Origin of the sequence: Peribacillus sp. NPDC060253 (genome assembly GCF_042727425.1) — a bacterium.
Lineage (GTDB): Bacteria > Bacillota > Bacilli > Bacillales > DSM-1321 > Peribacillus.
This window is the reverse complement of record NZ_JBHXAS010000029.1, coordinates 1-48080: the sequence shown is the minus strand read 5'-3', so window position 1 is coordinate 48080 and position 48080 is coordinate 1. Positions and strand designations below refer to the sequence as shown.

Here is a 48080-nt window from a genome sequence, read left to right as displayed (position 1 = left end):
GAGATATACAGGACTTTAAAACTAAATATTTTACAACCATTTTTTATACATTAAAACAAAATATACCATTTTACCAACATCATTAAACAAAAAAGTGCTCATACTGACAACATAAATAATGAATATCATTTTAAAAACAAGGGCTTTATACCCACGATATATTACATTTATTTATCAAGAGAAATTTTTTTGTAACACAATTACTATTCCACCGAAACATTATTGTCATATAGACCTGTTATTCTAAGTCTACGATTTAAAACAAAGGAGACTATTCATTTTGAAAAAAATACTACTTCCACTTTTCACTGCTTTCTTCCTGGTATTTAGTTTTTCCGGAGTTTCATCGGCTGCTACTACTACATACAAAGTCAAAAGCGGCGACACACTATGGGGTATCGCCAATAAACATAATATAACAGTCAATCAACTCAAAAGTTGGAACAACCTGAAAAAAGATAACATCCATCCAAAACAAGTTTTAAAGGTTAAGCAAACTTCAACATCTTCTAAACCTAAAGCTAAAACGACATCAGCCAAGAAATATAAAACGATCACCGTGAATGCGACAGCTTACACTGCGGATTGTAAAGGTTGCAGCGGTATTACAGCATCAGGTCTTAACTTAAAGAAAAACCCTAAAGTAAAAGCCATTTCAGTCGACCCTAAGGTCATTCCACTAGGAACAAAAGTTCACGTAGAGGGATACGGGGAGGCCATTGCGGCAGATAAAGGCGGCGCAATCAAAGGGAATAAAATTGACGTCTTCTACTCTTCTAAATCAAAAGCTATCAATTGGGGTAGAAAAACGGTCAAAGTCAAAGTCTATAAATAATAGTAAGTACCAGCCTGAAACCTATCAGGCTGGTTTTTTGTTTTTCCCCATTCGTAACACTTCTAAACAACATGTTACCATCATACGTTAAATATTTACCGAAAATTCCGTCAATGTTATGATTAGTACATCTTAATTAAAAGAGAGGTGTGCACTTTGAATATTGTCATTATTGGCGCCGGGGCACTCGGTTCCTACTTTGGAGGAAGATTACAGGAGGCCGGGCAGCATGTTCAATACCTGGTCAGAAAAAACCGGGCCAAACAATTGGAAGAAAACGGCCTTCGTATTACCAGCCCGCACGGAAACTACCAATTTAACGAAACGCATATCATTGAAAATGTTAATGATTTAGGAAAAGTTGACCTGGTCATCCTCGCCGTAAAGGGTCAGCATCTCCCTGGTACTATCCCAGACTTAAAGGTTCTTGTTGAAAAGGGCGCAAAGGTCCTTCCGCTTTTAAATGGATTGGAGCATATCTCGATTTTACAGGACGAACTTGGCGGGGAAGCCGTCATGGGAGGAAGCGCATTCATCATCGCCACTCTTGATGAAAAGGGTCATGTCATTCACTCCAATGATAATCACGATTTAATCTATGGCCCGCTTCACCCATCACAGATGTCGATTTGTGATGAATTTGAACAGGCGGTAGGATCAGCTATCATGAGGGCAAGCAGAACGGAAAACATATTAATGAGGATGTGGATCAAATACATGTTCATTACCGCATTCTCCGGTGTAACAACCGCATCCAACCTCCCTATCGGCAAGATACGGAGCTTTCCTGAAACAAATGGATTGCTAGAAAAGGTCCTTGTTGAAATGAAGGATCTTGCAAACGCTTATGACGTCGGAATTACCGGGCAGAATGTTGCTCAGGCGCTGGAAAACATGGCAGGTTTACCGGATGAATCCACCTCATCCATGCATCAGGACCGTCGGAAAGGCCAAACCCTTGAAGTGGAGCATTTACAGGGCGGCGCACTGCGTCTTGCTGACAAGGCCGGTTTGAAGCTTCCTGTAATCGGAACCCTTTATGCACTCATAAAGCCATTTGAAAATTAATTCACTCTAATACCGGTGTTAAACCGGTATTTTTTTTGCGTCTCTTCGGGCTCTATCTTACATCAACCCTAAATCATTATTAATTCCTCCCCTTCCCCACCATTTATAAATAATCCTCAGACCAAAAAGACCAAAAAGAACAATATCACCAAAAGAATATTCTGATTCTTTATTCTGTTACACTAAAGTTAAGTTAAGAAAGCGCTATCATATAACAAAGGAGAATGCACCTTGAAAATATTAAAAAATCTAACCGTTCAGGTCGTCATCGGTATCATTCTAGGTATAACAGTCGGTTTCTTCTTTCCTGCTTTCGGTGAACAGCTGAAGATATTAGCTGATTTATTTATTAAAATGATTAAAATGGTCATTGCACCAATCATCTTCTTAACCGTCGTAATCGGAATTGGCGGTATGGGCGATATGAAAAAGGTCGGCCGCATCGGCGGAAAGGCCTTGCTCTATTTTGAAATCGTTACCACGTTCGCCCTTGCCATCGGAATCATCGTAGTCAATCTGTTGGGACCTGGTAAAGGGTTTAACATCGACTCAGTCGAAGGCGGAGATGTATCACAATATACAACAGCCGCTTCCGAAACGGAACATGGCGCCATTGCTTTCATTTCTAATATTATTCCTGATAATGCCGTTGCCGCATTGGCTGGCGGAGACTTACTCCCTATTCTATTCTTTGCCGTATTATTCGGATTATCAATGGCTGCAATGGGACCGAGAGTGCAGCCAGTCGTTTCCTTCTTTCAGCATATTGCCGATATTTTCTTCGGCATCGTCGGCATGATCATGAAAGTCTCTCCACTGGCAGCATTTGGAGCAATGGCTTATACAATCGGTAAGTTTGGCCTTGGTTCTCTAAGCTCTTTAGGACAATTAATGGGTAGCGTATATATCACTATGGCACTATTCATCATTTTTATCCTTGGCACGATCGCAAAAATCTACGGCTTTAATATTTTCAAATTCATAGCCTATTTAAAAGAAGAAATCCTATTAGTATTAGGTACTTCATCATCAGAATCGGCTCTGCCAAGCGTGATGAAAAAACTCGAAAAATACGGCTGTTCCAAATCGGTGGTCGGGTTGGTTGTCCCGACTGGTTATTCTTTCAATCTTGATGGCACATCCATCTACTTATCCATGGCAGCGATTTTCATCGCCCAAGCCTATGGTGTCGATTTAAGCATCTGGCAGGAATTGACCCTTCTGGGAATCTTGATGTTAACATCCAAAGGAGCTGCTGGTGTAACAGGTTCTGGATTCATTACACTTGCTGCAACATTAGCTGCTTTCCCTATGATTCCAGTTGAAGGAATGGCCCTCCTGCTTGGAGTCGACCGCTTCATGTCTGAAGCACGTGCCATCACTAACCTAATCGGTAACAGTGTCGCTACTGTGGTCATCTCTAAATCCGAAGGTGAATTCAATCCAAATCAAGGCATGTCCGGTGATATGGGTGAAGTGGCCGTCTCATCTGAAAAATAAATGAAATCATGAAAAAGAGGTGTGCTCATTGCACGCCTTTTTTTATGCCTTCTCTCTCCTTCCTTCAATGAATATACGAGTTTCTAAAAAAAGCCAATCAAAAAAATTTCAGAATCACTAAAAAATGTTTATACTTTTATGTAACAGGTAAAAGTATAAGGTTAAGAGTTATTTTAGTAGTTTGATGGATTTAACCAAAATGGGAGGTTTTATCATGAAGGATTACGGATTATTTATTAACGGTGAGTGGTCGGATTTTGGTTTGGATAAAATTGAGGTCATTAATCCAGCAACGGATGAAGTCGTTGCCACCGTCCCTAAAGGCGGTGCAACTGAAGCGGCGAAGGCTGCAGATGCCGCTTATGAGGCCTTTAACGATTGGGCGGCACTCTCAGTCTACGAACGGGCTGAATTAATTTGGAAATGGCATCGATTAATTGATGATAATAAAGCTGAATTAGCTAAAATCATGACTGAAGAACAAGGTAAACCATATAAAGAGGCGCTTGGTGAAATGACCTATGCAAATGGCTTTCTATCTTGGTTTGCCGAAGAAGGAAAACGGGTGTACGGCGAAACGATTCCTGCGTCCGTCTCCAATAAGCGGCTTTTCGTGACCAAACAGCCAGTTGGTGTTGTGGCTGTCATTACGCCATGGAACTTCCCTGCCGCGATGATTACAAGAAAAGTGGCACCCGCCCTTGCTGTCGGCTGCACGGTCGTCATTAAACCTGCAAACCTGACTCCAATTACCGCTTTAAAAATGGCTGAATTGGCAGAGGAAGCTGGCATTCCAAAAGGAGTCATCAATGTCGTGACAGGAAAATCATCAGAAATCGGTGAAACCTGGCTTCAAGATACAAGAGTCCGTAAATTGACGTTTACCGGTTCTACAGAAGTCGGTAAAACCCTAATGAGAGGATCGGCCGACACGGTAAAAAAAATCTCGCTTGAACTCGGAGGTCACGCACCAGCAATCGTTCTTGAAGATGCTGACCTTAATAAAGCGGTCGATGGCATCATCAGTTCAAAATTCCGAAATGCTGGACAAACATGCGTCTGTTCAAATCGCATTTATGTCCACGAATCCATTCAAGAAGCCTTTATCGAAAAGCTTGTAGCCAAAGTTAAAGAACTAAAAGTAGGCAACGGATTGGAAGATGGCGTCGATATTGGTCCGCTTATCGACCAAAATGCTGTGGACAAGGTTCAAAAGCAAATTGATGAAGCGATCAGCAGCGGCGCTAAGCTCGAGGCAGGCGGAAAATCAATCGGGGGTCTTTTTCTTGAACCAACCGTACTATCAAACATTGATGACAGCATGCTCTGCATGAAGGAAGAAACATTCGGACCACTAGCTCCAATTGCCACCTTCAAGACTGATGAAGAGGCAATCAAAAGGGCAAATGACTCCATTTTCGGATTAGCGGCATACGTTTTCACTGAAAATATCACCAAAGGCATCAAATTTACCGAGGCACTTGAATTTGGTATTGTAGGTTTGAATGATGGACTTCCTTCCGTTCCACAAGCTCCTTTTGGAGGATTCAAGCAAAGCGGGCTTGGCCGTGAAGGCGGACACCAAGGCATCGAAGAATTCCTGGAAGTAAAATATATTTCTTTAGGTTTGTAAAGTATTCAGACACTAAGAAAAAGGGACCAGCTCAAATGAGTCGGTCCCCTTTTTTCATTCCAATATGTCTTCTTCAAGCTTTTCCTCTTTACGGATCCTGATGAACTTAACGATATTCAATACAATCGTTTTAACAACGGAATAAGTCGGAACGGCCAAAATCATGCCGATAATACCGGCAATGTTTCCGGCAACGAGCAAAAGGATGATGATGGTAAGCGGATGTGTGTTCAATTTTTTCCCGATGACTAACGGTGAAATGAAATTACCATCCAATTGCTGAATGACCGTTACAACCAGAATGACCAATAACGCCTCGGTCGGTGAATGAATCAACGCCACAATAACAGCAGGAGCGGCTCCGATAAACGGACCTACATATGGAATGATATTGGTTACAGCACCAATCAGAGCGAATAAGAACGCATAAGGCAAACCAATGATCAAATACCCGATGAACGTTCCGATCCCGACAAACATACAAACAAGCATCTGCCCTTGTATGTATGTAGTAAGCGTCCCGCCAGTTTCCTGAAGTACTGTTAAAGCTGGCTTTCTATAGCTAACCGGTACGAATTTCATGATGGCACTCGGAAGTTTATCTCCATCCTTCAACATATAAAATAGGATGAAAGGAACCGTTACGATCACTAAAGTAATATTCGTGACCACACTGAAAACCGAAGACAAACTGTTTGTTATATTACTAGGTAAGTTCGTCAAATATTTTTGCAGCGAATCCCCTACTTCTTGCAGAGGTACATAATCTTGTTCAACCGTCCACAAAAACCATTTTGACTCAGCTGAATCTTCAATGAACTTCCTTACTTGATTGAAATAATCCGGAAGGTTATTGATTAAGTCCGTAACCTGTTTAGAAAGTGATGGACCAACCAGACCAACCAGTAAACTAATCAACCCAAGGAAAAATACGTAAAGCAATAAAATCGCCAATCCCCTTGGCACTCTCCTTTTAACAAGGAAATCAACGGTAGGGTTGAACAAAAAGTAGAGAAAACCTGAAATCAAGATGGGAAAGAACAATGTTGAGGTAAAAATCACGATTGGTTCAAAAAGAAAAGAAATTTTTGTACCAACATAAAAAAGTAAAGACAATAGTAATAACTCTAACGTCCAAAAATGCAGTTTTTGCTTGAACAAATAATCTCCTCCACTATAAGCATTCTATATGACTCCTTATTTCTAAGGAAACGAAAAATTCTATGTATGATCATCCTTCATTGTTAGCAGTTTACCATACTTCTATAACTTGAATGTATAATTATATGCAAAAGTAAAAGAAAAAAGCCTAATGATACTGTTCCCTATCTATATAATTCCAAACCACACATTAGAAAAAGTCATGTACAAAAACTTCAAAGAATTAGGAGTTCCTAATTTTGATGAATCAGAGAAGAAATTTGCCGCTGAAATTCAAAGGACGCTAACTGAGCAAGAAAAAGGTACTGGTCTAGGGTATAATGTGGACGGCGAATTGAAAGCAGCGATTATGCAATTAAGAGGTAAATCACTTTCAGATCTTCTGCTGCCTTATAATGAAAACATGGAAAAAATCATTATGCCAGGAAGCACAGATGTAGGTGACGTAAGCTGGATTGTGCCGACAGCTCAATGTTCTACCGCTTGTCTCGCGCTTGGAACACAATTGCACACATGGCAAGCTGTTGCAACCGGTACTACTTCCATTGCTCATAAAGGAATGCTACATGCCGGTAAAGCCATGGCAGCCACAGCAGCTGAAGTCATGCAAAATCCAGAACTAATCAAACAAGCAAACCAAGAACTACAAAATCGATTAGGTGACGAATCATATGTTTGTCCAATACCAAAAGAAGTGATGCCAACACCGCTAAAATAAATAAAAGAAATGTTGAACCAATCAGAAAAGAACTGAACATTATAAAGAGTCTGAAGCGCAAAGAGCTGAACCCAAATAAAAAAACCCCGCCGTATTGGCGGGGTTTTGACTCTTATTTTTGATCTTGAAGAGCTGCTTCAAGCATCGTACCGTTTTTAGCTAGGTTCGTATGCCAAGAGAATGCTTTTTCAAGAATATGCGGAGTTTGGTGTCCTCCAGTTTGCGCAACAGCTTCTGTGAAGTATGCACGAAGCTGCGGACGGTAATCAGGATGTGCACAGTTTTCAATGATTAACTCCACGCGCTCTTTTGGTGCCAGACCACGTAAATCAGCGATCCCTTGCTCTGTCACTAATACATCCACATCATGCTCAGTGTGGTCCACATGAGAAACGAAAGGAACGATACTAGAGATATTGCCGCCTTTTGCATATGATTTCGTTACGAAAATACCTAGGCGTGAGTTACGGGCAAAGTCTCCCGATCCACCGATTCCATTCATCATTCTTGTCCCAGAAACATGCGTGGAGTTTACGTTACCATAAATATCACACTCTAACGCCGTATTGATTGAAATCAATCCAAGACGACGGATGATTTCAGGATGGTTAGATATTTCTTGCGGACGGAGAACTAGTTTATCGCGGTATTTATCAAGCTCACCGTAAACTTGCTTTCCTTTTTCTTCAGCTAATGTAATTGAACAACCTGAAGCGAATTTAACTTTTCCAGCATCGATTAAATCGAATACCGCATCTTGAAGTACCTCTGAATACACTTCCAAATCTTTAAATTCAGAATCAAGGAAGCCAGCGAATACGGCATTAGCCACTGACCCTACTCCTGATTGAAGCGGAGCAAGACTTTCAGTTAAACGGCCAGCCTTGATTTCTTCACGAAGGAAGTCAATAAGGTGGTTGGCAATGGTTGCTGTTTCTTCATCCGGCGGCACGATTGTAGAAGGTGCATCAAGATCTGTTGAAACGACGATACCCATTACCTTTTCAGGGTCAACTTGGATACCGATTGATCCTAGACGATCGCTTACGCTAGTCATAGGAATCGGCTCACGCTCCCCTTGCTTTGCTGGTGTATATATATCATGCATGCCTTCCAATCCTTCTGGATGAGAAACATTTAATTCAATGATTACATGTTTCGCTTCTTGAACGAAGATGGCTGAGTTCCCAACAGAAGTGGTCGGGATGATTAATCCTTCTTCTGTAATCGCCAATGCTTCGATGATCGCAAAATCGATTGGTCCGACAATGCCTTGACGAACTTGTTCAGCTGTATGAGATAAATGCTGATCCACATAAGTGACTTCATCAGCGTTTATTTTATTACGAATACCTTTATCCGCTTGGAACGGTAAGCGTTTGTTAATGATACCCGCTTCCGCCATATGTTGGTCGACTTCCGGTCCTAATGAAGCACCAGTAAAAACGTCAACTTTAAATTTTTCTGTTTTAGCCCTTTCGACTAGAGCCATCGGGATAACTTTAGCATCACCAGCACGAGTGAATCCACTCATACCAAGTTTCATCCCATCTTTGATCCATGAAGCTGCTTCTTCCGCTGTTACAACTTTCCCCTTGAATTGTTCATTGCGAATTTTTTTGAAAACGCTTTCGTTCATACAAAAGACCCCCATTTTCGCTTTTCTTACACTTAATTTTATCAAGCCCGTGTAATTGTCACATTCATTTTCGAATGAAAAGCCTTAAATAGAGCACAAACCAGCATTTTTATCACATAAAGGAGAAACCCTAAAATCCCAGCGCTCTTCTGAATTGACTTGCATAAGTTTGACTGACTTGGATTTTTGAATTGTCCTTCATTATAAGTAAAAATGTAGAATGAAAATCAGGAAGAATCTCATGTATATAGTTGATATTGACGATGTACGAACGATGCACCCGAATGAATAAATCACTCGGTAAAATGAATTCTAATTCACTTAAGTTCATTTTATGAAATCCACTCACATCTTCGGACTGAATTCTAGTTTTCCTATTTTGAGCTTCTAAATACATAATTTCGTCATATGGAAGCGGAATCCAGCGGTCATCTATTTTAATGGTCAAAAATGATGTCGGTAAGATTAATGGCTTTGACGGTAAAATGGCCGTTACCGCCCCCAAAGGATTGCCCTCGTCCATAATTGGTACACTTAACCCATAGTAAGGTACGCCAAATACATTACTTTCAACTTGCACCCCAATTTTTTTACGAACACTCAACGCTTTGTACGTCGCTGTGTTTTTACTTATTAAATCACCCGGTTTTATTCTTAAGTCAACCTGCTTACTAGGTTGGTAATAAATGTATTTTTCAGAATCAGCCACAGAAATTGAAGCATCCTTCGGTACAAATTCCCTTATGATATTTAAAACGGATTCGACCGTAAATTGATCCATTTCCCTTCACCTCTTAAAAGAACATATTAATTAATTTGCCCATTATTAAACAGGGCATTCGCGACATAATTCATGGATTATACGAAGACTTACATTTTTTGTATTAACTTTTTCGCAAAATAAAGAAAAAACGAGTTAACTAAGCGAAAAGTGTCAAAAAAAGCAATAAAATTGGATTTAAATTTATGTCCTTATTCATTATAGTTGGAAAGCTCCCCGATTTCCATGGGGGATTCAAGAAAAAAGTTTCGTTATATATATAATTTAGCGCAACGCTATATACGATTAAAATACTACTTCTAATTTTGGGATTAACAGGAAAAAAGCCGTTCTCCTTACAAAGGATTACGGCTAAGTGGCTATTTTTTCAAACGGGGATTTTGAATCGAGGACTTTATACGAAGGGATAAAATTTCCTCTAACTTTTTTAATGGTAAATCGAATAAAAAGAGTCGGTCATCGGGTTGATATACCCCCTCTGAAATGAGTGTATTAATGATCTTCTGTTTTTTTGCATTAACAATTCGGACCAGTCTCCCCATTTTCAACTCCCTTTCTTTGACCTATGGTTCCGGCATATTCGCTCGGAATGATCATCACAAAATTAGAGATCATTCTTTAACGCATCATGCCCCTCTTTTCCTGTACGGATATTAACAACATTCGCCAATTCATAAATGAAGATTTTACCGTCGCCTGGTTTACCGGTGCTTAAGAATTTCCTTGCTACATCCACAACATCCTGAACTGGTACTTCGCAAACGACGATTTCGATTTTCATCCGGTCATGTAATGACATTTCCCGATTTCTACCTCTATATGTTTCCACATAACTTTTCTGAAGACCCGTTCCTTTTACTTCCGATACAGTCATTCCGCTCACTCCTATTTTTGCCAATTCCGCTTTGAATTGTTCGAACTTGATAGGACGTGTTATGATCTCTATTTTCGTTAAAACCTCGGACATATGATCCCCCCTTAAATTGATTCGTGATAGGCTTTTTCACCATGAAGCGTTATGTCTAGCCCCATGGATTCATCTTCTTCACTGACACGTAACGGAACGAAAACGTTAATGACTTTAGCTATGATATATGTCACCACTGCAACGAAAATATAAGTCGCCACGATCGCTACAAGCTGCTTCCACAGTAAATTGAAGTCACCATAGAATACACCATTAGCTCCAGCTTCATTGACGGAAGTGGTTGCGAATAAACCTGTAGCGACGCCACCCCATGTTCCACCGATACCGTGTAGCCCGAATGCATCGAGGGCGTCGTCGTATCCCAGTTTATTCTTCAAGAAGAATACTCCCCAAAAACATACGGCCCCGCCAACGACTCCGATGATGATGGATGATGCAGGCGTTACAAATCCGCAAGCTGGTGTAATGGCAACCAACCCAGAAATCGCTCCGGATACGGCCCCCAGCAATGTCGCCTTTTTATTAGCCATATACTCAACAATCAACCAGCCAATGATGCCTGCAGCTGCTGCAACTGCTGTATTAACGAATACATTCATCGCCACTTCATTGATTGTCAATGCACTTCCTACGTTGAAGCCGTACCAACCGAACCAGATTAATGTTCCGCCAAGAAATGTTAAAGGAAGGTTATGTGGCGCGCTGTCCCCCGATTCTTTCCTTTTGCCTAACAGGATCGCTAATACCAGTCCGGCAACCCCAGAAGAAATATGAACAACGTTGCCCCCTGCAAAATCCAGTGCACCCAGTTCTGCTAACCAGCCTCCTCCCCATACCCAGTGAGCAACAGGGGCGTATACGAATAAAGACCAAAGGATTGTAAAAATCAAAAATGCTGAAAACTTCATCCGCTCGGCTATGCCACCTGCAATGATCGAGACGGTTAAAACGGCAAAGGTCATTTGGAATAACATGAATAAGCTATGAGGAATTGTTTCGCTGTATGGACCAGGTTCGAAGCCAACATCTTTTAAACCAACCCAATCCAGACCGCCTAGGAGTGTATTTCCTGGTGCAAATGATAGTGAATATCCGATCAGCACCCAAAGAATCGAAATGACTGCCAGTGGCATGTAACTATGCATAGCGGTATTCAGGACATTTTTACTTTTTACCATCCCTCCATAAAATAAGGCAATCCCTGGTGTCATGAGCCAAACCATCATTGTCGCCAAAAACATAAATACCGAATCTGCATTTTGCATTTTGTTTTTTTCCCCCTTTTATATTTATGTTATGTTTATTAACACGTTGATGTTATATTTTTTATCATAAACTTAATTTTCTAATAATTCAACTATTTTTTTTGATCTAACAAAAATAATGTTAGGTTTAATAACATCGTTTTAAGTAAAGAAACACAAAATAATGATCCAGTCTCGATACCCACTTAATGGAATACGTTTTTTATAATTAGTTAAGAGGAAATCCGAAGATAAAGAAAAATTTGGAGGGATAAATGGTAAAGGTTAAGTTAAAGTTAGAGCAAATTTTTTTATGAATGGGGATGATCAAAGGAATGGGCAACCTTAATCTTTCGTAAATGCAACAGCCCTTCTCCGATTTAATATCGAGAAAGGGATTATCTATAAACCACATATATAAGGGGAAGCTGCCCTCAAAACGATACGATTTTTCTCGCCAGTTTAAGGCCATTAACGGGACATTTGCCTATTTTCCCTTCCTCCATTTTATAACTAAAAAAGGGCCCTCAGATGAGGACCCTTCAACGGATATTCAGTTAACAGCAACGAGACACTTTCCCGCCTTTTGCGTTATATCGTTCATCCTGTGCTTCGCAGAAAAATTCTTTCCTCGTCTTTACAGGATCTTTCGGATGGTGAACTCTCATATGCGCCACATAGGTATCATAACTAGGCACGCCGACAAGCAAACTGACAAACTGTTTTCTGTAGCTGAGAATCTTAATCAATCTTTTCAACACTGCCACCCCTCCCTTATGATGTCCTTCTAGATACATAAGGTGATTCATGTAAATCTGTATTTTGATTCTTCAAGACCTTTATCCACAACCTTATGGCAGAAATCAGGACAGTGATTACAACGATCATGAAGATGGCACAAAGGGCAGCATCCACATAATCATTGACGATAACCCGTTTCATCTCGGCTAGAGTGGCTGCCGGAGCAAGAATGTCCCCATTATCATAGGCTGCACTAAATTTATCCTTATGAGCTAAAAAGCCAATGGCAGGGTTTTCATGGAACAGCTTTTGCCATCCCGCCGTCATGGTCACTATCAATAAGAATGTAGTAGGCACGAGAGTGACCCATGTATACGCTTTTTTGCCCATTTTGAAAAGGACTGTCGTCCCAAGCAGCAATGCAATGGCTGAAAGCATCTGATTCGCAATTCCAAACAACGGCCAGAGGGTATTGATCCCACCAAGAGGATCGATGACCCCTTGATAAAGGAAGTATCCCCAGCCAATTACACAAATGGCTGTCGCAATAATATTAGGCAGCCATTTTTCCGTTGCGGCAAACGGCTTGTAAAAAGTTCCGATAATATCCTGTATCATAAAACGCCCTACCCTGGTTCCTGCATCAATGGTCGTCAATATGAACAAGGCCTCGAACAGAATCGCAAAATGATACCAGAACGCCATCAGGGACGCTCCACCAACCACTTTCGAAAAGATATGGGCCATACCGATTGCAAAGGTTGGCGCTCCTCCTGTACGTGATAAAATGGTCTCTTCCCCAACATCATCTGCTAAACCGGTAATCATTTCAGGTGTCAAAATGAAACCCCAATCGGATATCGTAGCCGCCACTTGAGCCGGATCCGTTCCCACGACGGCACCTGGGCTGTTAATAGCGAAATAAATTCCCGGAGTCAGTACACAGGCTGCTATCATCGCCATGATGGCTACAAAGGATTCAGTCAACATAGCCCCGTATCCGATAGGACGCGAATGGGATTCACGTTCAATCATTTTAGGAGTTGTCCCCGATGAAACGAGTGCATGGAATCCCGATACCGCTCCACAAGCGATCGTAATGAATAAGAATGGGAACAAATTCCCGGAGAAAACGGGTCCTGTTCCATCAATGAATTGAGTGACAGCAGGCATTTCCAGGCTCGGCATGACGATAAAAATACCAAGTGCAAGTCCGATGATCGTTCCGATTTTCAAGAATGTACTTAAATAATCACGCGGTGCCAATAGCATCCATACCGGCAAAACAGAAGCAACGAAGCCATATACAATCAACATGATGGCGATCGTTTCCCCATTGAATGTGAACATTGGCGCCAATGTAGCACTTTCGGATACAAAGCGGCCGAAAAATAACGCAAGCATCAATAGTACGATGCCAATAATGGAACCTTCTCCAACACGACCGGGCCTTATATATCGCATGTAGATGCCCATGAGGACTGCAATCGGTATCGTCGAGGCAATCGTGAACATCCCCCAAGGACTGCCTACCAGCGCTTTTACAACAACAAGGGCAAGTACCGCTAATAAGATAACCATGATGCCGAGGATTCCGATCATCGCAATCAAACCTGTGATCGGTCCAATTTCCTCTTTGATCATCTCCCCCAAAGATTTACCGTTACGGCGCATCGAACCGAAGAGAATAACGAAATCCTGAACGGCACCAGCTAAAACAACTCCGACTACAAGCCATAGTGTTCCTGGCAAATATCCCATTTGCGCCGCAAGTATTGGACCTACGAGGGGACCGGCTCCGGCAATTGCCGCAAAATGGTGACCAAACAACACCCACTTATTCGTAGGAACGTAGTCCTTCCCATCATTATTCGCTTCCGATGGGGTCTGGCGATCATCATCTAGCTCAAACACTTTCTGTGCAATGAATTTACTATAAAAGCGATACGCAATTGAATAAACACAGAGTGCTGCAGTGACAATCCACATGGCATTAATACTTTCCCCACGGTTTAACGCGACGAAGCCAAAACTTACCGCACCCACAGCAGATATAATTCCCCAAAGAATGACCGACTTAAGCGCTTTCATTTTTCACCATCTCCTCTCATTCGGTTTACTATAAAAAATCTTCATATCATATGGAGTTAGACTATGATCCATTTAATTTAAAGAATTTTACGTATATTCAGAATTATATGTTATTATAAGGTTTTTTAGCAATAGGAATTAAGTCAATTTGTCATGTATTTACAAATATCTTGTCGATTTATCCCTCTTGTTCCACTTTATCTTTTGGTCACTTCAGGATATGAACGTCAATATCACAGCCAGTCCGTTAAATATTCCATGAATCAAAACAGATGGCCAGATGGACCCTGTCTTTTCGTATGCCCAAGCAATTACCAACCCGCTTATAAAATTGATCATTAATGTATTATAAGTAGGGATATGAACGATCATGAAAAGGAAGGAGCTTATGAACATTCCCCTGCACTTTCCCGTTCGGACTCTGACCCAACGGTATATGAAACCCCGATAAAAGATCTCCTCATAAACGGGAGAAATGATGGCGGCAGAAATGAAGCCTATGAAGAAATTAAAGACTGTGACATTCTGTTTTACACTTTCCGTTTTTTCATTTTCATACGTTCCCCCTGCGGACATCATCAGGGCAAGCACCATAATACTGCTAATTATCAATACAATGGTCCAACCTGCTATCGGCCCCCAGTAAGACGCCGCAAATCGGCGAACCCCCACTTCCTTCCAAGATAAGCTGCAAGGCTTTAAGCATACGAAATAAACCCCCAACATAAAAACGATGGCCATAATGAAGCCCATGGTCGTTCCTGCATATAAACTATTCCGAAAAAATGAATCGAACTGCTCTCTCAGCAAGTTTTCAATGAAAACAGGCACAATGAAACATGATAACCCCAACATCCATACTCCTTCCTTAATTCCCCAAGGATCATCTTTAAAATACTCATCTTTGTCAAAATCCATTTTATCCCTCCTGTTCAGTTAAGCTATAATGTAAGTGTAGATGATGACGCAACGTCATCTTCAATATTAATTTGGAGGTAAGACAATGGAATTTTGGACCGTGGGGCAATTGTCCAAACTGGCGAACGTTACGATTAGAACGATTCGGTATTACGACCAAATCCAATTACTGACACCTGAGTTCCGACACGCAAATGGCCGCCGGTATTATACGGAAAAAGACCTCAAAAGGCTTGAAAAAATTTGCTTGCTTAAAAGCCTTTCGGTCTCTTTAGATGATATAAAGACCGTGTTGGATAAAAAGGCCTTCAAAGAATTGCTCCTTCATCAACAACAACAGACACTATCAAGCATAGGGGAAGCGGAAAACACTCTTAAGAACATCCAAACCTTGTTAAATAGCATAGAAGTCGAAGGAGATCTCGATTGGGAGCTGCTGCTGCCGCTAATCAAAAGAAAAGAACATAATCGTGATCAATTCTTCAGCAAGGAAGAACGGCAATCCTTGGACAAACTACCTAAGATGGAAAAAGATAATATCCAAACGAAACAATGGATCAACCTAATAAAACGTATAGAATTAACCATCAAAAAAGGATTTCCTGCCGAATCCGAGGAAGGAAGACTGCTCGCTGAAGATTGCCTGCTTTTATCCGAATTGATTTTCGAAGGAAACAAAGATCTAGAGGAGAAATTCTGGGAAGTCCGTAAATCCGCAGCTGACTCTTCCTCGGCAGGTTTATATCCGGTAAAGGAAGAAATCCTCATATTTTTAGAAGAGGCAATTGCCTCGTTAAACGAAACGGATTGCAAGTCCAAAGTATAAGGTTTTGTGATCAACACAAAAAATGTGCGCCTAACGGCACACATTTTTTTCATCATCCGGTCTGATTTTCCTTTAATGAGCTGCGATATAGTTCGTAATAAAAACCCCTTTTCCGCAACAATTCATCATGGGGTCCCATTTCGATGATCCTGCCTTCATCAAGTACGAGGATTTGATCACTTTGCTGAATCGTATTCAATCGATGGGCAATGACAAAACTTGTCCTTCCCTCCATCAAGCGGTGTAATGCTTCCTGAATTTTAAGCTCGGTAATCGTATCTATACTACTTGTCGCTTCATCCAAGATCAATAGAACGGGATCGGCTAATATAGCCCTTGCAATCGATAAAAGCTGGCGCTGTCCCTGACTGATTCCGCTGCCATCTTGATTCAAAATGGTATCATATCGATCAGGCAGTTTCATGATAAAGGAATGGGCATTGGCAAGCTTGGCTGCATCCACCACTTCTTCATCATTCGAATCCAATCGACCGTAACGAATATTTTCCCGAATCGTACCTTGAAACAAAAAGGAATCCTGTAAAACAAAGCCCATATGCTTGCGGAGACTTGCTCTCGTTACCTGCTGGATATTCTGGCCATCGATCAATATCCGCCCGCTGTTCGGCTCGTAAAATCGGGCAAGAAGATTGATGATCGTAGTCTTACCGGCCCCAGTCGGCCCCACTAGCGCGATGGTATCACCTTTTCCCGCATGAAAACTAACATCATATATCGTTTGGTCCTCTTCATTATAGGAAAAGGAAACACCTTCAAAGTCCACCTCGCCACAAACATCCCGAAGTTCGCAGGCCTGCTTCTCATCCATTTCTTCCTCTTTTTCATCAAGAATGGAGAAAACCCGCTCCGCACCAGCAACAGCTGAGAGGAGTGTATTGAATTGGTTAGCCAGATCATTTAGCGGTCGGGTGAATTGCCTTGAATATTCGGTGAAAATGACGATGACACCGATGGAGACCGTTCCTACTCCGTTCAGCGCCAAAAACCCGCCGACTGCTGCTATTACCGTAAAACTCAAGTTGTTCAGTAAATTCATCAGCTTGGGAATCAGCCCAGAATAAGATTGTGATAAAAATCCGGCTTTCTTTAAGTTTTCACTCCGGGTGATAAAATCACGAATCACTTTATCTTCCTGTGAAAAGGCCTTTACGATCCGCTGTCCAGAAATCGTTTCTTCAATAAATCCATTCAGTTCTCCAAGGTTCTTCTGCTGTTCTTTAAAAAGCTTTCCCGTCCGGTTCGTTATCCATCTCAATCCGAAGAACATAAGAGGAACGATGAATAAGGTTAAAACCGTCAATAACGGGCTCAAATACAGCATTACCCCGATGGTTCCGATCAGTGTCAGCACACTTGAAAAAATCTGGATCACGGAACTGTTCAAAGTGGAACTGACATTTTCTATATCATTCGTGACCCGGCTCATCAATTCCCCATGCTGACGTCGGTCAAAAAAGGGAATGGACAATTGGTGAAGCTTTTTGAACAATTGATTGCGCATCGCATAAACCGTATCCTGCGCAATGCCGATCATCCAATAATTCTGAAGCCACATGGATAGGGAATAGAATATATAGACGCAAAGAAGCCCGATAAGAAGGCTAATCAACCCACCGCTATCCTTTGTGACAATATAATCATCAATGGCCCTGCCAACAAGAAACGGGCCAAGCAAACCCAAAACCGAGCTAATCAATACCATGAAAAGGACACAAAATAGCAGGCTTTTTTTCGTCGCCAAGTAGGGGATGATCCTTTTTATCGTATTCCATGAGTTGACCGGTTTTGACTTTGCCTTATCGGGAGATATTTTTCGACTCAAGAGAAATCCCCTCCTCCCCAAACTGTGAGTGAACGATCTTCCTATAAAGATCACTTATTTGAATCAAATCTTCATGTTTCCCTTCGGCGAGCACTTCACCATTTTCCAGCAACAAGATTTTGTCCGCCTCCATGGCTGTACTTATTTTTTGTGTAATGATGATTGTCGTGCACGTATAGGCCTTTAAAGCGGTGAGCAATTTACTTTCCGTTTTCAAATCCAACGCACTTGTACTATCATCCAGAAGGAGAATCTTCGGTCTGCGCACCAATGCTCTCGCAATCGATAACCGCTGCTTTTGCCCTCCTGACAGGTTCACTCCTTTTTGCCCTAACTGCGTTTCATATTGCTTCGGGAGTTTCATCACGGTTTCATGGACCTGAGCATGCATGGCTGCTGCCATTATTTCCTCAATCGACGCCCCTTCTTTCCCCCAGGCAATATTATTTTTTATCGTTCCAGAAAAAAGCAGGGCCTCTTGTGGTACATAGCCGATCCCTTTCCGAAGCGAATCCAGGGGAATATCTTTCACATCCTGATCATCTATACGAATGGAGCCGCTTTCAACTTCGTATAATCTTGGAATCAGCTGAAACAGGGATGTTTTTCCGGACCCTGTTGCTCCCATAATGGCAAGTGATTGCCCCGGATCGATAGAGAAGTTCAAGTTTTTCAATACTGGTGTATCTGTTCCAGGAAAGCGGAAAGATACATCAAGAAACTTGATTCCTCCCCCCTTGACGGCCTCACTCTTGCTTTCCATCTTACCTTCATCGTTATCTATCGGAGTTTCAAATATTTCCGTCACTCGTTCCGCCGAAGCCTTTGCACGGGAAATGACCGTGATCAGCCATGAAAAAACGGAAAGTGACGCCACAATCCTTGTTGCATAATTTACAATTGCCACAACTTCCCCAACCTGTATATCTCCCGTTGTAATAAACTTGCTTCCCAGCCAAAGGATGATAAGGATCGCGACATTCATGACCAGCATCAGCATGGGCATGGTCGTTTCAATTAAACGGAGGGAAGTGACAGTCTTTCTTTTCAACTCGTCATTCGCGTCGTCAAACCTTCCGATCTCATGGTCCTTACGAAGAAAAGCTTTGATCAGGCGCATGCCTATCAGGTTTTCCCTCATGACGCTATTGACGTTATCGAGCTTTTTCTGGACTAGCTTAAATAACTTGGCCGCTCGTTTCATTACCCACCCCAGGAAGAAAACAAGAACAGGAATCGAAATGACCAACACAAGAGATAGTTTCAAATTGACCGCAATAGCCATGATTGCCCCGCCGATTACGATTAATGGTGCTCTCGCCATGATACGCAGGCCCATAAAAACCGTATTTTGAAGCTGGGTCACATCATTCGTCATCCTTGTAATCAACGAGGAAGTCGGGATGTTATTCAAATTCGCAAAAGAAAACGCCTGTATTTTACCAAAAAGGCTTTTCCTGACCTCATGCCCAAAACTTTGACTTACATGTGATGCTGTAAAGGAATTAACGATTCCTCCAAGAAATGAAAAAATGGAAAGTCCAACCATGATACTTCCCCATTTAATCACCACCGATAAATCTTTTTGTAAAATGCCATCATCAATTATTTTTGCTATAAATAGAGGTTGTAACAGTTCAACACCGAGCTCGACGACCATTAATAATAAAGCAAGAATGATCAAGAGCCAGTACGGTTTAAGAAATGAGGACAGTTTTATCATCTATGACACCCTTCGATTCTTCATATGTAGATAGCATCTTTCATCTTCTCATTATACATTTTTATACAGATTTTTTAAAAGATTTAAGCTGATTTAAAGGTTAGGCAAATAACTTGTTTTTTTTTTCATAAATGCTCTTGACAAATAACAGGAAATAAGCGAAAATTCTAATTGATAATGATTTTCAATTTCATTATCGATCTCTGAAATTTGATAAGCAATTGCGATAATCTCTTATCGTACCCTTTTGATATTGTACATAGTTACAATGTCGCCCCGGCTTCTCTGTGCCTAGTAGTAAAACTTATATGCTTGTTAGCGAATGCATGTCACTGGAATATTGCCCCCTCTTTATTCAAGTCATTTTATTCACGTTGGAAGCATATTAGGCAGCCGGGGTTATTTTTTTTAAAACTAATAAACTTATATATAAGATTAAAGGAGCAGGATGATCATGAAACTTGAAGATATCATTAAAGAACGGCGCAGCATCAAGCGATTTAAGGACATTCCTGTTCCTCTTGATACCATCCAAACTTTATTGGAAACGTCGACGTGGGCACCAAACCATAAAATGACCCAGCCATGGCGCTTCGTCGTGGTTCAAGGTGACAGCCGCATAAAACTGGCAGAAGCAACCCGTGCCTTCATGGCAGGCAAAGAGAAGGATCCGGAAAAGAAAAAGGAAGCAGGACAGCGTGGATATAACAAACTTATTGGTGTCCCGATGTTTATCGCAGTGATCATGGAAGAGAATCCAAATCCAATGATACGAGAAGAAGATTATGCAGCTACAAGTGCTCTGATCCAAAATTTCAGCCTGCTTGCCTGGGAACAAGGAATCGGGATGATATGGGAAACATACGGCATGATACACAGTATGGAGTTTCGTGATGCTCTAGGCGTGAAGCCTGGCGAGAAAATCGTCGGCAGTCTTCACGTTGGCTACCCTGATATGATCCCCACCCCACGTCCAAGGAAAGCGATCGATCAAATACTGACCATTATGGACTAATATAAAAGGAAAGCCTCCAATCTTTAATTGGAGGCTCAGACTGTAGACAAACTCGATGAAAATCGAGTTGAACTGCCCCGTAAATGTTAGACACCAAACTAACATTTACGGGGTGTTTTTTTATGGCTTTTACAATTTGAACGTTGTTTTAACGTAGGGAACTCGCTTTCCGCGGGCGGTCCGGGAGCCTCCTCGGCTTACGCCTGCTGTGTCTCCCCTTGACGCGATTTCCCCGCAGGAGTCTCGCATCTTACGCTCATCATAAAGAACCAGATAAAAAGTCCAGCCTTACGTATAGTGACTAAAAGATTGATCACAAAAAAACCCCCTTCTAAAAGGAGGTCACTGATCTATTATTCTCAAAAGAACTCGTGATATAATGCCTGAATTGCCGTCTCTTCATTGAATCCTTTCACGCCGAACATCATGCTTACCTCTGAAGATCCTTGGTTGATCATCTCAATATTGACCTTTGCATCGGCCAGCGCTTTTGAGGCTCTTGCCGTTGTACCGACATTATGGCGCATTCCTTCACCTACAATCATGATTAAGGCAAGATCATGCTCCACCATCACTTCATCAGCATGAAGTTCTTGCTTGATGCGTGAAATGATTTTCTTCTCGGCATCACCCTTCATCTGGTCCTGCCTTAATATTAGTGTCACATCATCAATGCCTGACGGAATATGCTCATATGAAACACCGTAATCTTCAAGGATATGCAGCAGTTTCCGGCCAAAACCAACTTCACGGTTCATCAAATATTTGCTAATGTAAATACTGCAAAATCCCTTATCACTTGCAATCCCGATAACCGGACCATTCGTATTATCCCGTGTGCTCACAATGCGGGTCCCTTGTGCCATCGGGTTGTTCGTATTTTGGATATGGACAGGTATTCCCGCACGGAATGCAGGTATTAGCGCCTCATCGTGGAATACCGAGAAACCGGCATAAGAAAGCTCCCGCATTTCGCGATAAGTTAATTCCCGGATCCCTTTCGGATTGGAAACCACATTCGGATTCACCGCATAAACGGCATCTACGTCCGTAAAGTTCTCATACAAATCAGCTTTGACGCCATTCGCAAGTATCGAACCCGTAATATCGGAACCGCTCCTAGAGAAGGTTAAAACATCACCATCTAACGTATACCCGAAGAATCCTGGGAATACTACGATTCCAGGTTCATCACGAAGAGCATATAATCGATCATAGGACTCTGGCAGCACCTTGGTAAATCCACCTTCATCCGTTACGATCAAGCCAGCCTTCTTTGGATTTATATACTGTGCCTCTATCCCGCGGCTTTGGAAATAACCTGCGACCAGCTTCGCATTATTATCCTCACCGCTGGCCTTCAAGGCATCCAAATAGCGCTTCGGGTTAGTTTGGTCTGCATGCAACAGTGCCATTAAATTTTCATGAATCCCAGTGATGACACGCTCGGATATATCCAGCTCTTCAGCAATGCTCGCATAGCGGGAGACCACGTCCTCAATTAAAGGCTCACCGTTATTCCCGCGCAGCTGCTGTTCTGCAGCCTCAATCAATAGATCCGTCACCTTTATATCATCGGAATTGCGTTTCCCTGGAGCCGAAACGACCACGATCTTCCTCTCTGGATCTGAAACAACAATTTCGAATACCTTCCTCAACTGTTCACCTGATGCAAGTGAACTTCCTCCAAACTTTGCAACTTTCATCTCGACATCCCCTATTTTCGTAAATATTCTGTCAAAATCAACTCTCCCTATTATTACGCTTTTTAGCGAAACAATCAAGTGGAAATTCCATTATAGGAGGACATTTGTATTTTCAAAAAGGACAAAGCAACAGGACCGCTAATCGAGAATGGCTAAAACAAAAAAAAGACAACAGGCATATGCCCATTGTCTCTCCTATTCTTTAACGATTATCCACAGTTTCCGGGTATAAGTCATGATTCATCAAGCGGTAATCCGCCATTTCCTCATACTTCGTACCTGGTTTCCCATAATTGGTGTATGGATCGATGGAAATTCCGCCCCTAGGAGTGAATTTACCCCAAACTTCAATATACTTCGGGTCCATCAATTCGATTAAATCGTTCATGATGATGTTCATGCAATCTTCATGGAAATCACCATGGTTCCGGAAGCTGAATAAATAAAGCTTCAAAGACTTGCTTTCCACCATCTTCACACTTGGAATATAGCTGATGTAAATGGTTGCAAAGTCTGGCTGCCCCGTTATCGGGCATAAGCTAGTAAACTCCGGGCAATTGAATTTGACGAAGTAATCACGGTTAGGGTGCTTGTTATCAAACGACTCCAGAATTTCAGGTGCATAGTCGAATGTATATTTTGTCCCTTGATTCCCAAGCAATGTAATATCATTTAATTCTTCTTCTTTTCTTCCAGACATAAAAAAGTCCTCCTCTTCCACGTTTGTCAGGGGAGATTCATAAAATGGGCCTCTATATAACAAAAACCATATCTCCTCAAAGATATGGTTGATTCGCGAAAAATATCAAAGCCATAGTTTTTTTAAGAGGGTGATGCTATGAACCTCTCCCGTTATCGGGAAATATTTTAAATTGTCATAGTAAATATAAAAAAAAAAAGACAATCTGTCAATGCAACTCTCTTAAATTGGGTTTGATTCCTTTATATATTCAGTTTAAAATGAAACAAGCAGTTCACCCTATAAGAAGGAAGAGATCATACAAATGTGGATTTTTGCAGCACTCATCACCAGTTTATGTTTCGGTATCAATAATAGCATTTTCAAATGGAGCAGCGGAAAAGGCTATTCCAAGATACATATCCAATTTTTCTTTTATTTTTCAGCTTTTATTTTGTCCATTTTTTATGGAGTATTTATGGATGGTTTGAAGCTGGATTGGCTATCTATCTTGCTTGGTGCAGCTATTGGTGTACTGAACGCTAATGGTAACATCCAGATGGCAAGCGCCTTTGAAAAAGGGCCGGCAAGCTTGACATCACCATTAATCGCAGCGAATGCCATATTCCCCATTCTCTGTGCAGCTTTAATTTTTCACGAACATATTTCTACCCTGCAGTGGAGTGGAATCGTCTGCATGTTTCTCGCTACCTTAGTCATTCAGTATACACCTAATGCTAAAGGTAACCATCAATATGTCCCTTGGATTATGCACACATTATTCTCCATCTTATCTTTTGGTGTACTCGGCATTCTTATGACGACATCAACACGTCTTCATTTAAACTCCCTTGATATCCTTGTATCAATGTATGGAGGCGGAATGCTTTATCTTCTTTCGGCTCTAGCCTTTAAAAATGAAAAAATCAAGCTAAAGGAAGTCAAAATCGGTTCCTTAGTAGGCTTTTTAAGCATGATAGGCTATGGATGTTATTTCTTTGCATTGAACACCGGGATCGCAAGCATCATTTTCCCTGTCGTCAGCCTGAACTGTTTAGTTGTCGTATTCGCTGGATGTTATTTATTCAAGGAAAAACTAAAAACCTATCAAATTGCCGGAGTATTTGCAGCATTAATCGGCATTATCTTAACTAAAATATGAATATAGTTCATTTACAAAAACAACCTGACTGTCATGTGCACACAAGCCAGGTCGTTTTTTTATTTAGCCGGGAAATAGGATTGGTTCAAAAAAAGTGTTGACACATCCTTTTAAATAACAGATAATTTTGAATATTGATTCTTCCAATTTTGCTGCTTTTGAAATGTTTGAAAAATCCTCTGCCACGGGTATAAAAGAAGTAGGTACAACCATCTCATTTAATTAAGAAAGGAAAGATGCAAAATGGTAAAAGTTACAGTAACAGTTGATTTCCAAGGAAAATCTTATCAAACTAACGTCCTTACTAAACCGGGTACTAATCAAGAAGAAATTTTACAACTAGCCCTTCATCAAGTAGAAAAACAATGGAAAGCATAAAAAAGCAGGCATCGTAATAGATACCTGCTTTTTTATTACCTTTTTGATCTAATTTCTAAAATCACTTTTCACTTGCACTATAAAGATCCCCTTTACAGATATTCCCTCCCACTTAAAAGCAATTGTTTTTTCCTTCAATCTGAATAACCAGTAATTTAGAATTACACAATAAAGACTTATAAAAAAAGACGGTCTTTTTAAGGACCGTCAAGTTTGTAGACAAAAGGAATCCTATCTAACGGTTAAAACAAAGTTGGTTGGAACGGTTGTGCGAGAACTCCTGCGGGAAAAGCGCGTCCAAGGGAGACCCCTCAGGCGTAAAGGAGCAAGGGGGACGGAAAGCGAGTGCCTGGAGTGGTAATCTAATTTTTACATACCCTCAAAAAAACTGTAGACAAACTCAATTTTCATCGAGTATATCTACAGTCTGAACGCTCATTTTAAGGACCGTCTTCTTTAATGTTTTTATACTAAATTTCTTATTAATGGCATGGAATGTTCTTGAAGGCTATCGGAAAGCAGGCTATAAGAAACTAATTTCTTCTTGTACTGCTTAACTACATCAACGTGATCGTTGTAAATGTACACAAATATCCTAACATCCTTTTTGCCACTTTTAGTATCAATGACTAATGGAGTCCCACTGTTCTCTGGATGTAAAAACAATTGCTCGTTACCCGGGAATATGTGATTTTTCTTTAGAAATCTAGCTTCATTAAAATAATTTATGACTTGGAGTTTTTTTTCATTTTCCAAGCGTTTTCCGTTAAGGGTTACGATAGAGTTGGCTTCGCTAAGTTCAGAATGCAGTTTAAATTTGCTCAGAATCCAATTCACTGTATCGGTCGGAAGACAAGAAACTAATATTTTAACCAAACTTAAGATAATTGTTAAAATCAAAACAGGCAATGTCATATTTCATCATCTCCGCTATGGTCTAAATTTATTGGCATATAACTAATTATAACAAAGGGACGGATGGATTTTCATAGAAGATGTGACCGTTCTATTAACGTTTCGCTTTTCGTGAACCCCGAAATAAGATCCAATTTTCATGCAGCGAATTAGAAAAATATATACTTCAACCACTGCAATTAAAAGCAAAAAAACTGGACGTCATGATGACGACCAGTTTTTTCGGAATTGCTTATTGATATCCCCAAATCATTGTTAGCATTGTACCGAAAATCGTAACTAATGCAACAAATAATCCATAATAAACGTTTGTATAAATCGATGCTTTATCTTCAGACTCTCCTGCATGCATGAACATGACCAATTGAAGTGCTGCTTGCATGAAGGCCGTCACAAGCAGGACGATCACTCCCATTTTAAGTGAAAGATCAAACACTATAACTGAAAGTGCAACCAAAGTCAGGACTAGTGAAAAGGCAAATCCCATTACTTGTCCCCGTGGGAATAATTCTTTCATATTACATCATTCCTTTCAGGTAAACGAAACTGAAGATGAAAATCCAGACAACGTCTAAGAAATGCCAGTATAGTGAGAAGATGAAAGCCTTGTTTGTTGTTTCTGGAGTAAAACCGCGTTTTTTAGTCTGCAGAATGATGAATGTTCCCCAGAACAAACCAAGCGTAACGTGAGCTCCATGCGTACCTAGCAACGTAAACAAACTAGATAAGAAAGCACTTGTTTGGATCGTTGCTCCTTCATGTACATACTCCACGAATTCGTAGATTTCAACTCCCAAGAAGCCTAAACCAAGAATAAGAGTGATAACGAAGAAACTTAGCATTGCTTTCTGTTTACCAAGTCTCATTGCATTGATTCCAAGGCCGATGGTAAAACTACTTGTTAAAAGGAAAATGGTTTGAAGCATTAGGGTTGGCACTTTAAAAAGTTCTTCCCCTGATGGGCCATTCCCAGTTCCCTCAACTAATACAAAGTAAGTGGCGAACAGTGTAGCGAAAAGAGCTATTTCTGCTCCCAGGAAAATCCAAAATCCAAAAATCTTTAAGCGATTTTCTTCCGTGCTATATTCTAGTGGCAGCGAGCTATCTATTTTCATTACTTAGCACCTCGCAATTTATTTTCAGTTTCTTCAATCTCTTCAACGGAGATATAACGTCCGTGATCTTTTTCGAATGAACGAAGCGTCATACAAGCAAAGATTCCGATTGTTGCAATGATTGCAATGATCCACATGCTGAATACCATCGCAAAGCCCCAAACGAAGAAGATACAACTCAGGATAAATGGCACGCCGCTGTTATTTGGCATATGAATCTTTTCTATTTTACCGCTGAATAATTTAAAGCCCTTTTTCTTAGAATCCCAGAAGGCTTCCGTAGATTCAACTGTTGGTACAACGGCAAAGTTGTATTCAGGAATTGGTGTATGCGTTGCCCACTCTAGAGAACGTGCATCCCATGGATCGTTTGAAATATTTCTTGATGCATAACGAGTGCTCCAATAAATGTTGTACAAAATTAAAGCAAAACCAATTGCTAAGCCAATCGCTCCAACGAAAGAGAGCATATTCAATGGACCATAGCCCGTTGATTCAGAGTACGTGTACATACGACGTGCTTGCCCATCTAAACCAGTGATGAACATCGGGAAGAATGTTACGTTAAAGCTTATTGTAATGAACCAAAACGACCATTTCCCAATCTTTTCGCTCAACATGAAACCGAACATTTTTGGCCACCAGTACGTAAAACCAGCAAGTACGGCAAATACAGTACCTGGAATCAATACGTAGTGGAAGTGAGCTACTAAGAACATTGTATTATGGTATTGGTAGTCAGCACTTGCCATCGCAAGCATAACTCCCGTTACCCCACCGAGTGTGAAAATCGGAATGAAAGCTAAAGAGTAAAGCATTGGGACGGTAAAAACGATTTTACCTTTCCAAAGTGTGAACAACCAGTTGAATATCTTAACACCGGTCGGTACGGCAATTGCCATCGTTGTGATGGAGAAGATACCGTTAACCATTGCACCGTGACCCATTGTATAGAAATGGTGAGCCCATACAACGAAAGAAAGAGTAGAAATAGCTACCATGGAGATAACCATCGAATTATACCCGTATAGGTTCCGGCGTGCAAAAGTTGAAATGATTTCACTGTAAATACCGAATGCAGGTAGAATGACTATATAAACTTCAGGATGTCCCCATACCCAGAACAAGTTTGCCCAAAGCATATCACTACCGCCATTAGCCATTGCAAAGAATTGAGTTCCGAATAGGCGATCCATTGTCATCAACGCAAGAGCAACCGTTAATACAGGGAAAGCGAAAACGATAATAAAGTTTGTTATCAAAATGGACCATGTGAACATTGGCATTTTCATTAAACTCATGCCAGGTGCTCTCATTTTCAAGATGGTTACGATAAAGTTGATACCAGTCAGTAATGTACCGATACCAGCAATCTGAATCGCAATCGCGTAATAGTTCGAACCGACTGATTCAGCGAATTCGTTACCTGCCAGTGGGAAGTAAGAAGTCCAACCTGCATCAGGAGAACCACCGACTACGAAAGAGATGTTAAATAACATCGCACCCATAAAGAATAACCAGAAGCTTACTGCGTTTAGACGTGGGAATGCTACGTCACGCGCTCCAACTTGTAATGGTGTAACAATGTTCATTAACCCAATAATAAATGGCATAGCCATGAACAGGATCATGACAACCCCGTGTGTTGTAAAGATTTCATTATAATGCTGTCCATCCAACAAACCGTTATCTGGAACAGCCGTTTGAGCACGCATCATGAGGGCATCTGCGCCACCACGGAAAAGCATAAGTAATGCTGACAAGATGTACATGATACCAATCCGTTTATGGTCAACTGTTGTTAACCATTCACGCCATAAGTAACCCCATTTTTTAAAATAGGTAATTCCGGCAACAACCGCGATCATGGTCAAGCCAATAGCAATCATGGATGCATAAATTGCAGGACTTGGGTGAGGTACGGCAAATCGATCAAAGTAATCCATACTTTTGTGACTCCTTTCAGGAAAATATTCCTTATCGTGTAAAACTAGTAGTTTAATAGAACGTGAGTTAAAACTTTAATGATTGCTGTGTTCTGAATGTCCCTCGTGTGAATCTTTGCTGGACTCCTCAGAATCAGTTTTTTCAGTATCAGATGTTCCGTGGTGATGACCTGAATTTTCACCCTCTGGAGCTGGAGAAAACTTCAAGTGAGTCCCAGTGAACGTGGATTGCCCCACATGACCTGGTTCTAATAATTCATTGAATTTATCCTCAGTAATTGGTTTAGCCGTAGCTTTAATTTCATCTACCCACTTATCGTATTCTTTTGTAGGCAATACATTAACGTTGAACGTTTGCTGAGCAAAACCTGAACCACTGAAGTTTGAATTTCGACCCATATACTCCCCTGGCACATCAGCAGCTAAATGCAACGTGGTAACCATGTCGGACATCGCGTATTTTTGTCCACCAAGTTGTGGAATCCAGAAACTGGCGATTGGACCGAATGAGTATAGTTTAAATTCAATTGGCCGATCAGTCGGTAAAAACAAATAGTTAACTGTTTCTATGTCTTCTTCCGGATAACTAAAATGCCACTTCCAGTTAGAAGATGAAGCGTAGATAACTAATGGTTCTTGTTTTTCGTAACCTTTCGGTGTTGCCTCAACTTCATTTGTTGTTTTTACAGTAACAACTGAAAGGAAAGCAACGATTAAAATTGGAATCGCTACCCAAATTATTTCAAGAACCTTACTTCCTTCAATATGAGGTGGTTCATAATCATCACTCTGTTTGGAAGCACGATATTTCAATATCATAAGGACATACAGTACGACAACGACAAGAACGACAAAGGCCATTGTCCAGATCGATATCATAATAACATTTGCTTGTGTTGCAGCTACTGGCCCTTTAGGGTCCAAGACCATTAATGGGTTATCGCAACCAGTTAGTACAGTTGCAATAGTAAAAAGTATAGTTAATAAAGCCCATTTCATTTTCATAGTACTACCCCTTTCTTACATATTAAAATTCCTATTGGTAATTATTCGGATAAAGTGTTACCATATTCACAAATACCGACATACCAATATTAATCCCAAGTGTTAAAAAAGACAATACAAAGTGACATCTGTCACATAAAGTTCATGAAAGAGCAGTAAGAAGATGGTAATTGACCTGAAATGTTCGAAAACCTAGCGCAAATGAAATATAATAGGAATTTATAATCTATTCCCGCAAAGGTCTACATACTGTTATAGCTATTTACAGCTGTTCCCTATCTTATTTTAATATAATGAGTTATAATTTCACCTTATAATTTCGTACATCATTAGTCCCTTTATAAGCCCTAATGAATACACTTTTATTTACATCTTGAATTAAACACGAAGAGTAAGTAAATGAAGGGTTAATATAATTGAAGAAAAACAAATTTAATTCCTTTAAATAGCCACATGCACAAAATTCCTACAACGGATCTGTTGATGCAAATAATAAAGCCACCCACACAACCGTAAGTTCAGTACATTATATCCACCGGTTTTGGGTAACAAAAAAAGAAGCAGGGTGTCAAATTGACACCCTGCTTCTTTTTGCTTTGGCCTTTGTTTTGATTTTTATGATTTTGGTCGTTTCCGGTTCAACTCTTTCACCCTTATGAGTGTTCATCACCATTTCTTCTGTCAGGACAAAAAATATGCCAACTAGAAAAATGGCAGCTGCGCTTAATGTGATAGCCATTCCAACAGCGGTTAAAATATAATCTTTATTGTAATCGCTTACAAAAAAACTTAAGGAAAAAATGATCATCCCGATTACACACCCTGTGCCTGATACCCATTTCACTGCATCTAACATCTTCTGATTAGCTTTCATTATTTCATCCCCTTTCTTTCTATTTTATGACAATTCACAAATTTGTCAAACTTTTTATAATTTTCAATATATTCTCAATGAAAACCTTGACAAATTAAACTGATTACACCAGGCTTTTAGGCATTTAAGACTATACAGAAAATTAATAAAACAGGATAAATACACTATCATTTTTCCCTATATTATCCTTTTCTATACCATTTCTTTTACTATCATTTACAAAGAAAAAACCCCTGAAGCATATCAGGGGTCAAACTACATTCTATGATTTCTGTAATGTTATCGTTACCGTTTTCTCTTCCGTCCCCCTATACACCTTAACCTTTACTTTATCGCCGATTTTCTTATTTGTGTATAAGTGTTTCCTTAATTCTGCAGCGGAATTGATTTTCGTTCCATCAATCTCCACGATGATGTCCTGTTGCTTAAGACCTCCATTCTCTGCAGCCGATCCTGATTCTATGCTCGTAATCATCACACCTGTTTTTGCAGCTTCAGGTATATTTTGAAGGGAATACTGCGGCAGCTCTTCTATACTTGCCAGACTCACTCCTAAATAAGGCCGTGTGATTTTTCCGTTTTCAATAAGCTCCGTTACAATTGGAATTACATCATTGCTCGGTATGGCAAACCCTAGGCCTTCGACACCGCTTTCGGAGATTTTCAGACTGTTTATGCCGATTACTTCGCCAGCCGTGTTGATCAATGCACCACCGCTATTGCCAGGGTTAATCGCCGCATCCGTTTGAAGGACATCCAGTTCCCACTCCCCGTCCGATGTATCGACTGAAATGGAGCGCCCGGTCGCACTGACGATCCCTTGAGTAACAGAACGTGAAAAATCAAGTCCAAGAGGGTTACCAATGGCCAATACTTCTTCGCCTGGACGTATGCTATCTGAATCCCCGAAATTAATTCCCTCTGGTGCTTTCGAGGCATCGATTGTCAAAACCGCCAGGTCCGTCAAAGCATCAGCGCCGACAACCTCTGCCGTCGCCTTTTGTCCATCATACAATGAAATTTCGACTTCCTTAGCACCTTCGATTACATGATTGTTCGTGATGATATAAGCCTTCCCATTATCTTTTTTATAAATGACCCCTGAACCAGTGCCGCTCTCAACCGTTTCACTTTTCGTGCTTTGCTGCTGGAAGGGGTACTGATTTTGCACCTCTTGTAAATTCACGACCCCTACGATCGATTTGGAAGCTGATTCAACCATATCTGCCCGATCATTTGAATCTGAACTTGTCGATAACTTTTCTGCATTGACACTTCTATTCTTTTCCACTCTTTCCGTTTGCTCTACCCCTGCCGTTTGGGTTGACTCATTCATTGAGTTTTTCCCTTGATCAATAAAGTCCCCGCCAAATACAAATACAGAAGATGTAACCATGGAAGCAATTGTCCCAGAAACAAGGCTAGTTAGCCAAAGAGATTTGCCCTTTTTCCGTTCTTCCTTCACCCTGACTTGCTCATCACCATCATAATTCTCCATCTTAATCCCTCCTGTGAATGTCCTTTACTTGCTTCAATCATAAACAGGAAATATTAAAAAATTCTTAAGAAATAAAGAAAGAGTCAACTTTTTTTAAAAAAATAGGTTTTTCCATCGAATCCTGCTCCGTTCATGTCGCCTAATCACAAAATAAAGAGACCTCAACAGGGCCCCTTTTCAATTCGACCATTCAATTATCCTTACATGACTTCATAAACTTCTTTTGTCTTTTTATTCACGCCATACCAGCCCCAAATAGCATTGTGGCCACTTTTCTGACTGCTATCCATTTCGAACACTTGAAAAATGTAATTTCCCTTTTTGTCATCATGATCATATTCGATTTGCAAATGCGGAAAGTTTTCCATGTCCACGTAATCTTTAACAAGTTTCTCCGCTTGAGATTTACTTAATGTACTAACTGACCCCTTACTCCCTTCTTTTCCTTTTGTATCCATTGCCGCCTTATCATCTATTTTGGATGTAATGGTCCCGTCCTCATTTGCTTCCTCAACCTGCTCCGCTTCATCATTCCCCTCTGCTGTTTCTATCGTGGCGGAATCTGATACCGGATGCATGTCCCCCGCCTTTAAAACCATCCGTTTACCTTCCTGGTATTTTGCCTTATATGCGGTTGCTTCTTCAAAATCTCCTTTGGCCGAATCAAAATCCTGTTCGTCGTATTTCTTCATTCCACTCGCCAGAAAACCTGAAAGATCCATTAACTCTCTTGATTCCGGTGTTTTTGCTTCTTTATAAGCTAATTCAAATGCCTCGTGGGCTTCTACATAATTCTCCTCATTCAACTGACTTTTCCCTAAATCCATATTGGAATCATAATTCCTGGTTACGCATCCTGAAGTAATCAACACCAAAAAAATAACCATGATTGATCTCTTCACTATATCCCTCCTCACTTTCCCAAAGTACTCTTCCATATTATTCTAATCTTAAACCATTTTATTAGAAATCCGATACCTCAATTTCATTAAGGAAATGTTTACTTTTATGATTAACTTTTTACAAATAGTGGTACAGCATCAATAAACGTATGAAAGGATGATGTGCAGAATGATGCAGGAAAAACAGACCTATCATGTCGATTTGGTCAGCGGCGACGTACTCGGACAAAAACTTGAAGAGAACCCGAGCTTCACCATACACGCAACAGATGAGGAACTCGCAGAATTGAAACAATGCTTAGAGGAACATCGGACAGATGACTTGGAGGCATATGCCCGTTCACATGTTCCATATCTTCTCTATCATCATGACCGGGCAAATGATAAATACGATGCAGCCATGAAAAGGCTTTATGCCCTCATATATAAATTAGGCGATAAAACGGCCCGAAACCATATTGAAGAAATCGGCATATTGAAGGATAACAAATTCGAGGGCAATGAAGAAGTGCAAAAATTCAAATAAAAAAATATGAACAGAACCTGACATTCTAAGGTTCTGTTCTTTTATGATAAGACTCCTAAAAGGGATATATATGAAATGTTCGTAGGTAAAGTCCTTCAATCTACATATTTATCTTTCAAATATTCTGAACCAATACCACCAATGACCATCAAAGCTAATGGTAAAAAATTCGACACAGCTGGCATACTTTCCAAAATTGTAATATCTGTGCCAACAAATTTGTTAAGACCAAAAATAATTAATTTAGACACTAACAAAAATGCTCCTAGTAATAACACGGTATCAAAAAATAATTTCCTTTTTGGAAATGCTAACTGCTTACTTTCTCGTATTATTTTTTCTTTCAATTCCTCATCACTCCTTAATAATTCATCTATCGTAATATGAAATAAATCACTTAAATTAATGAGTACTTCAATACTTGGATAGTTTTTTCCTGTTTCCCATTTGGACACAGATTGGCGACTCACATGAATCTTCTCTGCAAGATCAGTTTGTGACCAATTTCTTTTTTCTCGTTCTTTTTTTAATCGTTCGCTAAAATTCATTGTGAGTTCATCGCCTTTCCTTACTCCTAGTATTGTGAGATGAATTATGCAAAGTAAAGATAGTAATAAGTGCATTACTATGCAACTTATGAGTGACACCGAGGAAAACCTTGATATAACAAGGGTATCCGTTTAATTTTCCGGAACTGCTGTAGAAAGTTAAAACTAAAAAAGAAGTTGCAGCCAGTCATCAAAAAAGTGGCCAAGACTTTGGATATAACAAAAAAAGCAGCTATGTAAGCAGCTACTTAATCATATAATTTTTTAATCCAATAAACCATCTTACTAACACATATATCAAGAATTAACCAATTGACTTTAATAAAAAAAGCCTTGTATAGACAAGGCTTTTTTTTATCGGTGTAATCCCCGCTTGTTTAAATTCACGAAGCATTTTTTGCTTTTGACCTTTGACCATTCTTCAGGATGATTCCGTGAGTATAAATTTGAGAATCAAAGCATAGCACAAACGGTTCTTTATAGAAGAAATCATTTCCTCATAATTTGTCTAAAGTTTCTTTGCATTATACTTTAAACTCAGCCATAGTTGAAGAAAAAGCGTTATAGAGTCCAATTGATAAGCAATCCAGCTTGAGCTAAACCACCACCGAAACCATATAATAAAATCTTCTCACCATTACTGAGTTTTCCTTCAATTACTCCTTTATCTAAGGATAATGGTATGGTTGCTGAGGAAGTATTTCCATACTCCACTAAGCTATTTAATGTACGCTCTATTGGAAAACCACTTCTATCACATATTGACTCAATCATTCTTAAATTTGCACTATGCGGAACAAACCAATCAACATCATTCAAATGAATTTCAGTATTTTTCATCACAGTTTGCATTCCTTTTGGAACAGTAGTAACAGCCCATTTATAAACCTCACGTCCATTTTGTACAAGGTTACCACTATTATTTAAGTCTTCACCATTTATACGTGTCGAAAGGTTTGTACTATATAAATTTTTTCCGCCTTCTCCTTCCGAATATAAATGTGAAGAAATAAAACTTGGTTGTTGTTCATCGTATTCTACAAGAACTGCTCCTCCACCATCTCCAAATAAAATACAAGTGGCCCGATCTTCATAGTCCATAATTTTAGATAAAGTATCAGCTCCAATAACAAGAATTTTCTTGTTTAAACCAGATGTTACTAATCCATTAGCTACATGCAACCCATAAGTAAATCCTGCACAAGCAGCATTTAAATCAATAGCTCCAGTATTCTTAATTCCTAGCTTTGCTTGGACTAAAGACGCTACACTTGGAGTGTTGAAATCTGGTGTAAAGGTACAGACAATAATCATATCAACGTCTTCGACAGATTTATCATACCGTTCCATTAAATCCTGTACAGCTTTATAACTTATATCACTAGTAAACTCTTCTTCATGTGCAATTCTTCGTTCTTTAATACCAGTACGTTTAACAATCCATTCATCATTGGTTTCAACCATTTTTTCTAAGTCTTTATTTGTTAACCTTTTTTCTGGAACATACGAACCTATTGCAGTAATACGTGCTTTGGATTTGAACATAGAATAACCACCTCGTGTTATGATTCGCATCATTTTTATACTTGATATTAATAGTTGGTACTAATTATAAAGCAAAAAAAATCTTATGCAACTAACCGTTCCCTTTAATTCCATAAGAAAAAGAGCTGAACGACAAAGAACGATCGCAATTGATAATATAAGAAGACTCTGCTCCTAAATAGTAAGGTATATCGTAGCCAGAACATCCTGTTAAAACATACTCATCTTGGTTGTTCTCATTCTTAATCACTTCGATAGTTTTGCACTGATGTGTTTAATTGAATTACCTCCATATTCGTCTCTTGTCGTGTCACTCGTCGCTCCCAGCGTTTCTGCATTAAATGTTATATCACTAATAATCGCGTCTCCTTCTTTAGTATAGAAAACTGCCCGTTCTTATCCTCTTCCTCTTTACTTACATTTTGAATATATTCTTTAAGCCTTGTTAAGTTCTCTATACCATCGTGCTTGCTTCCTATGTCTGTTTGTGCTGATTTGAAAGGTTCATCTTCATTATCGGTTCTCGATTTAGAACAACCTATCATTTAAGTTAAAATCATCACAATTAAAACAAAAATCCCTTCCATAAACTCTTTATTCCACACCCTTTCTTACCTATATAACGTGATAAATAACTGTAAGTTTCAAGCATTTTTGATATACTCAACTGCCTCAATGGATTAAATGAGTTATGATGACCATATATCCATCTCCCGCCCCTTTAATTGAAAAAGGAAAAATCCTGTTGTATGTCCAACAGGATTTCCATCAATATTTATTCGAAATTCACAATTACACGATTCTCTTTTATTTTGATTGCATGCATATAGGAATCTTTGTATAAACGTCACGAATTCATTTTCAGTGTTTTTGTTTGTAATAGGTTACCGCGAGCGCAAGTGCCAGCACTGTACCTTTGACGATATCCATCGCATAATAGGGCACAGACATCATGATCAGCCCATTTTGAAGGATTCCGATAAGAACTGCACCAACAAATGTTCCAAAGGCATTTGGTTTTCCCGCTCCTAAAACGGAGGAACCAATGAAGGCTGCTGCAACAGCATCCATTAAATAGGGGGATCCTGAATTGATTTCTGATGTCATGACCCTTGAAGCAAGGACAATTCCCCCAATCGCCGCAAGTAGTGCTGAAAGCAGATAGGCAAGCACTTTGTATTTATTTACCGATATCCCGGAAAGTCTCGCCGCTTCCTTATTTCCCCCAATAATGTACATATAGCGACCATGCTTCGTATAAGTCAAAAAGATATGGGTCGTTATCACAATGATTGCCATGATCAATATGATCCATGGTACCTGCCCAATTTTCGCGAAAAGCGGGCTGATCAGTCCAGTTGCAAATGTTCCATCGGGCATGACCATATTTTGCGAAACCGTCGCCCCTTTTGTATAGGTAAGGGCAATGCCCTGGATAATGAACATAGTAGCCAATGTCATCAGCATATCAGGGATTCTCAATTTAACGATCATAAATGAATTCAAGGCCCCTACGACAATTGAAGCACCGATTGCGGCTAAAATGGCAATCAATGTATCCTGAGAAAACCAGACGAACATTGATATAACGATAGCATTTGCCAATGATGCGACAGAACCGACGGAAAGGTCGAAGCCATCCACCGTTAAGGATATCGTAATACCGATCGCAATGATGGTAACGATTGATATGGAACGTAGAATGTTAATCAGGTTATTAGTTTGAATGAAAGATGGATTGGACAGGGTAAAGATTCCAATCAAAATGATGATTGTCAATATTGTGCCGTATTTATAGAAAAAGTCGAACAAGTCCACTTTTTTCTTTGCCTTCGCTGTCTGTGTAACAGGAATGGGTGCGCTCATCCTATTTTCCTCCTGTAGAATAGAATAATAGTTCTTCTTCGCTGGTTTTGCTCGTTTCTAATTCGATGACAGTGCTCCCGTCATATAACACATATGTCCGATTGGTAATGCCCATGATTTCGGAAAGTTCGGATGATGCATATATGATGGCTTTCCCATTTCTCGCAAGCTGTGAAATCAATTCGAATATATCCTTCTTAGCTCCAACATCGACCCCTTTTGTGGGTTCATCGAATATATATACATCCGCATCGGCTAATAGCCACTTTCCAATGGCAACTTTTTGCTGGTTACCACCTGAAAGGTTTTCGACTCTCACTTCCCCTGAAGGAGTTTTAATGCCAAGGCTCGCAATCAGTTCTTTCGCTTTTTCTTTTTCGGCCTTACGATCCACGAAGCTGAATGACTTGCAGAATTTGCCGATACTGGCTGCAGTCAAGTTTGCCGTGACCGTTTCCTGAACAAGGACCCCTTCTTTCCTGCGTTCCTCCGGTACTAGTGCTAGTCCGCTTTTCACTGCATGATGCGGCGATTTCAAAGTAAGTTTTCGGCCATTCAGGACGACTTCACCCGCTGTGATCGAAGTATGACCGAAAAGGGCTTTACACAGCTCCGTTTTCCCAGCCCCGACCAGCCCTGCCAAGCCGATTATCTCGCCTGCCTTTAGATGAAGGCTAACATTTTTAACTTTCGCTGCATCTGACAATCCCTTCACTTCCAGTACAACCTGTCCAATCGAAGAATTCACTTCAGGGAACTGCTCATCCATGGTTTTCCCGAGCATACTCTCGACCACTTCGGTTCGGGTGATTTCCTCCATTTTTCGACAAGTGACACGCTCTCCATTCCTCATGATCGTAATTTCCTCACAGATTTCAAATATCTCAGGGAGACGATGGGAAATGAAAATGATTCCCACACCTTTTTGCTTTAATTCATTTACAATTCGAAAAAGTTCTGTCGTCTCCGTATGACTTAACGGAGCAGTTGGTTCATCGAGAATCAAGAATTTGCATTCTGTCGAAACGGCCCGCGCTATCAGGACCATCTGTTTTTCAGCCAAGGTAAGGTCTCTTACCAGCTTTTTCGAAGAGACACGAATTTTCATATCATCAAGAATATAAGAGGCTTTGTTGTGCAGCTCTTTCCAATGGACCATCTGTTTTTTGCCCATGTTTTGGACCATATCATTCAGCATTACATTTTCCCCAACCGTTAAATTAGGGATCAGTACGGTATCTACTTCCTGATGCACAATTTGAATGCCTTGTTCCTGCGCCTTCTTTGGCGAACGGATATCCTGCTTCATCCCATTCAAAAAAATATCACCTGAATAATGAACATGAGCTCCTGATAAAACTTTCATTAACGTCGATTTCCCTGCTCCGTTTGCACCGACCAATGCATGTGCTGTCCCTGATTGTACAGAAAAATCAACTTCACTTAGCGCCTTTACCCCCGGAAACTCAATCGAGATCTTCTTCATTTCTAGTTGTGTGCCCATGTCCATCCCCCCTATTGAACAGACACTCCCTTCTACTGAAAGAGAGTGCCTCTTTTTACTTTTTATAATGGTCTTTCAAAACTTTCATCCAATCCTCTTCAAATTCCTCTGATACACCCCAGCCATCGACAATACCAGATAGATTGGACATGTTTACCGCTTCTTTTGAAGCTTGGATTTGCTTTTGTGAAATTAGTGAAGCCTTTAAGTCATATGTTTGCGGCGTTTCTTCTCCCGCTAATTTTTTTGCCAATAACCTCATATTCACTGCACCGATCAATTTGGGATCGACTGCTGCCGTGTAGTCCCATGAGCTATCAGCTGATTGGATTTCCTGAAGATCTGCATTTGATACATCAATTCCATATATCTTCACTTCATCCCGGCCTGCTTCTTTAATAGCCCGAGCCGCTCCGATAGCGAAGGCATCCCATGTTGCAAATATTGCATCCAATTTTCCTTTAGGGTATTTATTCAGCATTGCAGCTACTGCATTCTGTGTCTGAACGGAAGTATCAGCTGATGCCACTCCGAATCTTTCGACTTCTTTAATCCCAGGATTTTCTTTTAATTTTTCCTGATAGACTGCGTTTCGTCTTACCATTGGAGGGAAACCATCCACCCAAAGATAGGCAATTGAAGCTTTACCTTTCTGTTCTTCTATCAATTTATCAAAAGCGAGTGTTGCCAGTGCTTCATCATCCTGTGATGTTAATGTCACACCGTCTATTTTGGATAGATCACTAATAGAATCGAAGGTGACAACGCTTTTACCTGCATCAACCAACTTTTGAACGTCATTCACTGTCGCTGCATCATCCCCATGGGAGATGATATAGCCGTCATAATCTTCCTCCAAAGCCTGGGCGATGGCATCATGGAATTTAGCCGTATCTCCATTGGCTGTATATGTATCCACTTGAAATCCTAAATCTTCTCCTTCTTCCTTCGCTCCAGCTAAGTATTGAGCCGTATGATCATCTCCGCCAATTTTACGGATCACTTTGATTTTGGCTCCTTCCCCTTCAGCAAATCTTTCCGGTACATTTTCAAATGATACCTTTTCTTCTTTCTTCGCTTCTGTAGAACTCTGCCCTGTTGAGCACCCCGTTAATAGCAAAGCCGAAGCGATGGCTGAAACGAATACCCCTTTTATAGACCTTCTCATCTTGTTTCCCCCTAAAATATCTTATTATTCTCATCAATCTAGTTGGTGAAAATCCTAAAATAAAAACCTCTCTAGTATAGAGAGGTTTAATCAGCTGATTTGCAGACTTGTCCCTCTCTTATCTGTCAAAACATTTCTGTTTTGCAGGATTTAGCACCAATTCCTAATGGAACGGTTGCTGGGCATCTTAGGGCCAGTCCCTCCGCCACTCTTGATAAGAGAATATATTGTGATACGTTTTTTGTAATTATCACTTTATCGGGATATAGTCATAAAGTCAATAGATTTTTGAATATTTGAAATGTTTCTATTTATTTTTTATTTTCTTTGCAGTTGGGCTAGACGTTTTTTCTCAATTTTTTCAAGTCTCTCCAACTGACGTAACTTCACTTCATACAAAGTGATCGGGTCACGGTAAACTTCCGGATTTTCTTTCATATGCTCCAATGCTGCCTGGTAGTCTTTAATTTCAGTCTGCGTTTGTTCAATTGTTTTTTGAAGTAAGGCAAATGAACTGCGATAGAAAAGTGAAATGTCACGATCCAGGGATTTTTCAAACAACCCGAATTGGGTAAGGAAACGTTCCGTGATCATCTCAGCAACATCCAGGTAATCTTCACTTTCCAGGTATTTCTTATAACGATTGTACATATTGGCTTTATTTTGCGGTATCGCCCCAAACAGCTTTCCTGCTCCTTTAAGCAGCAATTGTGATGGAGTCCTGCGCATAAGGATATTAACGTCATCGATGCGGATACTGCTTGTCATCCGATCGGCATCACGACGCCAATCATCCAATACTCTGAAGTCACCTGCAAGCGTAATTCGTTCTTCTTTGTATAATTCATTGAAACCAGCACTCATCTCATCCATAAATTGTTGGCTTTGTGTGAATTCCATTTGGGAACTGGCAATCCAATCTTGAAGAGAACGGTAATACTGCGGCATGATTTTATCAGATATGAATGCTTGGATCCGATCATTCATTTCCTGGTTTAACTGTATATGGACCTGACTGAAATCACTGCTCTCCGTTAACGATTTAGAACAATCCCTCAGTAATTCAGGAATTTTGGAATAAAGTTGATTTTTCACTTCATCTTTAAGCGAACGATATGACCTTATGATATTCTCACTTTTTTCTTTTTCCAAATCAGCCAGTTGATTGACCGCTCCATTCAGTTTGATTTCCATCTGTTCATTCCAAGAAATGGAGTGCTCACATTTACGCTCATTAGCTGCCCGTTTTTCTAACAGGTTAGATAACGTTTTACGGATGAAAGCAAGGATTTTTTCAGACCTTTTTTCTTTCCAATTATCATCTTGATAATTCGATTGAAGGAAAACTGAAAGGTCCTTCAATTGCTGCTTGCTGTCATAAAGTTTGGAGAAAGCGAATACTTTCGCATTTGGGAAGTATGCATTCACTTTATCCCACGTTTCGTCTTCCATTCTAACTGCGACTTGATCACTGTATATCGTATCCATTTTATTTAATAAGAAATGAATCGGAAGTTTCGGGGCCATCATTTGAATTTCCAATAACAGGTCCCGTTCACTTCCGGTGAATGGCGCCCGGGCATCAAGAACGAACATCAGTCCATCACTGCCATGCAAATAGCTTTGGAAGTCGGATTCTACGCTTATTTCCCCATTGAACCCCGGTGTATCCAATAATCGCAGACGATTATTTCTCAGGTAGTCACTGATAAGGGTAACATCGACAATCGTCCCGCGCTGACGGCGTGTTTCATCCAATTCAGTTAACTCCATGACAGCTTTGCGATCTGTATCGGTAATTTCGAGGATTTCCAAGTCATCCCCGTCTTTGACACTCACTAGGGACGAATGATCTTCGGCAGCAATACTTTCACCAACAATTGACTGAATAAAGGATGTCTTGCCATTTCCTGTACTTCCCACAAGTAGAAGATTGAAATTTCCGGTATCCTTAAGCCCCTCGACCATCCAATTAAGCTTATTGCCAACCCTTAAATCATTCTCATCAGCCCACTGGATAATGGAATTGAATAATTTTTCCCCCGCTTCCAGTCCGCCTCCCAATTTAGGGGATTTCACTAACAGACTTTCTGCATCCTGAATGACCAGCGCATTGATCGTATCCGGGAAGATTTCATTCCAGGACAACGCGGATGCCGCTGCAAACAGCGATAGCTCCCCATCTGCGATTTTCAGCCAGTTTTCCAGCAATCTTGGCACGACAGGACTTAGATCTTTGATTAGGTGCGTTCCTTCAAGCAGACCTGCATAAGCATCCCGGTAATAGACGGATAGCTCATCCCATACATCTGCGGTGTTTAATTCGATGGTATCTATCAAGTTATTAATCACTCTTAGCCATTCGAAATAAGAATCCGTATATTTATAATTTTTCCAAAGGGCAACCGTCACCTTTTCGAAACGCCCCTGGTCGAGTGTGTATAGCGAGCCTAGGACCGTTGAAAAATAATCCGGATCCATCGATTGGGCAACACCCTGCTGGATATACGTTTTCAGCACATCGAACCAGCCCATTGATTCTGTACGGATACTTTCATTCGCCGCCAATACCACCGCACTGTTCCAATCCTTTTGTTCTTCAAAAAAGGCGCGTGCAATTTCCGTGACATTCGGGTAGTCCGGTTGAAACTCGACTGCTTCTTTCACCACTTTGGAAGCCAGATCATTTCTGGATTCTACTATGTACAGTGAAAACAGTTGCAAAAGAACTTCTGTTTTCAAGACCGTTTCACTCGTATCGACGGATTTATAGATATCCTCTGCGGTTGAATACATTTCCAGTTCAAAATAAGCATCAGCGATGTTTTTCTTTGCCCATGAACCAAGTTCCCCTTCTATGTTTTCCCATTTAAAAATGGCTGCTTCATAGTCGTGGTGCTGAAAATATACTTCACCCTGAGCAAATCGAATTGCCGTTAAATCTGCTCTTTCCTTTTTTTGTTCCACGAGAAACATTTCACCCAAAGCTTGAATGGGGTGCTTCCTGGAATCCTCAATCATCGTTTCATAATATTTTTTTCCGATCAGACGTTCGTCCATCTTTATTCCCCCGATATATTTCATATTTTCAATTAAAGGATAATCACTGATTTGATAAGCCTTCTAAAAGACCTTACATCCAATTTATAGCTTCCTTTAGTTAAGAAAATTATTTATAAAACCTTAAAATATTATTTTAACAAAACAATATGGTAACAACATGTCAACACTCTTACAATTTTAAAACAGAAACAAATAGAAATGTAATGTTTTTAATAAACCGATACAGAGATGTCATTTCCATATTCGAGAAAATATGTTTTTTCTGCTTTTATCCATATCAAATAGAGGTGAGCGAACCATTCTTTCCCCCTCTAAATTCCCAGAAGCCAGCCCGTTAACTATCTACTTCGTCCATTACTAAATCCCCATTTTTGCGTTCATAGAAAAAAGCAGTACCCTCATTCAAAAAAGGTAACTGCTCTCTGATAAGCTCCGAACAGTCGTTGTCCTTTGACAAATTAGGATTATACCCCTGTACGCTTACGTTGGTTATTCGGCTTTTTGGTCAACTGGCTTTTAAGTTGTTTCGTTTTCTTCACAACGCCCGTTTCCAATTTATCTTTACTTGATCCCGCTTGCTTTTGAGCCAGTTTTTGTTTGACTGCATCCGCCAGGCTTAATTTTTTATTTTCAGACATACTGTTATCTCCTTTAGTGTTCTGCCTTCTATTATAATATAGTTGCGGTTAGAAAGATAATAGGGAGTTATATCCGATTCCCATTCAAAAAACACCCTGGATAAAGGAAGTTTCGTCAACAGGGGACTAATATCCTGCTCTTTAAAAAGGAATAATAATAAATTATATTGACTAACCGTCATTCTGATTGTAATAATCGTCGGTTTCATTCTTTCATGGGTCTGAATCAAATTTTAAAAGTATCGGTACTATTCCTTGTGATGGCTTTTCCATTAACGATTGTCCTGACATTCCTCAGCCGTCGATTCAGCCCCCCAAAAAAGGTATACCGGAGTGCAATGACCTTTACAGGAGTATTTTGCTTTGATAGGTGGCCTGAATGCATTCGGCTTACGTTTAGAACACTTGCAAGCAATGAGTGATGCACTTCCCTTTTCTGCCTATGGTATGGAATGGATCATCCATGCACTCGCAGACACTGCATTTGGCCTTCTGTCCAGTCAAATCGGACAAACAGCTCCTGCAGAGGAGTTGGAAATCGAAACCTGATGATAATGAAGTGAGCAGATGATTTTACAGATCATCTGCTTACTTTTTGCATGTCCTGCATTGCTTTATTTTGGAAAACACCTTCCACTTTTTGTTATGATGTGGTTAAAGGAGATGAGAAGTAATATGTCTAAGCAAACCCGTATTGGTAAAACAGATCTGTATGTAAATCCGATTGGCCTTGGCACGAATGCCATTGGCGGACATAATCTATTCCCTAATCTAAGCGAGGATACAGGAAGAAATGTTTTAAGAACGGCATTGGAACAGGGAATTAACTTTTGGGATACAGCTTTCATTTACGGTCCTGAGCGTTCCGAAGAACTTATCGGTGAAATCCTAAAAGAGACCGGCAAACGTGAGGATATAATCCTTGCCACTAAAGGAGCCCATAAATTCGTTGATGGCAATATCGTCTTTGATAACTCTCCCGCTTTTTTGAAAGACGCAGTGGACTCAAGTCTAAGAAGACTTCAAACCGATTACATCGATTTATTCTACATCCATTTCCCTGATGAAGATACACCAAAGGATGAAGCGGTAGGTGCCTTAAAGGAATTGAAAGATGCAGGTAAAATCAAGTCAATCGGTGTTTCCAACTTTTCATTCGAGCAATTAAAAGAAGCAAATAAAGACGGCTATGTCGATGTCCTGCAATCTGAATACAATTTATTCAAACGAGGGGCGGAACAAGACTTACTGCCATATACGGCCGAAAATAACATCTCCTTCATTCCCTATTTTCCCCTTGCTTCAGGCCTGCTTGGCGGCAAATATAATCAAGAGTCCACATTCGTGGACGGACGTGCAAAAAGTCCGCTTTTCCAAGGACAGGCCTTCGTAAGCAACCTGCAAAAAGTGGAAGAAGTAAGAGCGATCGCCAACAGGAAGAATGCCGATGTCGCCGATGTGGTGCTAGCTTGGTACTTAACTCGACACTCGATAGATGTCCTGATTCCCGGAGCGAAAAAGCCAGAACAAGTCACACGCAACTTTAAAGCATTGGATGTCCACCTAACCATGGATGAAATCGCTGAAATCAGCGCCATTTTCGCTTAAAAGTAGATAGGGAAAGGCTGTTCAGCTCAAGTTGAACAGCTTTTTCCTTTTTTTCTATGTCATCCTGAACCTTTTTTAAAATGTGCTAACCCAAAGGCTATTAACATTAAAGTCTTCCTTTGGTACTTTGCTTACGTTCTTCAACTTTGCTATATTTAGTGAATATTCCATCAATTAAGAAAGAGGCTGCTTCATGAAAAAATCCACTATCATCTTATTTCTAATATTGGCCAATTTGTTCTGGGCCGGTAATTACATTTTCGGAAAATACGTTGTGACCGAGCTTTCCCCGATTCAACTAACATTCATCCGATGGCTAATTGCCGTTTTCTTATTATTCCCTCTAGCACAATGGATTGAGAAACCACAATGGAGGAGTGTATGGAAAGCCTGGAAATTACTATTAGTCATGGGTGTACTCGGTATCATTTGTTATAATTTTTTCCTTTATTGGGCTTTGACCTATACAACTTCCATGAATGCAGCTCTTGTCAATTCCATTAACCCTGCTTTAATTGTACTTTTTTCCGCCTTACTGTTAAAGGAGAAAATTACATCCTATCATGCACTCGGCCTTATCATTTCTTTAATCGGCGTTTTATTGGTGTTAACGAAGGGCCATCTTCTGGAAATTTTTCAGCTCACTTATAATAAAGGCGACCTATTGATGATCCTGGCGATTCTCGTTTGGACCTTCTATTCGATAATCGGCAAAAAATTGAAAAGCATTCCGATCATTTCAGCCACAGCCGTTTCTGTATTTCTCGGATTGATTCTCGTCACTCCATTTGCCATTGGCTCGGGACTGAGCTTTGATTTAAGCAGTCAAGCGATCATAGGTCTCTTATATATTGGAATCTTCCCATCCGTCGGTTCCTTTATTTTCTGGAATATTTCCCTTCGTCACATCAATGCAAGCCAGGCTGGCATTTTTCTGAATTTGATTGCTGTCTTTACCGCCATTCTAAGTTTAATTCTAGGTCAATCGATTACCATTGTCCAAATCCTAGGCGGTCTCCTTGTCTTCACTGGCGTCTATCTGACAAGTAAAAAGAAAAAGGAATATCCTGCAGTCACGAAGACCATGAAAAAAATGTCCTGAAATCTATCACCGAAGGCTTTCTTGTCTTTTCCCCTTGTCTATGCAGCATGATTTACGTTATCCTTTAAAGAAGAAAATCTGAATGTAAAGGTGTGCTTTAGTTGAGGATCAATAAATATATCAGTGAATCCGGAATTACCTCGAGACGAGGCGCCGATAAATGGATAGCCGAGGGCCGTGTGACGATTAATGGCACTGTAGCTGAGCTTGGCAGTCAAGCTGAACCCGGCGATGATGTTCGTGTAGATGGCAAGCCGATAAAAGTGGAACAGCAAAATGTATATATTGCCCTGAATAAACCAATCGGGATCACTAGTACGACGGAAAAACATATTAAAGGAAATATTGTTGATTTTGTAAATCATCCGCTCCGCATTTTTCATATCGGCCGGCTGGACAAAGACTCAAGCGGTCTGATTTTGCTTACTAATGATGGTGATATCGTAAATGAAATCCTTCGCGCAGAGAACAAGCATGAAAAGGAATATATCGTAACAGTGGATAAGCCTCTTACCGCCTCTTTCATTCAAGACATGTCAACCGGCGTGGAGATTCTGGATACGAAAACACTTCCTTGCAAGGTTAAGCAGCTGAACAAATATACTTTTAACATCACTTTGATGCAAGGTCTGAACAGACAAATTCGCCGTATGTGCTCCGCGCTAGGTTATGAAGTCCGTGATTTACATCGAATCCGGATCATGAACATCCATTTGGACGGACTGGCACTCGGACAATGGCGCGATCTTACCAAGGATGAATTGACCGAACTATTTACGGACTTGAATTATACCCCTAGGCAGAGATGATTAATGAGATGCCCCCTATATAGGGGGCATCTTTTTTGGGATCATTATGCCTTTACTCGTGAATTTCGCGTTTTTACTCGTGAATAAGCTCAAACCCCGCCATTTTGCTTATTTGGTTACGCCTTTTTTATAAAACCCTCTTCATTTTCATCATTTTGCCGATAGTTTGCGAATCCTACCAACCATTTCTGCTTTATTTCAGCCGAATATTGCCTTTACTCGTGAGTTTTGATCATTTACTCGTGAATTTCGTTGATTTACTCGTGAGTTTTGCACTTTTACTCGTGAATTTCACCACTTTACTCGTGAGTTTCGCGTTTTTACTCGTGAGTAAGCTCAAACCCCTTCATTTTGCTTATTTGGTTACGCTTTTTTATAAAACCCTCTTCATTTTCATCATTTTGCCGATAGTTTACGGATCCTACCAACCATTTCCGCTTTATTTCAGCCGAATATTGCCTTTACTCGTAAGTTTTGATCATTTACTCGTGAATTTCGTTGATTTACTCGTGAGTTCCACCACTTTACTCGTGAGTTTTGCACTTTTACTCGTGAATAAGCTCAAACCCCCTCCTTTTGCTTATTTGGTTACGCTTTTTTTATAAAACCCTCTTCATTTTCATAATTTTTCTGATAGTTTGCGGATCCTACCAACCATTTCCGCTTTATTTCAGCCGAATATTGCCTTTACTCGTGAGTTTTGATCATTTACTCGTGAATTTCACCACTTTACTCGTGAGTTTCGCGTTTTTACTCGTGAATTCCACCACTTTACTCGTGAGTTTCGCGTTTTTACTCGTGAGTAAGCTCAAACCCCTTCATTTTGCTTATTTGGTTACGCTTTTTTATAAAACCCTCT

At 40.3% G+C, this 48080-nt stretch carries 44 protein-coding genes, 1 pseudogene and 2 riboswitches; of the genes and pseudogenes, 16 read left to right on the top strand and 29 right to left on the bottom strand.

The genetic code is table 11. The features are described 5' to 3' along the window. The first annotated feature begins 280 nt into the window (after positions 1–280). From ACFWE9_RS10375 to ACFWE9_RS10360, 4 genes are all read left to right on the top strand, one after another. A complete protein-coding gene (locus tag ACFWE9_RS10375; RefSeq protein ID WP_230160560.1) occupies positions 281–835 on the top strand; it encodes a 3D domain-containing protein in 555 nt (184 codons plus the stop codon). A gap of 147 nt (positions 836–982) precedes the next feature. Next, entirely contained in the window at positions 983–1903 is a 921-nt protein-coding gene (locus ACFWE9_RS10370; protein ID WP_377356666.1) for a ketopantoate reductase family protein, read from the top strand. Positions 1904–2134: 231 nt separating this feature from the next. After that, complete coding sequence (locus tag ACFWE9_RS10365; protein ID WP_377356664.1) at positions 2135–3403, top strand: dicarboxylate/amino acid:cation symporter; 1269 nt, start codon at positions 2135–2137, stop codon at positions 3401–3403. Positions 3404–3617: 214 nt separating this feature from the next. Next, the gene (locus tag ACFWE9_RS10360) at positions 3618–5036 is read left to right on the top strand and encodes an NAD-dependent succinate-semialdehyde dehydrogenase (RefSeq protein WP_377356662.1); all 1419 of its coding nucleotides are present in this window, start codon (positions 3618–3620) and stop codon (positions 5034–5036) included. A 54-nt stretch (positions 5037–5090) separates the two neighbouring features. On the opposite strand, the gene ACFWE9_RS10355 is transcribed toward ACFWE9_RS10360, so the two are convergent. Then, the gene (locus ACFWE9_RS10355) at positions 5091–6197 is read right to left on the bottom strand and encodes an AI-2E family transporter (protein ID WP_230160568.1); all 1107 of its coding nucleotides are present in this window, start codon (positions 6195–6197) and stop codon (positions 5091–5093) included. A 151-nt stretch (positions 6198–6348) separates the two neighbouring features. Between ACFWE9_RS10355 and ACFWE9_RS10350 the strand changes: the two genes are divergently transcribed. Then, entirely contained in the window at positions 6349–6915 is a 567-nt protein-coding gene (locus ACFWE9_RS10350) for a zinc-binding metallopeptidase family protein (protein WP_377356660.1), read from the top strand. 112 nt (positions 6916–7027) lie between these two features. Here ACFWE9_RS10350 and scpC read toward each other — a convergent pair whose 3' ends face one another. From scpC to ACFWE9_RS10310, 8 genes are all read right to left on the bottom strand, one after another. After that, on the bottom strand, positions 7028–8554 hold the full coding sequence (gene scpC, locus ACFWE9_RS10345) for a succinyl-CoA:acetate CoA-transferase ScpC (protein WP_377356658.1): 1527 nt from the start codon (positions 8552–8554) through the stop codon (positions 7028–7030). A gap of 130 nt (positions 8555–8684) precedes the next feature. Beyond that, on the bottom strand, positions 8685–9335 hold the full coding sequence (locus ACFWE9_RS10340; protein ID WP_230160574.1) for a LytTR family DNA-binding domain-containing protein: 651 nt from the start codon (positions 9333–9335) through the stop codon (positions 8685–8687). A 359-nt stretch (positions 9336–9694) separates the two neighbouring features. Further along, positions 9695–9877 (bottom strand): Fur-regulated basic protein FbpA, encoded by a 183-nt coding sequence (fbpA, locus tag ACFWE9_RS10335; RefSeq protein WP_356714859.1) that lies wholly within the window; start codon positions 9875–9877, stop codon positions 9695–9697. A 62-nt stretch (positions 9878–9939) separates the two neighbouring features. Continuing rightward, on the bottom strand, positions 9940–10302 hold the full coding sequence (locus ACFWE9_RS10330; protein WP_230160576.1) for a P-II family nitrogen regulator: 363 nt from the start codon (positions 10300–10302) through the stop codon (positions 9940–9942). 11 nt (positions 10303–10313) lie between these two features. After that, entirely contained in the window at positions 10314–11528 is a 1215-nt protein-coding gene (locus tag ACFWE9_RS10325; protein WP_230160578.1) for an ammonium transporter, read from the bottom strand. A gap of 536 nt (positions 11529–12064) precedes the next feature. After that, on the bottom strand, positions 12065–12268 hold the full coding sequence (locus ACFWE9_RS10320; RefSeq protein WP_230160580.1) for a YbdD/YjiX family protein: 204 nt from the start codon (positions 12266–12268) through the stop codon (positions 12065–12067). Between the two features lie 13 nt (positions 12269–12281). Next, positions 12282–14339 (bottom strand): carbon starvation CstA family protein, encoded by a 2058-nt coding sequence (locus ACFWE9_RS10315; RefSeq protein ID WP_377356655.1) that lies wholly within the window; start codon positions 14337–14339, stop codon positions 12282–12284. Positions 14340–14552: 213 nt separating this feature from the next. Beyond that, the gene (locus ACFWE9_RS10310) at positions 14553–15257 is read right to left on the bottom strand and encodes a CPBP family intramembrane glutamic endopeptidase (protein ID WP_377356653.1); all 705 of its coding nucleotides are present in this window, start codon (positions 15255–15257) and stop codon (positions 14553–14555) included. 85 nt (positions 15258–15342) lie between these two features. Here ACFWE9_RS10310 and ACFWE9_RS10305 point away from each other — a divergent pair, with 85 nt between their 5' ends. Then, positions 15343–16083 (top strand): MerR family transcriptional regulator, encoded by a 741-nt coding sequence (locus tag ACFWE9_RS10305; RefSeq protein WP_230160585.1) that lies wholly within the window; start codon positions 15343–15345, stop codon positions 16081–16083. Positions 16084–16135: 52 nt separating this feature from the next. On the opposite strand, the gene ACFWE9_RS10300 is transcribed toward ACFWE9_RS10305, so the two are convergent. Together ACFWE9_RS10300 and ACFWE9_RS10295 are read right to left on the bottom strand one after the other, a co-directional pair. Beyond that, a complete protein-coding gene (locus ACFWE9_RS10300; protein WP_377356651.1) occupies positions 16136–17926 on the bottom strand; it encodes an ABC transporter ATP-binding protein in 1791 nt (596 codons plus the stop codon). Then, positions 17901–19649 carry an ABC transporter ATP-binding protein gene (locus ACFWE9_RS10295; protein WP_377356650.1) on the bottom strand — a complete coding sequence of 583 codons (1749 nt, stop codon included), beginning with the start codon at positions 19647–19649 and terminating at the stop codon, positions 17901–17903. Before ACFWE9_RS10295 ends, ACFWE9_RS10300 begins: the two co-directional genes overlap by 26 nt. A 454-nt stretch (positions 19650–20103) precedes the next feature. On the opposite strand from ACFWE9_RS10295, the gene ACFWE9_RS10290 reads away from it, so the two are divergent. Then, positions 20104–20664 carry a nitroreductase family protein gene (locus tag ACFWE9_RS10290; protein WP_377356649.1) on the top strand — a complete coding sequence of 187 codons (561 nt, stop codon included), beginning with the start codon at positions 20104–20106 and terminating at the stop codon, positions 20662–20664. A 359-nt stretch (positions 20665–21023) separates the two neighbouring features. On the opposite strand, the gene ACFWE9_RS10285 is transcribed toward ACFWE9_RS10290, so the two are convergent. Together ACFWE9_RS10285 and queF are read right to left on the bottom strand one after the other, a co-directional pair. Beyond that, on the bottom strand, positions 21024–22370 hold the full coding sequence (locus tag ACFWE9_RS10285) for an aspartate kinase (protein ID WP_230160593.1): 1347 nt from the start codon (positions 22368–22370) through the stop codon (positions 21024–21026). A gap of 202 nt (positions 22371–22572) precedes the next feature. Further along, positions 22573–23070, bottom strand: a complete 498-nt coding sequence (queF, locus tag ACFWE9_RS10280; protein WP_377356648.1) for a preQ(1) synthase — start codon at positions 23068–23070, stop codon at positions 22573–22575. A 107-nt stretch (positions 23071–23177) separates the two neighbouring features. After that, positions 23178–23223, bottom strand: a riboswitch (PreQ1 riboswitch). 151 nt (positions 23224–23374) lie between these two features. On the opposite strand from queF, the gene ACFWE9_RS10275 reads away from it, so the two are divergent. Then, positions 23375–24211 (top strand): EamA family transporter, encoded by an 837-nt coding sequence (locus ACFWE9_RS10275; RefSeq protein ID WP_377356647.1) that lies wholly within the window; start codon positions 23375–23377, stop codon positions 24209–24211. Positions 24212–24454: 243 nt separating this feature from the next. Continuing rightward, positions 24455–24589, top strand: a complete 135-nt coding sequence (locus ACFWE9_RS10270; RefSeq protein ID WP_230160599.1) for a BA3454 family stress response protein — start codon at positions 24455–24457, stop codon at positions 24587–24589. Positions 24590–25054: 465 nt separating this feature from the next. Here ACFWE9_RS10270 and ACFWE9_RS10265 read toward each other — a convergent pair whose 3' ends face one another. The 8 genes from ACFWE9_RS10265 to ACFWE9_RS10230 form a co-directional block, all read right to left on the bottom strand. After that, positions 25055–25504 carry a YfmQ family protein gene (locus ACFWE9_RS10265; protein WP_377356646.1) on the bottom strand — a complete coding sequence of 150 codons (450 nt, stop codon included), beginning with the start codon at positions 25502–25504 and terminating at the stop codon, positions 25055–25057. A 232-nt stretch (positions 25505–25736) separates the two neighbouring features. Beyond that, the gene (qoxD, locus tag ACFWE9_RS10260; protein WP_230160603.1) at positions 25737–26021 is read right to left on the bottom strand and encodes a cytochrome aa3 quinol oxidase subunit IV; all 285 of its coding nucleotides are present in this window, start codon (positions 26019–26021) and stop codon (positions 25737–25739) included. 1 nt (position 26022) lies between these two features. Continuing rightward, a complete protein-coding gene (gene qoxC / locus ACFWE9_RS10255) occupies positions 26023–26619 on the bottom strand; it encodes a cytochrome aa3 quinol oxidase subunit III (RefSeq protein ID WP_230160605.1) in 597 nt (198 codons plus the stop codon). Continuing rightward, positions 26619–28565: a cytochrome aa3 quinol oxidase subunit I gene (qoxB, locus tag ACFWE9_RS10250; protein WP_377356645.1), complete on the bottom strand. Its 1947-nt coding sequence runs from the start codon at positions 28563–28565 to the stop codon at positions 26619–26621. The genes qoxC and qoxB overlap by 1 nt, the downstream gene beginning before the upstream one ends. A 75-nt stretch (positions 28566–28640) precedes the next feature. Continuing rightward, positions 28641–29570 (bottom strand): cytochrome aa3 quinol oxidase subunit II, encoded by a 930-nt coding sequence (qoxA, locus tag ACFWE9_RS10245; RefSeq protein ID WP_230160609.1) that lies wholly within the window; start codon positions 29568–29570, stop codon positions 28641–28643. Between the two features lie 568 nt (positions 29571–30138). Further along, positions 30139–30444: a hypothetical protein gene (locus tag ACFWE9_RS10240; protein WP_230160611.1), complete on the bottom strand. Its 306-nt coding sequence runs from the start codon at positions 30442–30444 to the stop codon at positions 30139–30141. Positions 30445–30706: 262 nt separating this feature from the next. Further along, positions 30707–31942, bottom strand: a complete 1236-nt coding sequence (locus ACFWE9_RS10235; protein ID WP_377356644.1) for a S1C family serine protease — start codon at positions 31940–31942, stop codon at positions 30707–30709. Between the two features lie 200 nt (positions 31943–32142). Beyond that, entirely contained in the window at positions 32143–32844 is a 702-nt protein-coding gene (locus tag ACFWE9_RS10230; protein ID WP_377356643.1) for a hypothetical protein, read from the bottom strand. A 169-nt stretch (positions 32845–33013) separates the two neighbouring features. On the opposite strand from ACFWE9_RS10230, the gene ACFWE9_RS10225 reads away from it, so the two are divergent. Further along, positions 33014–33370 (top strand): hydrolase, encoded by a 357-nt coding sequence (locus tag ACFWE9_RS10225; protein ID WP_377356642.1) that lies wholly within the window; start codon positions 33014–33016, stop codon positions 33368–33370. 95 nt (positions 33371–33465) lie between these two features. Here the strand turns inward: ACFWE9_RS10225 and ACFWE9_RS10220 are convergent, their stop codons facing one another. From ACFWE9_RS10220 to ACFWE9_RS10185, 8 genes and pseudogenes are all read right to left on the bottom strand, one after another. Next, the gene (locus ACFWE9_RS10220; protein ID WP_377356641.1) at positions 33466–33918 is read right to left on the bottom strand and encodes a helix-turn-helix domain-containing protein; all 453 of its coding nucleotides are present in this window, start codon (positions 33916–33918) and stop codon (positions 33466–33468) included. Between the two features lie 561 nt (positions 33919–34479). Then, on the bottom strand, positions 34480–35463 hold the full coding sequence (locus ACFWE9_RS10215) for a ketoacyl-ACP synthase III (protein WP_230160963.1): 984 nt from the start codon (positions 35461–35463) through the stop codon (positions 34480–34482). Positions 35464–35709: 246 nt separating this feature from the next. Further along, positions 35710–35844 (bottom strand): annotated as a pseudogene (locus ACFWE9_RS10210) (hypothetical protein); the annotation flags it as partial. A gap of 480 nt (positions 35845–36324) precedes the next feature. Beyond that, positions 36325–37329 (bottom strand): ABC transporter permease, encoded by a 1005-nt coding sequence (locus ACFWE9_RS10205; RefSeq protein WP_377356639.1) that lies wholly within the window; start codon positions 37327–37329, stop codon positions 36325–36327. A 1-nt stretch (position 37330) separates the two neighbouring features. Further along, the gene (locus ACFWE9_RS10200; RefSeq protein WP_377356637.1) at positions 37331–38833 is read right to left on the bottom strand and encodes a sugar ABC transporter ATP-binding protein; all 1503 of its coding nucleotides are present in this window, start codon (positions 38831–38833) and stop codon (positions 37331–37333) included. A gap of 55 nt (positions 38834–38888) precedes the next feature. Beyond that, positions 38889–40001, bottom strand: a complete 1113-nt coding sequence (locus ACFWE9_RS10195) for a sugar ABC transporter substrate-binding protein (RefSeq protein ID WP_377356635.1) — start codon at positions 39999–40001, stop codon at positions 38889–38891. A 115-nt stretch (positions 40002–40116) separates the two neighbouring features. Continuing rightward, positions 40117–40222, bottom strand: a riboswitch (SAM riboswitch). A 97-nt stretch (positions 40223–40319) separates the two neighbouring features. Beyond that, the gene (locus tag ACFWE9_RS10190; protein ID WP_230160955.1) at positions 40320–43061 is read right to left on the bottom strand and encodes a GTPase domain-containing protein; all 2742 of its coding nucleotides are present in this window, start codon (positions 43059–43061) and stop codon (positions 40320–40322) included. Between the two features lie 467 nt (positions 43062–43528). Further along, positions 43529–43702 carry a hypothetical protein gene (locus ACFWE9_RS10185; protein ID WP_164468807.1) on the bottom strand — a complete coding sequence of 58 codons (174 nt, stop codon included), beginning with the start codon at positions 43700–43702 and terminating at the stop codon, positions 43529–43531. 215 nt (positions 43703–43917) lie between these two features. On the opposite strand from ACFWE9_RS10185, the gene ACFWE9_RS10180 reads away from it, so the two are divergent. The 6 genes from ACFWE9_RS10180 to ACFWE9_RS10155 all read left to right on the top strand — a co-directional run bounded on the left by ACFWE9_RS10180 (position 43918) and on the right by ACFWE9_RS10155 (position 47826). Further along, the gene (locus tag ACFWE9_RS10180; RefSeq protein ID WP_356714977.1) at positions 43918–44124 is read left to right on the top strand and encodes a branched-chain amino acid transport system II carrier protein; all 207 of its coding nucleotides are present in this window, start codon (positions 43918–43920) and stop codon (positions 44122–44124) included. Beyond that, positions 44066–44251, top strand: coding sequence for a hypothetical protein (locus ACFWE9_RS10175; RefSeq protein ID WP_377356668.1), 186 nt, complete (start codon positions 44066–44068; stop codon positions 44249–44251). Before ACFWE9_RS10180 ends, ACFWE9_RS10175 begins: the two co-directional genes overlap by 59 nt. 126 nt (positions 44252–44377) lie before the next feature. Then, complete coding sequence (locus ACFWE9_RS10170) at positions 44378–45310, top strand: aldo/keto reductase (RefSeq protein ID WP_377356633.1); 933 nt, start codon at positions 44378–44380, stop codon at positions 45308–45310. A gap of 193 nt (positions 45311–45503) precedes the next feature. After that, positions 45504–46412: a DMT family transporter gene (locus ACFWE9_RS10165; RefSeq protein ID WP_230160951.1), complete on the top strand. Its 909-nt coding sequence runs from the start codon at positions 45504–45506 to the stop codon at positions 46410–46412. 101 nt (positions 46413–46513) lie between these two features. Beyond that, positions 46514–47221: a 23S rRNA pseudouridine(2604) synthase RluF gene (gene rluF / locus ACFWE9_RS10160; RefSeq protein WP_377356631.1), complete on the top strand. Its 708-nt coding sequence runs from the start codon at positions 46514–46516 to the stop codon at positions 47219–47221. A gap of 221 nt (positions 47222–47442) precedes the next feature. Then, on the top strand, positions 47443–47826 hold the full coding sequence (locus ACFWE9_RS10155; protein ID WP_377356629.1) for a hypothetical protein: 384 nt from the start codon (positions 47443–47445) through the stop codon (positions 47824–47826). The last annotated feature ends 254 nt before the right edge of the window (positions 47827–48080 follow it).

Coding starts and splice junctions, on each gene's coding strand:
- ACFWE9_RS10295 (WP_377356650.1), bottom strand. CDS start 19,649: ATGATAAAACTGTCCTCATTTCTTAAACCGTACTGGCTCTTGATCATT.
- ACFWE9_RS10285 (WP_230160593.1), bottom strand. CDS start 22,370: ATGAAAGTTGCAAAGTTTGGAGGAAGTTCACTTGCATCAGGTGAACAG.
- ACFWE9_RS10235 (WP_377356644.1), bottom strand. CDS start 31,942: ATGGAGAATTATGATGGTGATGAGCAAGTCAGGGTGAAGGAAGAACGG.
- ACFWE9_RS10170 (WP_377356633.1), top strand. CDS start 44,378: ATGTCTAAGCAAACCCGTATTGGTAAAACAGATCTGTATGTAAATCCG.
- ACFWE9_RS10325 (WP_230160578.1), bottom strand. CDS start 11,528: ATGCAAAATGCAGATTCGGTATTTATGTTTTTGGCGACAATGATGGTT.
- ACFWE9_RS10310 (WP_377356653.1), bottom strand. CDS start 15,257: ATGGATTTTGACAAAGATGAGTATTTTAAAGATGATCCTTGGGGAATT.
- qoxA (WP_230160609.1), bottom strand. CDS start 29,570: ATGAAAATGAAATGGGCTTTATTAACTATACTTTTTACTATTGCAACT.
- ACFWE9_RS10215 (WP_230160963.1), bottom strand. CDS start 35,463: ATGTTCAAATCCAAAGCACGTATTACTGCAATAGGTTCGTATGTTCCA.
- ACFWE9_RS10275 (WP_377356647.1), top strand. CDS start 23,375: ATGTGGATTTTTGCAGCACTCATCACCAGTTTATGTTTCGGTATCAAT.
- ACFWE9_RS10225 (WP_377356642.1), top strand. CDS start 33,014: ATGATGCAGGAAAAACAGACCTATCATGTCGATTTGGTCAGCGGCGAC.
- ACFWE9_RS10165 (WP_230160951.1), top strand. CDS start 45,504: ATGAAAAAATCCACTATCATCTTATTTCTAATATTGGCCAATTTGTTC.
- ACFWE9_RS10350 (WP_377356660.1), top strand. CDS start 6,349: ATGATACTGTTCCCTATCTATATAATTCCAAACCACACATTAGAAAAA.
- ACFWE9_RS10180 (WP_356714977.1), top strand. CDS start 43,918: ATGGGTCTGAATCAAATTTTAAAAGTATCGGTACTATTCCTTGTGATG.
- scpC (WP_377356658.1), bottom strand. CDS start 8,554: ATGAACGAAAGCGTTTTCAAAAAAATTCGCAATGAACAATTCAAGGGG.
- qoxB (WP_377356645.1), bottom strand. CDS start 28,565: ATGGATTACTTTGATCGATTTGCCGTACCTCACCCAAGTCCTGCAATT.
- qoxD (WP_230160603.1), bottom strand. CDS start 26,021: ATGAAAGAATTATTCCCACGGGGACAAGTAATGGGATTTGCCTTTTCA.
- ACFWE9_RS10185 (WP_164468807.1), bottom strand. CDS start 43,702: ATGTCTGAAAATAAAAAATTAAGCCTGGCGGATGCAGTCAAACAAAAA.
- qoxC (WP_230160605.1), bottom strand. CDS start 26,619: ATGAAAATAGATAGCTCGCTGCCACTAGAATATAGCACGGAAGAAAAT.
- ACFWE9_RS10265 (WP_377356646.1), bottom strand. CDS start 25,504: ATGACATTGCCTGTTTTGATTTTAACAATTATCTTAAGTTTGGTTAAA.
- fbpA (WP_356714859.1), bottom strand. CDS start 9,877: ATGGGGAGACTGGTCCGAATTGTTAATGCAAAAAAACAGAAGATCATT.
- ACFWE9_RS10190 (WP_230160955.1), bottom strand. CDS start 43,061: ATGGACGAACGTCTGATCGGAAAAAAATATTATGAAACGATGATTGAG.
- ACFWE9_RS10360 (WP_377356662.1), top strand. CDS start 3,618: ATGAAGGATTACGGATTATTTATTAACGGTGAGTGGTCGGATTTTGGT.
- ACFWE9_RS10220 (WP_377356641.1), bottom strand. CDS start 33,918: ATGAATTTTAGCGAACGATTAAAAAAAGAACGAGAAAAAAGAAATTGG.
- ACFWE9_RS10195 (WP_377356635.1), bottom strand. CDS start 40,001: ATGAGAAGGTCTATAAAAGGGGTATTCGTTTCAGCCATCGCTTCGGCT.
- ACFWE9_RS10315 (WP_377356655.1), bottom strand. CDS start 14,339: ATGAAAGCGCTTAAGTCGGTCATTCTTTGGGGAATTATATCTGCTGTG.
- ACFWE9_RS10340 (WP_230160574.1), bottom strand. CDS start 9,335: ATGGATCAATTTACGGTCGAATCCGTTTTAAATATCATAAGGGAATTT.
- ACFWE9_RS10205 (WP_377356639.1), bottom strand. CDS start 37,329: ATGAGCGCACCCATTCCTGTTACACAGACAGCGAAGGCAAAGAAAAAA.
- ACFWE9_RS10305 (WP_230160585.1), top strand. CDS start 15,343: ATGGAATTTTGGACCGTGGGGCAATTGTCCAAACTGGCGAACGTTACG.
- ACFWE9_RS10200 (WP_377356637.1), bottom strand. CDS start 38,833: ATGGGCACACAACTAGAAATGAAGAAGATCTCGATTGAGTTTCCGGGG.
- queF (WP_377356648.1), bottom strand. CDS start 23,070: ATGTCTGGAAGAAAAGAAGAAGAATTAAATGATATTACATTGCTTGGG.
- ACFWE9_RS10330 (WP_230160576.1), bottom strand. CDS start 10,302: ATGTCCGAGGTTTTAACGAAAATAGAGATCATAACACGTCCTATCAAG.
- ACFWE9_RS10290 (WP_377356649.1), top strand. CDS start 20,104: ATGAAACTTGAAGATATCATTAAAGAACGGCGCAGCATCAAGCGATTT.
- ACFWE9_RS10240 (WP_230160611.1), bottom strand. CDS start 30,444: ATGAAAGCTAATCAGAAGATGTTAGATGCAGTGAAATGGGTATCAGGC.
- ACFWE9_RS10270 (WP_230160599.1), top strand. CDS start 24,455: ATGGTAAAAGTTACAGTAACAGTTGATTTCCAAGGAAAATCTTATCAA.